This is a genomic window from Actinacidiphila guanduensis (assembly GCF_900103985.1).
Classification (GTDB): Bacteria; Actinomycetota; Actinomycetes; order Streptomycetales; family Streptomycetaceae; genus Actinacidiphila; species Actinacidiphila guanduensis.
This window is the reverse complement of sequence record NZ_FNIE01000006.1, coordinates 229,511-286,972: the sequence shown is the minus strand read 5'-3', so window position 1 is coordinate 286,972 and position 57,462 is coordinate 229,511. Positions and strand designations below refer to the sequence as shown.

Genomic DNA, 57,462 nt, shown 5'->3' with positions numbered 1-57,462 from the left:
GACGAGTTCCACGAAGCGGAATCCGCCCCCGAATAGGGCCCCGCTCGCCGCGGGGGCTTCCACGAGCTGTCGGCCGCAGCCCGGCCGCGGGCTGGCGACGGCTCCCGCCGCGAGGGTTCCCGTAAGCCTCCGGGTGCCGCCCGGCGGAGGGCTGGTCGCGCAGTTCCTCCCCCAGAGCTTCGCCTGGGAGGTATCCCCAGCGCCCCTGGGTGGTACGGGGCTCGCTTTGCGCGCGAAGGGCAAGGTTTTCAGGGGCGCGGGGAACTGCGCGACCAGCAGGCCACCGGCCTCGGGACGGCATCGGACCCCGTGGGGCAGACGGGAACCCGAAAGGGGCGCGAGGAACTGCGCGCTCAGCAGGCCACCGGGCGGCAGGCGGCACCGTGGAGGAACCCCCGCGGCGGGGAGCCGCACTCGGCCGCGTTCAGCAGTCGGCAGGGGCGGCGAACCCGAACGGCGAGGAGCCGCCCCCGTGAAGCCGAGCGCAGCGGAGCGGTACGGTCGTGCCCCGAAACGAAGCCGCAGGGGAGACGAACCGTGAGCCGCCCAGCAGTGGTCAGCACCGCGCCCGAGGGCCGACCCGACCCGTTCCGCACCGCTGACCTGCGCCGCGCAGTGCTGACCGCGTGGTCCACCTCGGCTGCCCGGTTCCGCGAGGACGCCAACGCCGAGGAGGACCTCGCGCTCGGCGGCCACCGTGACCGCCTCGTCGTCGAACTCGCCCAGAACGCCGCTGACGCCGCCGCCCGCGCGGGCGTGCCCGGCCGGCTCCGGCTCACCCTGCACCCGGCCGAGGCCGGCGCCCCCGCGGTGCTGGCCGCGGCGAACACCGGCGCCCCGCTGGACGCCGCGGCCGTGGAGTCGCTCTCCACCCTGCGCGCCTCCGCGAAGCGGGACGACGCCCCCGACGCGGTCGTCGGCCGCTTCGGCATCGGCTTCGCCGCGGTGCTCGCGGTCAGCGACGAGCCCGCCGTGCTCAGCCACACCGGCGGCGTCCGCTGGTCGCTCGCCGAAGCCCGCGCACTGACCGCGGAACTGCCCGGCCTCACCTCGGAGTTGCGCCGCCGCGACGGCCATGTCCCGCTGCTGCGGCTGCCCTTCGCCGCCGAGGGCACCGCCCCCGAGGGCTACGACACCGTCGTGGTGCTGCCCCTGCGGGACGGCTCCGCCGAGGACCTGACGCGGCGTCTGCTCGCCGCCGTGGACGACGCGTTGCTGCTCGCGCTGCCCGGCCTGGCCGAGGTCGTCGTCGAAACACCCGACGGCGTACGGACGTTGACCCGCCGCGTGCTCGACGGGGGCGACGTGCTGATCGAGGACTCCGCCCGGCCGGCACCGGGCCGCTGGCGGGTCGACACGGCCGGCGGCGCCCTGGCCCCCGAACTCCTCGCCGACCGGCCCGTGGAGGAGCGGCTGCGGCCCGTGTGGTCGGTGACGTGGGCGGTCCCCGTCGACCCCGAGGGCGCCCCGGCCGCGCCGGCCACGGCCCCCGTCGTCCACGCGCCCACCCCCACCGACGAACCGCTCGGCCTGCCCGCGCTGCTGCTCGCCAGCTTCCCGCTCGACCCGACCCGCCGGCACACGGCGCCCGGGCCGCTCACCGACTTCCTGCTGGAGCGGGCCGCCGAGGGCTACGTACGGCTGCTCGCCGGATGGCGCCCGATCGGCACCGGCGTGGTGGACCTCGTCCCCGGGCCGCTGGGCAAGGGCGAGTTGGACGCCGAACTGCGCCGCAGGGTGCTGGCCGCGCTGCCGCGCACCGCGTTCCTGCCGCGCGCCGCGGAACCCGAGGCGGAGGGCGGTCGAGGGCCGGCGGCCGAGCCGTGGGACGAGGGCGGCCCGCTCGCCGGCGACGGCCGGGCGCTGCGCCCGGTCGAGGCCGAGATCGTCGAGGGCGCGACCGCCGAGGCGGTCCGCGTGCTCGCCGAGGTGCTGCCCACACTGCTCCCCTCGGCCCTCGAACGACGGCCCGCACTACGGCAGTTGGGCGTCGCCCGGCTCTCGCTCGCCGACGCGGTGGACCGGCTGGCCGGCGCCGAGCGCCCGCCCGGCTGGTGGTGGCGGCTCTACGACGCGCTGGCCGGCACCGACCCCGACGTGCTCAGCGGGCTGCCCGTGCCGCTCGCCGACGGCCGCACCGTCGTCGGCCCGCGCCAGGTGCTGCTGCCGGTGCCGGGCGACGACGAGGACAGGGGCGACGGCGGAGCCGGCGGGGACACGACACCCACCACCCCCACCACCCCCACCGCGCCCACCGATCCCGCCGCCCTCGCCCGGCTCGGCCTGCGCGTCGCCCACGCCGACGCCGCCCACCCCCTGCTGGAGAAGCTCGGCGCCGCCCCCGCCACCCCGCGGGCCGTCCTGACCAGCCCGCAGGTGCGTACCGCGGTCGCCGCCTCGCTGGACGAGGACCGGCCCGCCTGGGACGACGAGGACGGCCTGGACGCCGAGGAACTGGCCGACACCGTGCTCGGCCTGGTCCGCGCCGCCGGGCTCGCCCCGGGCGACGAGCCGTGGCTGTCCGCCCTCGCCCTGCCCGACGAGGACGGCGAACTCGCCCCCGCCGGCGAGCTGGTGCTGCCCGGCAGCCCGCTGGAGGCCGTCCTGCGCGAGGGTGAACTCGCGGCTGTGGACGCCGACTTGGCCGAGCGCTGGGGCGAAGGGCCGCTCACCGCGGTCGGGGTGCTCGCCACCTTCGCGCTGGTGCGCGCCGCCGACGTCGTCCTCGACCCCGACGACCTCGAACCCCGCGACAGCGACTGGGCCGAACCCGACGACGCCGGGCTGCTGGACGCGGTGGACGTCTGGTGCGAGGACGTGCTCGACCAACTGCCCGAGACCGACGTCCCGCCGGTGGCCGGCGAGGTCGCGGGCGTACGGGACCTGGACCTCGTGGACGACGACGCCTGGCCGCAGGTGCTCGCCATGCTCTCCCGTCCGCCGCTGCGCGAGGCCGTGACCGCCCCCGTGCGGGTGCTGCTGCCCGACGGCACGACGCAGTCCGTACGGCCGTACACCGCCTGGTGGTTGCGGGACCACCCGGTGCTCGACGGGCGCCGCCCGGCGGGCCTGCGCACGGCCGGCGGGGACCGGCTGCTCGCCGGGCTCTACGACGAGGCCGAGACCGACGCCGGGGTGGACGAGCAGGTGCTGCGGGCGCTCGGCGTACGCACCACCGTGGCCGCACTGCTCGGCGAACCCGGTGGCGCCGCCGAGCTGCTGGGCCGCCTCGCCGACCCCTCGCGCCCCGTCGGCGCCGCACAACTGCACGGGCTGTACGCCGCGTTGGCCGAACTCGACCCCGAAGAGGTCACCCTGCCGGACGAGTTGCGGGCGGTACGGGACGGCGAGGTGGTCGTCGTGGACGCCGCCGACGCGCTCGTCGCCGATGCGCCCGACCTGCTGCCGCTCACCGAGGGGCTGGCCCTGCTCCCTGTACCGCCGCGGCTGGCGGGGGAGTTGGCCGAGCTGTTCCAGGTGCGGCGGCTCAGCGAGGCGCTCGCCGACGAGGGGGCCGTCGCCTCCGAGGGCGACCTGCACGACGTCCTGCCGGCCGTCCACGACCTGCTGCCGGGCGCGCCCGCCACCTACGTCGAGCACGAGGTGCTGGAACTCGCCGGGGGCGTCGAGGTGGACTGGCGCTGGGTCGGCGGGGTTCTGCACGGCTCCACCGTCGAGGGCGTCGCCGCGGGGCTCGCCTGGGCGGCGGGCCACTGGGAGCGCCGCTTCGAGGTCGCCGCCCTCCTCGAAGACCCCACCCGCACAGCCGAACTGGCCCAAGCGCGCTGGTTCGATTAACGGGGCGGCTTCTCGCCGTCCGGGTTCCCCGCCGTTGCCGCCTGCCGCCCGGTGGCCGGTTGCGCGCGCCGTTCCTCCCCCAGAGCTTCGCCTGGGAGGTACCCCCAGCGCCCCTGGGTTGTACGGGGCTCGCTTTGCGCGCGAAGGGCAAGGTTTTTCAGGGGCGCGGGGAACGGCGCGACCAGCCACCTACCGGCCTGTGGCCGGGGATGTGCGGAAGCTCCTACGGCGGGTTGCCGTTCTTGGGGGCGCGGGGAACTGCGCGATCAGCCAGAGGAGCCCTGTACACGGCAGCGGCGGCGAACCCTTGCGGCGGGGAGCCGCCCCGTAACCCCACCGGCGGGGCAGGCGGCGACGGCGGCGAACCCAAACGGCGAGTAGCCGTCCCCTACTGCCTCGCGGAGCGAATCGCGTCGCGCCGCGCCCGCACGTACAGCAGGCCGACCAGGCCGAGGCCGCCGCCGGCGAGGCACGTCCAGATGAACCACGTGTGCCCGTGGTCGGAGTACCAGCCATAGAAGGGCAGCTGCGCGAGGAAGAGGACGAACCAGATGACCGTACCCACCGTGACGGTCGCCACATCGTTCGCCTCGAGCGGCTCGGGCGCCTCCCGCAATGGCGTGGACTGCTTGCTCATGCCGACCATCGTAGGGGCCCGCGCAAGGGCCCCCACGAGCCGCCCCGGCCCGCCCCACCGCGGCCTCTACGCGCGGAGATAGCTTCTCGTTTCCTGTTTGTTCATACTGAAACAGTCACCCGTTGACCGAAATCATTCGTACGATCGCCCAAAAGCAGGCGAGCCCAGCTCCTTGAGGACGCCCATGTCCCCCTCGGCCCCCGCCCCCGTCGACACCCGGCGGCCCGCCGCCGGCCCGCCGGCCACCGGCCTGGACCGCTTCTTCCGCATCTCCGAGCGCGGCTCTTCCCTCCCCCGGGAGATCCGCGGCGGCCTCGCCACGTTCTTCGCGATGGCGTACATCATCGTGCTGAACCCGATCATCCTCGGCTCCGCGACGGACAAGTTCGGCCACCACTTGCAGGGCGGTCAGCTGGTCACGGCCACCGTCGTGACCGCCGCCTTCACCACGCTGCTGATGGGCGTGATCGGCAACGTGCCGATCGCGCTGGCCGCGGGCCTCGGCGTCAACTCCGTCGTCGCCCTGCAGCTCGCGCCGAAGATGAGCTGGCCGGACGCCATGGGCATGGTCGTCCTCGCGGGCCTTGCGATCATGCTGCTGGTCGCCACCGGGCTGCGCGAGCGGGTGATGAGCGCGGTGCCGCTCGGCCTGCGCAAGGGCATCGCCATCGGCATCGGGCTGTTCATCCTGCTCGTCGGCCTGGTGGACTCCGGCTTCGTCAGCCGCGTCCCGGACGCCGCCCACACCACCGTGCCGGTCCAGCTCGGCACCGACGGGCACCTGCACGGCTGGCCGGTGCTGGTCTTCGTCCTCGGCACCCTGCTCACCCTCGGGCTCGTCATCCGCAAGGTGCCCGGCGCGATCCTGATCTCGATCGTCGCCATGACCGCGCTGGCGCTGATCGTGGACGCCACCGCGAACGTCCCGGCCGCCGGCTGGGGCCTGACCGTGCCCCGCTGGCCCGGCAACCCCGTCTCCACCCCCGACTTCGGCCTGCTGGGCCACTTCAGCCTCTTCGGCGGCTTCCACGACGTCGGCGTGCTCACCGGCATCCTGTTCGTCTTCACGGTGCTGCTGTCCTGCTTCTTCGACGCCATGGGCACGATCCTCGGCGTCAGCGACGAGGCCGGGCTGCTGGACCGCAAGGGCGACCTGCCGGGCATGAGCCGGGTGCTGATGGTGGACGGCATCGCCACCGCGGCCGGCGGCCTCAGCTCCTCCTCGGCGAACACCTGCTTCGCGGAGTCCACCGCCGGCGCCGGCGAGGGTGCCAGGACCGGCCTGGCGAGCATCGTCACCGGCCTGATGTTCGTCCTCGCGCTCTTCCTCACCCCGCTGGCCACGATGGTGCCCGCGCAGGCCGCCACCCCGGCGCTGATCGCGGTGGGCTTCCTGATCCTGGCCGGCTCCATCCGGGAGATCGACTGGAGCGACCACACCATTGCCGTGCCGGCGTTCCTGACGATGGTGATGATGCCGTTCACGTACTCGATCACCAACGGCATCGGGATCGGCTTCATCGCCTTCTGTGTGCTGCGGGCCTTCGCCGGCCGCTGGCGCGAGGTGCCGGTGGCGCTCTACGCCGTGTCGGCGGTCTTCGCCTTCTACTACCTGATGCCGGCGCTGGGCCTGGTGTGACGGCGCTGACGAGGACGGCCGGCGCGGTGGGCGCGGGCTGAGTGGTCGTACGGGCCGGGCGAATCGTTTCGCCCGGCCCGTCGCCGTATCCGCCGCTATGCCTCGGAGCCGTACGGCTGCTGCCCGCCCAGTGGTGCCCACGGCAGGCCGGGCGAGGGGGTCACGGCGGGCAGCAGGTCGGCGCCGCCGGGCGCGGCGGGGCCGGCGTAGAAGCGCTCGGTCTCGTCCACGGCGGCCTGGAAGCGCTGGTCGAAGTCGTCGCGGACGAGCGTGCCGATCACGTAGTCCTGGGCGCTCATGCCGCGCTTGGCCGCGTGGGCGCGGACGCGGTCCCACAGGTCCGCGTCCACCCGCAGGCTCAGCACGCGCGAGTGGCCCTCGGTCGCCGGCCCGCCGCCGATTCTGTCCCCGGTGCCGCGCGCCCCCTTTCCCGTTGCCGCTCCGTCTGCCGCCCTGGGCCCCGCGTCGTGCCCGGGACCGGGCCGGGGTCCCGGCCGCGGACCCGGTCGGCCGCTCCACGCCCCGCTCGCTGCCTTGCTCGATGCGCTGGATGCCATGAGCCCACCGTCCCCAACGCCCGCAGCCGCGTGCGGCACTTTTCGTCCCGAGATCACACGTACGGGTGAGATGCGGGCGGTACGGGGTTTGACGGCCGGGACGCGGCGGGCAGATCTGGACGCGTGTGCTTAGGCTAGGTAATGAGGTAATCTAAGTATGTGACCGAACTGTCCGAGGCCGACCGCGCAGCCGTCAACGAGCTGCGCGGCGCCGTGATGCGGCTCTCCCGCCGCCTGCGCCACCAGCGGGTGGACGAGACCCTGAGCCCGACCGAGATGTCGGTGCTCGCCACCCTCGCGCGCTGCGGCTCCGCCACCCCCGGCGAGCTGGCCCGCAAGGAGCATGTCCAGCCGCCGTCGATGACCCGCATCGTGGCCATGCTGGAGGCCAAGGACCTGGTGCGCAGGGAGCCGCATCCCGACGACCGCCGCCAGGTGGTCGTCACGCGCACCGAGCAGGCCGACGCGATGCTCGCCGAGAGCCGCGACCGGCGCAACGCGTGGCTGGCCGAACTCGCCGAGGGGCTCAGCCCGGAGGACCTGGCGGTCCTCCGGCAGGCGGCCCCCGTGCTGGAGAAGCTGGCCCACCTGTGAGCGGCCCCTGAGCAGCCGTGAGCGGCCCTTGAGCAGCGCGGCCCGTACGACCGACCAGAAGCCCGGAACGCCCGGGAACCCGAGGAAGGGGAGGCGAGTACCGATTGAGTTCGGCAGCCGGACCACACACCGCAACCGAACCTGACCGTCCCGCGGAGAAGAGGACGGGCACTTTCAGCTCCCTCAAGATCCGCAACTACCGGCTCTTCGCGACCGGCGCCGTGGTGTCCAACACCGGCACCTGGATGTCGCGGATCGCCCAGGACTGGCTGGTGCTCAGCATCACCGGCTCGTCCTTCGCGGTGGGCATCACCACCGCCCTGCAGTTCCTGCCGATGCTGCTCTTCGGGCTCTACGGCGGCGTGATCGCCGACCGCTACCCCAAGCGCAAGCTGCTGCTGTGCACCCAGGCCGTCCTCGGCCTGCTCGGCCTGCTGCTCGCGGGGCTGACGCTGTCGGGCGTGGTGCAGGTCTGGCACGTCTACGCGATCGCGTTCCTGCTCGGCATGGTCACCGTCGTCGACAACCCGACCCGGCAGACCTTCGTCATGGAGATGGTCGGCCCGGCGCACGTGCGCAACGCCGTCTCGCTGAACTCCGCCAACTTCCAGTCCGCGCGGCTGATCGGCCCGGCCGTCGCCGGTGTGCTCATCACCGCGGTGGGCAGCGGCTGGGCGTTCCTCTTCAACGGCCTGTCCTTCCTCGCCCCGATCACCGGGCTGCTGCTGATGCGCACCTCCGAGCTGCACCGGATCGACCGGGCACCGCGCGGCAAGGGCCAGCTGCGCGAGGGCCTGCGCTACGTGGCCGGCAAGCCGGAGCTGATCTGGCCGATCGTGCTGGTCGGCTTCATCGGCACCTTCGGCTTCAACTTCCCGATCTGGCTCTCCGCCTTCGCCAACAAGATCTACTCCGCCGGTGCCGGTACCTACGGCCTCTTCAACTCGCTGATGGCCGCGGGCTCCGTGATCGGCGCGCTGCTCGCCGCCCGCCGTGCCCGCACGAGGCTGCGCATGCTGGTGGCTGCCGCGCTGCTCTTCGGGCTGCTGGAGGTGCTCGCCTCCGTCGTCCCGTCGTTCTGGATCTTCGCGGTGCTGCTGGTGCCGATCGGCGTCTTCGGCCTGACCTTCAACACCACGGCGAACGCGAGCGTGCAGCTCGCCACCGACCCCGTGATGCGCGGGCGCGTGATGAGCCTCTACATGATGGTCTTCGTCGGCGGCACCCCGATCGGCGGGCCGATCATGGGCTGGGTCACCGACACCTTCGGCGCCCGGGTCGGCTTCCTCAGCGGCGGCCTGCTCTCGATGGCGGGCGCGACCCTGGTCGGCACCGCGCTGGCCCGTGCGGCGGGCCTGCGGCTGCGGGTGAACCTGCGGCGCCGCGAGGGTGAGCCGGTGCTGGCGTTCGTGCCGCGGAAGGGCGCGGGGGAGCCCACGGCCGACGCCGTGCAGGGCTCACCGGCCGTACGGACGGCGCCGACCGCGCTCGGGGCGGCCGGCGCCGGCGGGGCTTCCGGCGGGGCTCCTGACGCGCCTGGCGGTGGTACTGGCGGCGGTTCTGGTGCCGGTTCTGGTGCCGGTCCTGCCGTGGGTTCCGCTACCGGCTCTGTGGCTGTTTCTGTGGCTGGTTCTGCGGCTGGTTCTCCTGCCGGGGCTTCCGTGGGGGCCGACGCGGCCGCCGAGGGAGCGGAGACGGTGGGCTCGGCGGTGGAGTTCGACGGCGGGGCCCCGGTTTCCGCCGCTCCCGGCACCGCGTCCGGTCCGGACGGAGCCGAGGCGGACGGGGACGGTGCCGAGCCCGGCGGGGAGCCCGGGACGCCGCGGCTGACCTCTGCGGTATGAATGCCGTATGAACGCCACACAGGGGGTCGCCTGCTGCGCCACAGCTGCCGGATGAGCCGTACGACAGGTCGTACGAACGGCCGGGTGAGGGCCGGATGAGGCTCTTCGCGGCGGTCGTACCGCCCGAGGGGGCCGTGGCCGAGCTGGCGGACGTGACGGCGGGGCTGCGGCGGCTGCCGGGCGGCGAGCGGCTGCGCTGGACCGAGCCGGAGGGGTGGCACCTCACGCTCGCGTTCTTCGGCGAGGTGCCCGACGCCCTGCGGCCCGACCTCGACGCGCGGCTCGCCCGTGCCGCCGCCCGGCACGAGCCGCAACGCCTGCGGCTGGCCGGCGGGGGACGCTTCGGCGACCGCGCGCTGTGGGCCGGCGCCGAGGGCGGCACCGCGGAACTGGCCCGGCTCGCGGAGTCCGTACGGGCCGCGGGCCGCCGGGCCGGGGTGCCCGCGGACGAGGAGCACGGCTTCCGGGCGCATTTGACGCTCGCCCGCAGCCCCCGTACGGCGCCGGTGCGGCTGCGCCCCTTCGCAGAGGCACTCGGTCTCTTCACCGGTGCGCCCTGGACCGCGGACGTGCTGCGGCTGCTGTCCAGCACGGCGCCGCCGCCGGGGGTGCCGGGGGCTCAGCCGCGGTACGCGACGGTGGGTGCCTGGCCCCTCGGCCACCGGGCCGACGCGCCCGGTTAACCTCAGAGGGTGGACCCCAAGACCCGTACTCGCGTCATGACCGCAGCGTTCGTTCTTCTGCTCGCGGTTGTGGTGGCTGCGGCCGCTTTGCGCTGAAGCGCTGCGGGGGTGCACCTCGCCGTTCGACGCAGGGCGCGCCCTGCACCGGGGGCTTTTGGTCCGGGCTCCGGCTCATCGGCGGCGTGGTGCGCTTCGCCACCGGCTGGGCGGGGTGGTCCGGTCCGTCCCGGACCACCGGCCGGTGGCTGGCTGGTCGCGCAGTTCCTCCCCCAGAGCTTCGCCTGGGGGTGCCCCCAGCGCCCCCTTGGGTGTCACGCTTCGCCGTTCGATGTAGGGCGTGCCCTGCACCCGGGGCGCCGGGTCCTCGCTCTGCCTGGTCGGCGAGGTGTCGCGCTTCGCCACCGGCCCGAAGGGGTGGTCCGGTCCGTCCCGGACCACCGGCCGGTGGCTGGCTGGTCGCGCAGTTCCTCCCCCGGAGCTTCGCCTGGGGGTGCCCCCAGCGCCCCTTCAACGCGCCCTCTCAGGTCTGGTGGCCTGTTACCAGGCGAAGGATTCCGGGGAGGGGCCGGGGCCCGGGAAGATTTCGTCGAGGGCGGTGAGGAACTCGTCGGAGAGGGTGAGGTCGAGCGCGCGCAGGGCCGAGGTGAGCTGGTCCATGGTGCGGGGGCCGACGATGGGGCCCGTGACGCCCGGGCGGGTGAGCAGCCAGGCCAGGCCGACGTCGCCCGGGTCGGCGCCGTGCTTGGCGCACAGGTCCTCGTACGCCTGGATGCGCTCGCGCTGCTGGGGCGTCTTCAGGGAGTCGGCGCTGCGGCCGGTGGTGGAGCGGGAGCCGCCGCCCTCGCGCTCCTTGCGCAGGGCGCCGCCGAGCAGGCCGCCGTTCAGCGGCGACCACGGGATCACACCGAGCCCGTAGTGCTGGGCCGCGGGGATCACCTCCATCTCGGCGTCGCGCACCGCGAGGTTGTAGAGGCACTGCTCGCTGACCAGGCCCAGCGAACCGCGCCGGGCGGCGGCCTCGTTGGCCTGCGCGATGTGCCAGCCGGCGAAGTTGCTCGACCCGGCGTAGAGGATCTTGCCCTGCTGCACCAGGACGTCGATCGCCTGCCAGATCTCCTCCCACGGCGCGCTGCGGTCCACGTGGTGGAACTGGTACAGGTCGATGTGGTCGGTGCCCAGGCGCTTGAGGCTCGCCTCCACCGCCCGGCGGATGTTCAGCGCGGAGAGCCGGTCGTAGTTGGGCCAGTCGCCCTCCTCGGTGGCCATGTTGCCGTACACCTTGGTGGCGATCACCGTCTTGTCGCGGCGGCTGCCGCCCTTGGCGAACCAGCTGCCGATGATCTCCTCGGTGCGGCCCTTGTTCGCGGCCCAGCCGTAGACGTTGGCGGTGTCGAAGAAGTTGACGCCCGCGTCCAGAGCCGCGTCCATGATCGCGTGGCTGTCCGCCTCGTCGGTCTGCGGGCCGAAGTTCATCGTGCCGAGGACCAGGCGGCTGACCTTGAGTCCTGTGCGTCCGAGCTGTGTGTACTCCATGGCTTCCAGACAAGCTCTTGGAGTGCGCTCGAATCAAGGGCGCCACCCGCGCCGGCCCCGGAGGGGGATGGCACGCTTGGGGCATGCGCCTGCACCTCCCCGCGGCCGCCGCGTGCGCCGCCCTCGCCCTGGCCTGGGGCACCGCCGTGCCCGCCGTCGCCGACAGCGGGCCCTCGGTCGCGTTCCACATCAGCGACCCGCGGATCACCGAGTCCAGCGGCCTGGTCGCCAGCCGGCTGCACAAGGGCGTGTACTGGACGCACAACGACAGCGGCGACGGCCCCTACGTCTACGCCGTCGACTCCGCCACCGGCAGGACCGTCGCCAGGGTGACCATGCGCGGCATCCACGCCCGCGACGTCGAGGCGATCTCCATGGGTCCCGACGGCGACCTCTACGTCGGCGACATCGGCGACAACCTCAACGGCGCCTGGCCGCAGGTCTACCTCTACCGCTTCCCCGAGCCGCGGGACCTGGTGAACCAGACCGTCGACGTCACCCGCTACACCGTCCGCTACGCCGACGGGCCGCGCAACGCCGAGGCGCTGATGATCCAGCCGAATACGGGCCGGGTCTACATCGCCAGCAAGAACGAGGACGGCGGCCACCTCTACGAGGGCCCGGCGCACCTGTCCGCGTCCGGCGTCAACGTCTTCCACCGCATCGCCGACGTCCCCTGGGTCACCGACGGCGCCTTCTCGCCCGACGGGTCCCGGCTGGTGCTGCGCGGCTACTTCTGGGCCAGCGCCTTCCGCTGGAGCGGCGACCGGCCGCACAAGATCGGCGACGTGGACCTGCCGATGCAGCCGCAGGGCGAGTCGGTGGCCTTCACCCCGGACGGGCGCGCCCTGATGTACGGCAGCGAGGGCAAGGACAGCGCTGTGTGGAAGGAGCCGCTGTCCGGCGCCGACCTGCCCGCGGACGTCGCGCCCTCGCCGAGCGCCACCCCGAGCGCGGGCACCGGCGGCAGCGCGGGCAAGGACGCCGACACCACCGGCAAGGCGACCACCGGCACCAAGGCGACGGGCTTCGCGATCCTGGCGGCGATAGGCGGCGCCGGCTACGGGCTGAGCCGGCTGCTGCGCAGCCGCCGCCGCAGGGACTGACCGGCCCTGGCGGCCACGACAGACCGTCCGGGCCGCGGGGTTCCCGGGGCGGACCGCCGCGGTTGCCCGCGTCCTGCGAGGGAGCCCGTCGTATGAGCGGACCTTCGGCCTGCCGTCGTATACGAGACGCGCACACGGCTCCGCCCGCGGCCGGTTCGACCGCGGGCGGAGGTGCGGCGCCGGACTCGGCGGCGCCCTCAGCAGCTCAGAGCTTGCCGATGACGTAGTCGATGCAGGCGGTCAGCGCCTCGACGTCGGCCGGGTCGACGGCCGGGAACATCGCCACCCGCAGCTGGTTGCGGCCCAGCTTGCGGTAGGGCTCGGTGTCCACGACGCCGTTGGCGCGCAGCACCTTGGCGACCTGGGCGGCGTCGATGCCGTCCTCGAAGTCGATGGTGCCCACGACCTGCGAGCGCTGCGCCGGGTCGGCGACGAACGGGGTGGCGTACGACGCCTTCTCCGCCCAGCCGTACAGCCGCGAGGAGGAGTCGGCGGTGCGGCCGACCGCCCACTTCAGGCCGCCCTGACCGTTGATCCACTCCAGCTGCTGGTTGAGCAGGAACAGCGTGGCCAGCGCGGGGGTGTTGTACGTCTGGTTCTTCACCGAGTTGTCGATCGCGGTCGGCAGGTCGAAGAACGCGGGGATGTGCCGCCCGGAGCCGGCGATGGCGGCCGCCCGCTCCAGCGCGGCCGGCGAGAACACGGCGATCCACAGGCCGCCGTCGGCCGCGAAGGACTTCTGCGGCGCGAAGTAGTAGACGTCCGTCTCGGCGATGTCCACGGGCAGGCCGCCCGCGCCCGAGGTGGCGTCCACCAGCACCAGCGCGCCCTCGTCGGCGCCCTGGACGCGGCGGATCGGGGCGGCGACACCGGTGGAGGTCTCGTTGTGGGTGAGCGCGTAGACGTCCACGCCCTCCTCGGCGACCGGCTCCGGGTGGGTGCCGGGCTCGGACTTCACGACGGTGGGGTCGGCCAGCCAGGGCGCCAGCTGCGCCGCCTTGGCGAACTTCGAGGAGAACTCCCCGAAGGAGAGGTGCTGCGACTTCTCCCGGATCAGGCCGTGGGTGGCGATGTCCCAGAACGCGGTGGAGCCGCCGTTGCCGAGCACCACCTCGTAGCCGTCGGGGAGGGAGAACAACTCGCGCACGCCGGAGCGGACCTGGCCCACCAGGTTCTTCACCGGCGCCTGGCGGTGGGAGGTGCCGAGCAGGGACGTCCCGGTGGCGGCCAGGGCGTCCAGCGCCTCGGTCCGCACCTTGGAGGGACCCGACCCGAACCGTCCGTCGGCGGGCTTGATGTCAGCGGGGATCTCGATATCGGCCACGGTGGCAGCGTAGTGCGTTACCGCGGTTACGGGGCGGTTTCCGCCGCCGGGGTTCTGTTTCAGGACCGGCTCCCGCCGGTGGGGTTGCCCGCGCGGTTCCTTCCCCGGAGCTTCGCTTGGGCGGTGCCCCGGACCCCCTTGCGGGGCGCCCCCGATTCGGGGCGCCCCGGGGCGGGTCAGTGGAGGGTGTCGTAGCCCGGGACCGAGGTGAGGGGGCGGGAGGCGGGGCCGGTGTAGCGGGCGGAGGGGCGGACGAGCCGGCCGGTGCGCTTCTGCTCCAGGATGTGCGCGGACCACCCGGCCGTGCGGGCGCAGGTGAACATCGAGGTGAACATGTGGGCGGGGACCTCGGCGAAATCGAGGACTATGGCCGCCCAGAACTCGACGTTCGTGGCGAGGACGCGGTCGGGGCGGCGGGCCTGGAGTTCGGCGAGCGCGGCCTTCTCCAGTGCCTCGGCGACCTCGTAGCGCGGCGCCCCCAACTCGCGGGCGGTGCGCCGCAGGACGCGGGCGCGGGGGTCCTCCGCGCGGTAGACGCGATGGCCGAAGCCCATCAGCCGCTCGCCGCGGTCGAGCGCGGCCTTCACCCACGCCTCGGCGTCCCCGCCGCGCTCGATCTCCTCGATCATGCCGAGCACGCGCGAGGGCGCGCCGCCGTGCAGCGGGCCGGACATCGCACCCACGGCGCCGGACAGCGCGGCGGCGACGTCCGCGCCGGTGGAGGCGATGACGCGGGCGGTGAACGTCGAGGCGTTCATGCCGTGTTCGGCCGCCGAGGACCAGTACGCGTCCACCGCCGCCACGTGCCGGGGGTCGGGCTCGCCGCGCCAGCGGATCATGAACCGCTCGGTGATGGACTGCGCCTTGTCGATCTCGTGCTGCGGCACCATCGGCTGGCCCTGGCCGCGCGCGGACTGCGCCACGTAGGACAGCGCCATGACCGCGGCCCGCGCGAGGTCGTCGCGGGCGGTCGCCTCGTCGGTGTCGAGCAGGGGTTTCAGGCCCCAGGCGGGGGCGAGCATCGCGAGGGCGGCCTGCACGTCCACCCGCACGTCGCCGGAGTGCACCGGGATCTTGAACGGCTCGGCCGGCGGCAGCCCGGGGTCGAAGCTCCCGTCCACGAGCAGGCCCCACACGTGCCCGAAGGACACCTCCCCGACCAACTCCTCGATGTCCACACCGCGGTACCTGAGGGCGCCGCCCTCCCGGTCCGGTTCGGCGATCCCGGTCTCGAACGCGACGACTCCCTCGAGTCCCGGTACGAAGTCGGACATGGGCGGCTCCTTACGTGCGAATGGCGTGCGAGCGCATGCTGCGGCTGCCGGCATGCGCCTGTCCGCCGGGCTTGTTCCGGTGCGTCGGTCCGGCACACCGGTGATGGGGCTGTCACCGGTCATGCCCCGTGCGGTGCCCGGCCACCCGGCCCGGGGCCGTACGCGGGGGAGTGAGATCGCGCACACCGGTCGTCCATGGCACCCCCGGGGCGCCGATCCAGCAAGATGTCCGGGTGCACGAACGACAGCAGTTGCAGCAGCAGGTACGCCAGGACGACCCCGCCACCATGCGCCGCCAGTACCGGACCGCGGGCCTGACCGAGGCCGAGGCGGCGGCCGACCCGTACGAGCAGTTCGCCCGCTGGTTCGCCGACGCGGTACGCGCCACCGGCGCCGGGCTGCTGGCCGAACCCAACGCCATGGTCGTCTCCACCGCGGACGCGGCAGGGGTGCCCAGCTCCCGCACGGTACTGCTCAAGGGGTACGACCCGCGCGGCTTCGTCTTCTACAGCAACTACCGCTCCCGCAAGGGCCGCGAGCTCTCCGCCAACCCGCACGCCTCCCTGCTCTTCCCCTGGCACCCCATCGCGCGCCAGGTGATCGTGTGCGGCAGCACCGTAAGGGTCAGCGCCCAGGAGACCGAGGCTTACTTCCACAGCCGCCCCCATGGGTCCCAACTGGGCGCGCGGGCCAGCCGGCAGTCCACCGTCGTCACCTCCCGCGCCGCCCTGGAGGAGGAGTACGCACACCAGGCCGCGCTCTACCCGGAGGGCACCGAGGTGCCCGTGCCCGACGACTGGGGCGGCACCCGGGTGCTGCCGGAGACGGTGGAGTTCTGGCAGGGGCGGGAGAACCGGCTGCACGACCGGCTGCGTTACGTGCGCACCCAGGACGGCTGGACGCTGGAGCGCCTCGCGCCCTGAGTGCCGCGCCCTGAGCGCAGGGGCGGGCCCGGGAAAACGAACGACCCGCGGGCTGCTCCTCGGAGCCTGAGGCTCCGAGCACCGGCCGGACAAGTCCGACGAGCCCGCGGGTCGGGTGAACTGCGTGGGATTGGCGAGCATCTCGCACGCCGAGTGCGCGGTGCTAGCCCGCAGTCACCTCACGTGTCCGAGTGCAACTCATGCTTCAGACCACCTCCCTTCTTGTGTACCGCCACAGTAAGAAGTGATCGACAGAGCCACAAGTGATTTGTGTAAATCCCGTGTGACTCACCCCACACCAGGGTTGAATGCTGTGACGTGCAGCCTTTCGACGCGCAATCGACGAGTGACGAGCGGTTACTGGCAGCGCTGCTGGGCGGAATGGACGCCGGCCTGTGCGCCCTCGACGGTGATGGCGTCGTCACCCACTGGAACGCGGAGGCGACCCGCATCCTGGGCTGGACCGCCGAGGAGGCGATAGGCCGGCGCGGCTTCGGCGGCTGGGCGGCACGCCCGTCGGACGCGGGCCAGGCCGAGCAACGGCTGCTGGCCGCCATGGCGGCCAAGGGGCGCAGGGTGAGCGAGTTCGCCCTGCTCACCAAGGACGGCAGGCGCGTGCTGATGCGCGGCCAGTCGGCGGCCGTCAGGGACGCCGAAGGGCACCCCATCGGCGTCTACTGCGCCTTCGCGGAGGCGCACACCCGTATCGACCTGGAACGCGCCCTGGCGCTCAGCGAGTCGCTCTTCGACGACGCCTCCTGGGGCGTCGTCGTCATCGACGCCGACCTGCGCCCGGCCCAGGCCAACGCCCAGGCCGCGCGCATGCTGCGCACAGGGCGCGAGGCCCTGCTCGGCCGCCCTCTCGCCGACCTGCTCGCCCAGGGCGCCGAGGAACTGGAGGGCGCCCTGCAGCACGTCCTGGCCGAGGGGGCGCCGCCCGCCTCCGTCGACCTGTGGCTCAGCCCGCGCGGCGACACCTCCGGCGCCCGGCGCTGCTGGCGCAGCGGCTTCGTCCGCCTCGGCTCGCCCATGGGCGAGGAACCGGTACCCCTGGGCATCGGGTGGCTCTTCAGCGACGTCACCGCCCAGAAGGCGACCGAGCAGGAGGGCGCCCGGGTCCGCTTCCGCTACCAGCAGCTGCATCGCGCGGACCGGGCCGCGGCCGAGTGCGAGGACGCCATGGAGGCCGCCTGCCTCCAGCTCGACTTCGCCCTGGCCGGGTTCGCCGACCACGCGCTGGTCGACCGTACGGACGCGGCCGGGCGCCTGGTGCGGGCCGCCGGCACCCCGGACGGCGAGGCCGGCCCCTGCCTGCCCACCGGCAGCACCATCCCGGTCGGCTACGGCCACGCGCACCCCGCGCTCCAGGCGCTGGAGCGCGTGGGCACGGTGCGCACCAGCTTCGCCGGCCAGGGCGACGCCCAGGCGGCGGCCCGCTCGCGGGAGTGGGCGCGCACCCGGCACTGGCCGGCCGGTACCGCGCACGGCCTGGTCACCGTCCTGCGCAGCCGCGGCCGCAGCGTCGGAACGCTCACCTTCCTGCGCGCGGCCGGCCGCCCCCTCTTCGACCGCGCGGACGCCGCCTACGCGGAGGAGGTCGCCGCAAGGGTGGCCGCGGCACTGGACCTGGCGGGGTTGGCGGGCGGTGCGGGCGCGGCGGGCCGGCCGGATGAAGGCGAGGTGTGAGGGCCCGCGGACAGGGGCGTCGGGCGCCAGCCGGGTACCAGGGGGCGGGGCCCAGGGCGCGAGGCGCGTGGCGTCCGGCGTTTGGCACTCCGGGTACGGCGTACGGCATCCGGTAGGGGGCGCTCCAGGTACGGCGGTCAGCGCATGATGCCTGGTGTACTGCGCTCGGCTCACGGCGCGAGCCCCTTGGTGTGTGCCCGGTACGCGGCCGGGTGTCAGCGGCGGAAGAAGATCCGGTCGCGGTACTCGTCGAAGACCCGGCGGTTCCACTCGTGGCCGCCGTCCACATTGCCCGAGCGGATCATCGGCGGGGTGCGGCCCTCGGCGGCGAGTTCGGCGGCCGCGTTGGCCATCACCGCCTGCATCAGCGCGCTGGTGACCACGGTGGAGGCCGGCGCGAAGGGCGCGGGGATGCGGTCGTCGGACAGCTCGGCGTCGCCCGGGGCGATCTTGGAGTCCAGCACGATGTCGCAGTGGTCCTTCAGGAAGGTGCCCGAGGCGTTCCGCGCGCTGGTGTGGTCGGCGTAGACGACCGAGGTGACCCCGATCACCGTCAGGCCCCGCTCCCTGGCGCCCTGCGCCATCTCCACCGGCAGGGTGTTGCGCCCGGACAGCGAGATCACGAAGAGCACGTCGCCCGCCTGCGCGGGGCTGGTGTCCAGGGCGGCGGCCGCCAGGCCCTCGACCCGCTCCAGCGCGCTGCCCAGGGTCGCGGGGACGACGTCCACGCCGGTCACGCCGGGCACCGCGAGCAGGTTCACCAGGGCGAGGCCGCCCGCGCGGTAGACGACGTCCTGGGCGGGCAGCGAGGAGTGGCCGGCGCCGAAGGCGAAGACCCGGCGGCCGCCCGAGACCGCGTCCGCGACCGCCCGGCCGGCCCGCCGCAGTGCGTCGCGCTCCTCGTTCCTGACCCGCTCCAGCAGGCGGACCGCGGCGTCGAAGTACCGGTCGGAGAGATCGTCCAGGGGGTCGCTCATGGCGATCACCGTGCTGCCCGCCGGGAGCGGTGTCAAGGAGACGGCGGGCGGACCCGGAGGGGAAACGCCGGGGAAACGCGAGGCTGCTGCGGTGGAGCGCGCGGGGCCCGCCGCCGGGGCGGGGACCGTTGTCGCCGCGATGCGTCAGAATTGTCAGCAGGGCCACGCACGAGATACACGAGGGGCGCGATGTCCGGACTGATCGACACGACGGAGATGTATCTCCGCACCATCCTGGAGCTGGAGGAGGAGGGTGTGGTCCCGATGCGCGCCCGAATCGCCGAGCGGCTCGACCAGAGCGGCCCGACCGTCTCCCAGACGGTGGCGCGGATGGAGCGCGACGGACTGCTGCACGTGGCGGGCGACCGCCACCTGGAGCTCACCGACGAGGGGCGCCGCACGGCGACACGGGTGATGCGCAAGCACCGCATCGCCGAGTGCCTGCTGGTGGACGTCATCGGGCTGGAGTGGGAGCAGGTGCACGCCGAGGCGTGCCGCTGGGAGCACGTGATGAGCGAGGCGGTGGAGCGGCGGGTGCTGGAGATGCTGCGGCACCCCACCGAGTCGCCGTACGGCAACCCGATCCCGGGTCTCGACGAACTGGGCGCGGGCGCCGAGGCGGACCCCTTCCTCGGGGAGGGCATGGTCAGCCTCACCGAGCTGGACCCCGGTTCCGCCGGGGCGAGCGTGGTGGTCCGCCGCATCGGCGAGCCCATCCAGACCGACGCCCAGGTGATGTACACGCTGCGGCGGGCGGGCGTGCAGCCCGGCGCCGTGGTGAGCGTCACGGGTTCGGCGGGCGGTGTCATGATCGGCTCCGGCGGCGAGGCCGCCGAGCTGGACGCGGAGATCGCCTCGCACGTCTTCGTGGCCAAGCGCTAGCAGTCGGGGCTCCAGCCGGGCCGGGTCACCGTTCGGCCCCGCCCGAGCCTTCGTAGCGTCGCGCCCTGCTGCCCGCACCTCGTACGGCCGAAAGCCCCGGCACCGCTCCCCGCGGTGCCGGGGCTCCTCCCTCCCTGCCCCCGCTCCCCCCGCTCCCCCTCCTCTTCCTTCTTCCTCGCGCCCCCTCGAAGGCCCGGGACCCCGAGCTTCCCGGGACCTTCCCGCGGTGCGCCTCCCCACGTGCCGCGTCCCGCTGGAGATCTCCCCTCGGCTGCGGCGGCCAACCCTTGAGCGCTGTCACCCGAAAGAGCGGAGTTGGTTGCCGCACCCCCGTGTTCGAATATGGGTTCGATAATGTGGGCCGGGACGGAACGGGTCCGCTCGGGACCGGTGCGGCAGCGGTACGGAAGGGGGTGCAGCGATGATCACGCGGTACGAGGTGGCGGGGGCGGGCGGCCTGCGGCTCGCGGCGTGGGAGTACGGGGCGGCGGAGGAGCGGGCCGCACCCGGCCCGGGGTCCGCGGCGGGCCCGGACGGATGGGCGCGGGCGTGGCCGCGCGGGTGGGACGTTCGGGCGGGTGCGGGTCCTGGTGCGGGCTCCGGTCCGGGGCCGGGGGTCGGCGGGGGTGCCGGTCCGGGTGCCGGTCCCGGCGCGTGGGCGGAACCGGCGGTGCCGGAGCTGGAGCCCGCCCTGTTCCCGGTGCCCGCAGCCGAGCGGCCCGGTGTGCTGCTGCTCCACGGGCTGCTGGGCCGGGCCTCGCAGTGGGCGGAGACCGCGCGGCGGCTCGCCCCGCGGTACCGGGCGCTCGCCCTCGACCTGCGCGGGCACGGCCGCAGCGACAAGCCGGAGGGCCCCTACACCCCGGAGGCCCACGTGGCGGACGCGATCGCCGCCGTCGAGCAGCTGGACCTCGCGCCCGCCGTCCTGGTCGGCCATGGCATGGGCGCGCTGGTCGCCTGGCAGTGCGCGGCCCGGCGGCCGGACCTGGTGGCCGCGGTGGTCATCTGCGACATGCGCGCCTCCGCCCAGGCGGAAGCGGGGCAGCGGGCGTGGGCCCAGTGGCTCGGCTCGTGGCCGCTGCCCTTCGCCACCCTGGCCGACGTGCGCCGCTGGTTCGCCGCCGAGGATCCGTGGGCCGAGCGCCCCAGCCCCGCCAGGGGCGACTTCTTCGCCGAGGCGATGGCCGAGGGTGAGGACGGCTGGCGGCCCCTGCACCGCCTGGAGCACATGCTGCGCTCGCGGGACCCGTGGATAGGCGACGCGCACTGGGAGGAGCTGGCCCGGGTGCACTGCCCCGCGCTCGTGGTGCGCGGGGTGGACGGCGAGTTGGGCCGCGCCGAGGCGCAGGAGATGGTGCGCGTGCTGCCCCGCGGGAGCTACGCGGAGATCCCCGACGCGGGTCACCTCGTGCCCTGGGAGCAGCCCGCCGCGTGGTGCGAGGCCGTCGAGCGGTTCGTACAGGAAGCGCTTGCCCCGCGGGTGCGTGCCGGTTCTGCCGGATCTGCGGCGAGTTCGCGGGCACAGCTCGGCCACGGCCCGGTCCCGGCCGAGGCATCGGGGGGTTCCTGCTGGTAGCTTGCCGATCACTGGGACCACATCGCCGCCATGGGGGAGTTCACGTGCGCTGTCGTGACTGTCGAGGGAGCACCGGAGCGGCCGGCGGCCGGCGGGGCCGTGGCCGTCGCGCCGACCGCGGCCGGTCACTGTCGGCCGTGTCCGGTACGGGACTTGCCGCCGTTGTGGCAGTAGCCGCGCTCGCCCTGACCGGGTGCAGCAGCGACAGCAGCGCCGACGCGCAGAAGGAACCCGTCGCCAGTTCCTCGGCCATCGCCACCGGTTCGGGGACACCGACGGCCACCGGCACCACCGCGAACGGCGCCCCGTCCACCGGTTCGGCCACCTCTTCGGCCACGGGCGGGCCCACCGCGAGCGGTTCGGCGGCCGACGCGGACACCGGCGGCGCGTCCACTGACTCCACGCAGTCCGTGGAGGGCGTGTGGCTGGCCACCGTGGACGGCGCCAAGGTCCAACTCGTCCTCGGCAAGGGCAAGGCCGGGCTCACCAGCACCCACCTGTGCGGCGGCGCGTACACCGGCACCGGGTCCATCCGCCTGACCCTGACCTGCATGGACGGCGACAAGGAACGCACCTCGGGGCACGGCGTGATGGCCCCCGACGGCAAGACCCTCACTGTGCAGTGGACCGGCGGCCTGACCGACACCTTCTCCCGAACGGGCCTGCCCAGCAGCTGAGTTCATCGGCGCGCGCGGAGCCGTCGCGACGGTGTCGCACCGATGTGCATGTTCCGCAACAACTCGTCCGGGACTCCCTGCCGAGGGCTGCAATCACGGCGCTCGTACGCTAGCGTCCTGAGACGACGGACACAGCGTCCGTCGCAATTATCCGAATCCAACGGGGAGGGTGCACATGACGATCCACGGCGCCGATATTCAGCAGCTGCGGGACCTCTCGGGCAAGTTCAAGACCGAGGCGGGCAACCTCAGCACGCTCATCAGCCACCTGCAGACCGCCACCACCAGCAGCGACGCGTACTGGAAGGGCCCGGCCGCGGACCGGTTCCGCAACGAGTGGTCGCAGCTCAAGCCGACCTTCGACAAGTTCGTGCAGACCCTGCACGACGCGCAGAACTCCGCCAAGACCAACGCGGACAACGTCGAGGCGGCCACCAGGTAATTCCTGGTACCGGCGGCGGCCGCCCACTGGGCCGCGCAGGTACGGCAAGGGCCGGGCGCGGAGTTTCCTCCGCACGCCCGGCCCTTCTGCGTGCCCCCGCTGTGTGCCCCGCCTTCGCGCGGCCTGCGCCGACGACCGACAACGCGGCTGGGGGTCCCCCGTCGAAGGCAGGGGGCGCGTGCCAGGGCCCGCCGGCCAGGCGGGATTTGCCGGACACGCCCTAGCCGAGGGCGGCCGCCTGGATCTGGGTGATGCCGCCGCCGCGGATCAGCAGGCCGCGCCCGGTCGGGCCGCCCGCCGCGTCCCGCGGCAGCCGCACGTTGAACAGGTCGCCCTCCGAGGCGCCCTGCGGCGAGAGCAGCAGACCCGTACGGGACTTGCGCGCCTCCACCAGGAAACCGCGGTACTGCGAGCCCATCGAGTCCGCGGAGCCCGCCGCGATCAGCGCGTGCTCCCCGTCCATGCCGCTCCTGACGACCTCCTCCAATGCGGTGTCCAGCGGGGTGTCGTAGAGCAGTTCGCCGTCGTCGATCACCACTGCGTACGGGGTGTCGCCCGCGCGGTCGGTCAGCTCCTTCAGCTCCTCCGGGCTCGCGTCCGCGCCCAGCAGCCCGAGCACCCCCGGCTCGCCCGCCCACTCGCGCAGCGGCGAGCGGCGCGGGGTCACCAGCACCACCGGCGTGCCGCGCCGGGTCAGCGACTGAACCGCCGTCATCAGTGTCGTGGAACGGCCCGACTTCGGCGGCCCCGCGATCACGAAGCCCGGCCCCGACTCCTGCAGGTCCACCCCCAGCGGCTGCAACTCGTCGCCGCCCACGCCGATCAGCGCCCACAGCGGCGAGGGCACCGTGAAGTCCGGGTCCAGCGCGAGCGCCTCACCGGCCGTCACCCGCGGCGGCAGCGCGTCCACCCGCATCGGCCGCAGCTGCTTGGGCAGCCGGCCCACCCGGCCTATCCGCTCCGTTGCCGCACGGCCGATCCGCTGCAGCGCCTCCACCTGCGCCTGACCGGCCGGGTCCGGCGCGAGCAGCGCCACCTGGTTTTCCTGCACGCCGTTGTCGGTCGGCCGCAGCGCGCGGCCCGACGGCATGTTCTTCGGCACCTCGCGCGGCCCGAGCCCGCCGGTGCTGTAGTCGTTCGGGTCGGCCATCCGCAGGATCAGCTTGTCGGCGAAGACCGAGGAGATCTGGCCGCTGAACCCGGTCCGGTCCGCGGTCATCACCACCTTCAGCCCGGCCGAGCCGCCCTCGCGGAACAGCCGCAGGGCGGCGTCGATCAACTTCCCGTAGTCGTACGTCTCGAAGGTGGAGACGTAGCCCTCCCAGTTGTCCAGCAGCAGCACCATCCACGGCAGCCGCTCCTGCGGATCGGTGGCCATTGCCCGCTGCTCGGCGGCCGAGGAGGCGCCCTTCATCGCCAGCAGTTGCTGGCGCCGCGAGACCTCGGCGGAGAGCCGGTCCAGCAGCCGGGCCAGCCGCTCGGGCTGGTCGCGGGTGACCACCGCGCCCACGTGCGGCAGCGCCACCAGCGGCAGCAGCGCGTTGGCCCCGCAGTCCACGGCGTAGACGTGCACGTCCTGCGGCGAGGCGGTGCGCGCCAGGGCGCCGGCGACCGTGCGCAGCGCGGTGGAGCGGCCCGAGCGGGGCCCGCCCACGATCAGCACGTGCTCGCCGTGCACCAGGTCCACCGCCAGCGGCGCGCGGGCCTGCTGCGCCGGAAGGTCGGTCAGGCCGTAGGCGATCGGCGCGACGTCCCGGCCCGCTGCGGCCTGCGCGGTGGCCGGCAGCGCGTCGTAGGTCACGTGCTCGGGCAGCGGGTCCAGCCACGGCTTCCTCGGGGCCGGGAAACCCATCAGCTCCGAGGCGTCCCGTATCGCGTCCACCAGCACCGCCAGGTCCGTGACCATGGTGCCGTCGTCCGCGTCGCCCTGCGCGCCGCGCGGCATCGGGCGGCCCAGCGCCGACCAGCCCAGCCGCATCACCTCCGCCTTCGCCCGGTCCTGGCCGATCGCCGGACGGCGGCCGCCGATCCGCGCGGACTGCACGCCCACCAGGGACTGCGCGCCCGAGCGCACATAGGCGCGGCCCGGCGTGGACTTCGCGATGGAGCCCGAGTCCGGCGCGTCGATGACGTCCCTGGACTCCTCCGGGCCGGTGACCCGAAGGGCGATTCGCAGGTTGGTGTTCGCCCGGATGTCGGCGCTGACCACACCGGCCGGGCGCTGCGTCGCCAGCACCAGGTGCACGCCGAGCGAGCGGCCGCGGCGGGCGATGTCGACCAGGCCGGCGATGAAGTCCGGCAGTTCGGCCACCAGGGAGGCGAACTCGTCGATGATCAGCGCCAGCCGCGGCATCGGCTCGAGTTCGGGCCGCAACCGCCGGGCGTCGTTGTAGTCCTCGATGTCCTTGGTGCCCGCGTTGAACAGGATGGTCTCGCGGTGGTGCAGCTCGGCTGCGAGCGAGGCCAGCGCCCGCTCGGTCAGGTGCGCGTCCAGGTCGCTGACCATGCCGACGGTGTGCGGCAGCCGCGCGCAGTCCTGGAAGGCGCTGCCGCCCTTGTAGTCGATGAGGACGAAGTTCAGCGCGTCCGGCCGGTTGGCCACCGCGAGCGAGGCGATGATCGTCTGCAGCAGCTCGGACTTGCCCGCGCCGGTGGTGCCCGCGACCAGTGCGTGCGGGCCGTCCTTCCGGATGTCCAGCACGAAGGTGCCGTCCGCGCCGACGCCGATCGGGACCGCCGTCGTCGCCCCGCCGAGCTGCCAGACGCCCGCCACCTGCTGCCCGTCCGGGTCCGGCATGCCGAGCAGGTCCAGCAGCCGCGCGGAGGTGGGCAGCGCGCTGTCCGCGTCGTCCCGGCTGACGTCGCGCACCGGCGCCATCGAACGGGCCACCAGCTCGCACCAGTCCGGACCCACCTGGTCGGCCAGCACCTCGCCCAGCCGCTCCAGGCCGCCGCCGCGCAGGTGCAGCCGGCTGGCCGCGTGCGGGGACCAGCACACCGCCAGGCGCACCTCCTCGGGCAGCAGCCGCTCGTCCTCATCGACGCACAGGGCGAACATCCCGAAGGACGGGCCCTCCTGCAGCAGTTGCGGCACCCCCGGCATCCGGCGCAGCAGCCGCGCCCCGTCCAGCACCACCAGTACATAGGGGTCGGGGCGCATGCGGCCCCCGCCGCCGGTGGCCACCGTGTCGGCCTTGCGGCGGGCCAGTTCCTGCAGCAACTCGTTGATCCGGCGGCCGGCCGCCTCCTGGTCGGTGCCGATCAGCGCCACGCAGTCCTGGCCCTGCTGCGGCGCCAGGTGGGGCAGCCAGTGCGCCCAGCTCCAGGACGCCTCCGCGTCCTGCGCGGAGGAGAGCACCACCATCGACAGGTCGCGCGGGCTGTGCAGCACCGCGGCCTGGCTGATCAGCCAGCGGGCGGTGGACAGCGCCCTGGCCCGCTCGCCGGCCACGCCCACCACGCCCAGCTCGGGCAGCGGCAGCGGCACCGGCACGTCGTGCACCAGGGGCGGCTGCAGCGGCGGCGCCCCGTCGGGCAGGCTGCCGCCCTTGGGCAGCAGCTCGATGTCCGCGGGCAGGTCGGCCACGCCGATGCGCAGCCGCAGCGCGTCCGGGTCGGTGATCCGGCGCTCCCACAGCCGGCGCCGCGGGCCGGTGGCGAAGAGCAGCACCTCGGCGGCGTCGGGGTATGTGGCGCGGCGCTCGCGCTGGTCGGACAGCCGCGCGGCCTCCAGCTCCTGCTGGTGCCGGGCGAGGTCCGCCTTGAAGCTCTTCGCCTCGTCGCGGTCCTTGCGCTTGCCCTCGCGGGACTCGCTGACCCACTGCCCGATCAGCATGACCGGGCTCATCAGGCAGAACAGCAGCATGTAGACCTGGTGGACCGTGAAGTACATGACCAGGCCGAAGGCGAGCGGCACCACCGCGGTGAGCATCTGGAAGCGGGCGCCCTCGCCCTTCTTCGGCTGCTGCGGCACGTACAGCCGCACCCGCGGCGGCAGCGTGGACAGCCGCGGCGGCCGGTTGTAGGCGAGGCCGCCCTCGCCCATGGGGGACAGGTGCGCGTCCGGGGTGCTCGGCTGGTCCAGCACCAGCACCGAGTCGCCCGCCTTGACCTGCGCCTTCAGCGGCCAGGGCCGCTCGGTGTCCACCGGCTCGCCTTCCAGGACGAGCCCGGATCCGGGGGCGCCGATGAGGGTGACGGTGCCGTCGGCCGCCACGGACACCCGCGCCGCGGTGGGCGGCATCGCCGGGTCCTGCACGGTGACGGTGCAGCCCTTGGCCGAGCCGATGGTGGCCGTGCCCACGCCGAGGCGGGCCACCCGGCCGGCGCCCGGGCCCGCGCAGACCCGCAGTTCGTAGCGGCCGGCGGGCTCGCCCGCGCGCATGAAAGGACCGATGGAATCGTCCACGGTGACGCGCATGCCGTCGCGCAGCAGGCTCGCGGCCGGCGCCTGCGGGTCGCACGGCACGCCGTCGGCCCACAGCACCGGTGCCGCGTGCGCGACGGGGGCCTGCTGCTGGGGCGCGCCCGCGTACGAACCCGGGAACTGCACCACGACGCCGCCGGACGGCCGGCCCCGCGCCGCCGGTTCCGCGACGGCGCCGACCGGTCCGGCCAGCGCGAGCGCCACGTCGCCGGCGGTCGCCGAGTCGTCGGCGGCCACCACCACGTCCTGCGCGTCCAGCCCCTGCTGAACGACCGTCACGGTCACGCGCATGGCTTGATTCCTCCCCGTCGGACCCGTGAACGGGCCCCGCATCACCTATCTCCTGAAGGCTATCCGCCACCGGAAACATCGGGTAACCCGTTCGTCCCGCCCTGTGGATAACCCGCGCGGAGTCCTCACACCGGCCCTTCGCGCCTGTGGACAACCGGGTCCCGGGTGATCGCTGTGACATGTCCTGCGAGAGGGCTCACAGCGGACAAGGACCCTCTGCGCGGCAGCGCGTCGGCGGCGGCAGCCCCGGGCGCAGTCGGCCTCGTCGGGGACGGAGATGGGTGGGAAGACGAGGGCCTCGTCGGCGCCCGCCCGGTCGTCGGCGACGTGCTTGGTCACGTGGCCCTTCTGAAGGGGCTTGGGCCTACGATAGGGGCTGGTGTACGAAGGACGCACCGGTTGCCGGGGCCCGAACGCGCGGCATGCGGCGGGCAGTCGGCGCCGGGCACCACGACACGGCCACGGGGGAAGAACGATGGGCGGCGGAACTCCACAGCAGCAGGCGACGGTCCCCAACCCGGCGATCAAGGACCTGCAGGACCTCAAGTCCCGGCTCCAGAAGGAACTGGGCACACTCGAGAACACCCTGAAGACCACGTGCTCCGACATGGGCAACAAGAAGGTCTGGGTCGGCAAGGCCGCCGACGGCTGGACCACCGAGGTGGACGGGCGCCGCAAGCGCATCCAGGCACTGCTCGGCAAGCTCGTGCCCATCATCGACGCGGAGATCAAGCAGCTGCCGGAGAAGGTCACCCCCACCGACGCGAAGCTCTACCGCATGCCGTAGCGGCCACCGGCCCGCGCCCTTCGGAAAACCTTCACGTTCCCACCGTCCCAAGTCGCCCGCCCGCGGCCGATACTGGAGCGTCGGCCGGGCGTCGAGCCGGCCGCACGGGGGGAGCCATGCCGTACTCGAAGCGGCGCGGCGGGACGTGCCGTTCCGTTGCAATGCTGTGGACGCCTTGTCACATGCCGCGCCTTGAGGGCTTTTGTAAGGCGCTGATAACGTGCGGTGACTTGACATCGGCCGGTGGGTCGTCGCCGGACAGGAGAGCGACGGACAGCACTCGCGCGACCGATCACATGCCAAGCGCCGGTTCGGGGGCACTGACGTGAAGACCAGGGAACGATTCGCCGCGGGCGGCGGTGGCCGCCAGAGCGCACCCGCGCCGAACCTGCACGGCCCCGGCGGCGCTGAGCGGCTTCCGGTGGCGCCGCGCGAGCGCAAGCCCGCGCTGGCCGCACTCGCGGTCCTCCTCATCCTCGTGGGCGCCCTGGGCGCGACCGTCATGGTGATGCGCGCCGGCAACAAGGTCTCCGTCGTGGAGGTCACCTCACCCGTGGCGGCCGGCGAGAAGATCCCGTCGTCGGCGATCCGCGAGGTGATGGTCTCCGACAACACCGGCCTGTCCTTCATCCGGTGGAACCAGCGCGGCGACCTCACCTCCCACTTCCGCGCGGCCACCAACCTCACGCAGGGCTCCGTCCTGGTCCGCTCCATGATCACCGACCAGGACAACTCGGTGCCGGCCGGCAAGTCGCTGGTGGGCATCTCCCTGAAGGAGGGCCAGTTCCCGACCGGGCTGCGGACCGGCCAGACGGTCGCCGCCTACTTCGTCGGGGACACCACCAAGACCTCCTCGGGCACCTCGGGCGACAGCGCCGGCTCGGGCTCCACACTGATCAGCGACACCCTCGTGCTGCGCTCGATCGACACCAACTCCTCGGACGTCGGCACCAGCGACACCTCCGTCACCGTGATCGCCGACGACTCCGTCGTCTCCGCGCTGACGACCGCCGCCTCCTCGCAGGACGTCGCGCTCGTCTCCGTCCCCAGCAAGAACTGAGCGAGCGGCGAAGACGTCATGGCACTGATCGCAATCGCCGCCGACAAGGGGGCGCCCGGCGTCACCACGGCCGCCGTCGCGCTGGCCGCCGTGTGGCCGCGCCGCGTCCTGCTGGCCGAGGCCGACCCGGCCGGCGGCGACCTCGTCTACCGCGCCTCCGGCGCGCACGGCGGCGTGCTGAACCCCAACTCCGGCCTGCTCTCGCTGGCCGCGACCGCCCGCCACGGCCTGGCCGCCGAGCAGTTGTGGGACCACGCCCAGCCGCTTGTCGGCGGCCTCGACGTGCTCGTCGGCCTCGCCGGCGCCGAGCAGGCGGCCGGCCTGACCGGCCTGTGGCCCATGCTCGGCCAGGCGTTCGCCACGCTTGCGCAGTCGCCCAACGGCGCCGCCGACGTGATCGCCGACTGCGGCCGCATCGGCCCCGACTCCCCGACCCTCGAACTGCTCCCGCACGCCGCCCTGGTGCTGCTGGTCTCGCGCACCGCCCCGGAGAACCTCGCCCGGGTCCGCGACCGCGCCGCCGCCCTGTCGGCCAAGCTGCACGGCTCGCAGCGCGGCGCCGCGGCCCTGGGCTACCCGCCGATCGGCGTGCTGCTCATCGCCGACACCGGCCAGAGCGCGCGCCTGGCCGCGCAGTTGAACGAGATGCTGGTCGCCTCGCAGATCTCCGCCCGTGTGGTGGGCACCCTCGCGCACGACCCGGCCGGCGCGGAGATGCTCAGCGGCCGCCGCCGCGGCCGGCTCGACAAGTCGCTGCTCATCCGCTCCGCCCGCCAGGTCACCGCCGACGTACCGCAGCGGTACGGGGTCCTGCGATGAGCGACGCGGTCGACCACCAGCTGGTCAAGCGCTTCCGCCAGGAGGCGGGCGACCGCATCGCCGAGCAGCGCAGGCTCGACCAGGTCGAGGGCCGGATGGCGATGTCTTCCGAGGACGAGCGCCACTTCGCCCGCGCGATCATCGCCCAGATACTGGAGGACTACGCCCGCGCGGAGATCGCGCTCGGCCGCACCCCGCCCGATGCCCAGGCGGAGGAGGCGTACGCGGCCGCCGTGCACGCCGCGCTCTTCGGCGTGGGCCGGCTGCAGCCGCTGCTGGACGACCCCGAGGTCGAGAACATCGACATCAACGGCTGCGACCAGGTCTTCATCGGCTACGCCGACGGCCGCGAGGTGCAGGGCGACCCGGTCGCCGAGACCGACGAGGAACTCGTCGAACTCATCCAGGTGCTCGGCGCCTACTCCGGCCTGTCCTCGCGCCCCTTCGACACCGCCAACCCGCAGCTGGACCTGCGGCTGCCCGACGGCTCGCGCCTCTCGGCGGTCATGGACGTCACCCGGCGACCGGCGCTGTCCATCCGGCGCGCCCGCATGGGCAAGGTGTTCCTCGCCGACCTCGTCGGCAACTACACCATCACCCCGGAGGTCGGCTCCTTCCTGTCCGCCGCGGTGCTCGCCCGCAAGAACCTGATGATCGCCGGCGCCACCAACGCCGGCAAGACGACGCTGCTGCGCGCCCTGGCGAACGTCATCCCGCCGCACGAGCGGCTCATCACCGTCGAGCGCGCCCTGGAGCTGGGCCTGGACCAGTTCCCCGAACTGCACCCCAACGTGGTGGCGTTCGAGGAGCGGCTGCCCAACTCCGAGGGCCTGGGCGCCATCACCATGGCCGAACTCGTCCGCCGCTCGCTGCGCATGAATCCCTCGCGGGTCATCGTCGGCGAGGTGCTCGGCGACGAGATCGTCACCATGCTCAACGCCATGTCGCAGGGCAACGACGGCTCCCTGTCCACCATCCACGCCAACAGCTCCGGCGAGGTCTTCAACCGCATCTCCACCTACGCGCTCCAGGCGCAGGAGCGGCTGCCGGTCGAGGCGTCGCAGATGCTGGTGGCCGGCGCCATCGACTTCGTCGTCTTCATCGAGCGCCGCAACGACTTCCAGCGCGGCGGGACGCTGCGCCGCGTCGTCACCTCCATCCGCGAGGTCAACGGCGTGGACGGGCGCGTCCTTTCCAGCGAGATCTTCGCCGAGACCGGCGAGGGCGTGGCCCTGCCCCACGCCCCCATCGCCTGCCTGGACGAACTGCTCGCGCACGGCTACCAGCCCACGGGGGTGTGGCGGTAATGACCGGGATCTTCTCGTTCTCCGTACTGTGGGGGCTGCTCGCCGGAGCCGCCGCGGGCGGCGGCATCGCGCTGTTCATCGCCGCCATGCGCGGCTGGGCGCCCAAGCCCCCCGCACCGGGGCAGTCCACCGGCGAACGGGCCTCGGAGCTGGCGAAGTTCCTCACCCAGCGCGGCTCGATCGCCGTCGTCGCCGGGCTGATCGTGCTGGCCCTGACCCGCTGGCTGGTGCTGGGCGCGGCCGCCGCGGTGCTGGTCTTCGCCTGGGACCGGCTCTTCGGCGGCGCGGCCGAGGAGCGCGCGGCGATGAAGCGGGTGGAGGCGCTGGCCAGTTGGACGGAGTCGCTGCGCGACACCATCGCCGGCGCCGTCGGCCTGGAGCAGGCCATCCCCGCCTCCGCGCGGGCCGCGTCCCCCGCGTTGCGGGTCCATCTGGACACCCTGGTGGACCGGTTGCGGGCCCGCTGGCCGCTGCCCGACGCCCTCCAGGTGCTCGCCGAGGAGATCGACGACGCCTCGGCCGACATCATCATCGCCGCCCTCATCCTCAACGCCCGCCTGCGCGGCCCGGGTCTGCGCGAGGTGCTGGGCGCGCTCGCCAAGTCCGCCCGTGAGGAGGTCGACATGCGCCAGCGCGTGATGGCCCAGCGCGCCAGCACCCGGCGCAGCGTGCAGATCGTCGTGGTGGTCTCGGCGGTCTTCGTCCTGGGCCTGGCCGTCTTCAACCGCAGCTTCGTTCAGCCGTACGGCACACCGCTGGGCCAGTTGGTGCTCGGCGTGGTGTGCCTGCTGTTCGCCGCCGGGTTCTTCTGGCTGCGCAAGCTCTCCAAGATCGAGACGCCGGACCGGTTCCTGGTGCACGCGCCGGAGCGCACCGCCCAGCCGGCCTTCGCCCAGTTCGCCGCCGGCGGGGCGGGCGGGCCCGCCGGGGGCCAGGCCCAGCAGGGCCTGCCGGGCTACGGGGCGCACGGCGGGGCCGCACCCGGCCGCCCGGCCGTGCCGGGACAGGGGGCCGCCCGATGAACACGATCCTCTTCGCCTGCCTGGTCGGCGGCATCGCGGGACTCGGCATCTTCGCCCTGATCCGGGCCCTGGCTCCCGGGCGGCGCAGCGCGCTGTCCACGGTCGCGCAGGTCGACGCCCTGCGCGCGTCCGGCGGCACCGCGAGCAGCACCCCCGCCGCGTCCGACGGCGGCGGCTGGCGCGGCGAGGTCGGCCGCCGGATCGCCCGGTTCTACCTGCAGCAGGGCTGGGAGATGCGCTCGCTGCGGGCCGACCTCGCGGTGCTGGACCGCAGTTGGGAGACGTTCCTCGCGACGAAGGTCATGCTCGGCGCGGTCGGCCTGGTCTTCGGCCCGTTCCTGTTCGTGGTGATCGAGGTCGTCGGCTTCGGCATCAACCCGATCGTCCCGGTGTGGCTCGCACTCGTCTTCGCCGCCGTCTTCTTCCTGCTGCCCGACGTCGAGGTACGGCGGGACGCGGCCGAGAAGCGCAAGGACCTGCGGCGGGTGGTGGGCGCGTACCTGGACCTGGTCGCGATGAACCTCGCGGGCGGCCGCGGCCTGCCCGAGGCGCTGATGTCGGCGGCCGAGATCAGCGACGGGTGGGCGCTGCTGCGCATCCGCAACTGCCTGGCCGACGCGCGGATCACCGGCACCAGCCAGTGGGTGGCGCTCGGCCGGCTCGGCGCGGAACTCGGCATCGAGGAGCTGGAGGACCTCGGCGTCACCCTCGCGCTGGTCGCCGACGACGGCGCCAAGGTCCGCGACTCGCTCGGCTCGCGGGCCGAGACGATGCGCCACCGCGAACTCGCGGAGATCGAGGGGCAGGCCGGCGAGCAGTCGCAGTCGATGCTGGTCGCGCAGCTGCTGCTCGCCGCCGGCTTCCTGGTCTTCCTCATCTACCCGGCAGCGATGCGGGTGTTCCAGGTGTGACGCTTCGCCTGCCCGCACCAGGAACCCCCTGGAGGACAACGCCACTGGAGGACACGGTCCGACCCGGCGCCGACGACGCGCAGGACCGTACGAGACAGCGCACGACACCGCGCCCCACCCCGGCGCCCGACCCGGGCCGAACGGCCCGATCGCCGAAAACCCAACGGAGGACTCCCATGAACCGACTGCCGATCAACGATCCGATGGTCAACTTCCTGTACGTGTACCTCAGGGGGCGGATCGACCGCGCCCGCAGCGAGGACACCTCGCGCGGCGCTTCCGCGGTCGAGTGGGTGGTCATCTCGGCCATCGTGGTGGCGATCGTGGCCTTCGTCGGCTACACCATCAACAAGGCGCTCAGCGGCAAGGCCACCGACGTCGGCAACTGCATCACGAAGTCCGACGGCAGCAGCAACGGCTGCTGACGGCGGCGACGGGGGAGCCGGACCGATGGGAAGGACGACGGGCGCGCTGCGGCACGCCGTGCGCCGCAGACTGGACGCGGCGCAGGGCGACAGCGGCGTGGGCAGCCGGGCGCCGGGGGGCGCGGACCGCGGCATGACCGCCATCGAGTTCGTCTTCCTCACCCCCGTGCTGTTCTTCATGATCTTCGCCACCGTGCAGTTCGGGATGTTCTACTTCGCCGAGCATGTCGCCCAGGCGGCCGCCCGCGCCGGTGCGCGCAAGGCCCGCGACGAGGCGGCCACCAACCAGGACTGGCAGGGCGACGCGCATGACGCCGCCTCCAGCTACATCAGCCAGCTCGGGCCGAGCCTGCTGCTCGGCCCGCGCATCGAGGCGGCCAAGGACCCCGGCGACGCGAACATGGTGCGGGTGCGCGTCCGGGCCGGGGTGCCGTCGGTCTTCCCGTTCCCCGGCGTGAAGTTCCACGTGGACGAGACCTCGCAGGGGCCGATCGAGTGCTTCGTGCCGGACGGGGGGAGGGTCGGGCAGTGCGAGTGAGAGCGCGGCGGGATGGGGCCGGGGCTGCTGGCGGCGCCCGGGCCGCCGGGGACGACGCGGGCGTGTCCACCATCGAGGTGGTCATCCTCGCGCCGCTCATCATCATGTTCATCCTGGTGCTGGTCGCCTTCGGTCAACTCGTGGACGGGCGGGGCGCGGTGGACGGTGCCGCGCGCGACGCCGCCCGGGCCGGCTCCATCCAGCGCGACCGTTCGGTGGCGATGGAGCAGGCGAAGACCACCGCGCGGGGCGACCTGGACGGGGTGTGCGCGGGCACCCCGGACGTCACCGCGATCGGCGACACCAGCTTCCGGCCGGACAGCCTCTTCACGATCCAGGTCACGTGCAAGGTGCGCGGGCTGGACTTCCTGGGGCTGCCGATCACCAAGACGGTGACGTCGACGGCGACCTCGCCGCTCGACCCGTTCCGGCGGGCGGTGGCGGACTGATGCCGGTGGTGACCGTGAAGCGCGTCGGGTCCGCTGAATCCGCTGAACCGGCCGCACCCGTCGGGCCGGTGGAGGGGGCTCCGACCCGGCTCCGGCGTGGGCTGCGCGACGACCGCGGGTCGGGCGCGGCCGCCGTGCTGATCTTCGCGCTGGTGTTCATGACGCTGGCGGCCTTCGTCGTGGACGGCGGCCTGTCGATCGCCAAGCGCGAGCGGGCCGCGGACATCGCCGAGCAGGCCGCCCGGTACGCCGCCCAGGACATCGACGTCGACGCGCTGCGCAACGCCGCCGCCGGCGCGCAGCCGCAGATCAACTACCAGGACTGCACCAACCGGGTGCGGCAGTTCGTGAGGAGCGTCAACCTGTCGGCGGCCGACCGGCGCAACTCGTACTGCACGTCGGCGACCGCGCAGCGGGTGGAGGTGCGGGTGCAGATCACGTACCAGCCGATCCTCAGCGGGTTCTACCGCAAGCACATCACGGTGGTCGGCACCGCGGCCGCCGTCTCGATCACGGGACCGGCGAACTGACCGGCCCCACCCGGACCGTGCCGGCCGTGGCGGCCGTGTCGGCACCGACGCCGGCCGCCGCACCGCCGCAGGGCACCGCCGAAGCAGACCAGGAAGCACCGGGAAGTACAGGAAGTCGAGGAAGCAGCCATGGCACGCACGACCGCCGCGGGAGGTAACCGCGCGCAGCAGGGGGCAGCGGCCGCGGGGCAGCCGCGCAGGCACCGGACGTTCGGCGACCTCGTCCGGGCCTTCGGCGCGTTCCTGGCGCTGGCGGTGCTGGTGGTCGGTGTGCCCGGGGCGCTGCTGTACTTCATCGGCTCGCCCTTCCCGCACCACGTCGACTCCGACCTGCTGCAGCAGCCGATCACCTCGGAGACGTTCGTCAACACCCTCGCGGTGGTGGTGTGGCTGGCCTGGGCGCAGTTCACCGCGTGCGTGCTGGTGGAGGCGAAGGCGGCGGTGTCCGGGGTCGGGATGCCGGCGCATGTGCCGGGGTCCGGGCCGAGCCAGCTGCTCGCGCGCCAGCTGATCGCGGCGCTGCTCCTGGTCGGGGTGAGCACCGCGGGGCTGATCCCGGGGCTGTCCCAACTGGGCCAGTCCCACCAGATGGAGAGCCAGGCCCGGCCCGGCGTCGCGGCCACCGCGCAGCAGACCCCGGGGCAGCAGGCGGCCGCGCACCAGGCCGCGGTGCAGCACCAGACGGGGCCGCAGAGCAGCACCGCGCAGGGCGTCGCGCAGCACACGCAGAAGGCGACGAAGTTCTACCGGATCAACCCGCCCGAGGGGCGCCACCACGACTCGCTGTGGGAGATAGCGCAACGGCACCTCGGCGACGGGCGCCGCTACAAGGAGATCTACGAGCTCAACAAGGACCGGGTGCAGCCCGACGGCTCCCGGCTCTCGCAGGCCAGCCTGATCCGGCCGGGCTGGGTGATGGAGATGCCCGCCGACGCGCACGGCGGCGACCTGGTCGAGATGCCGGTGGCCGCACCGCACACCGCACCCGACATCGAGCACTACGCGCAGCACGGCGGGGCCAAGGACACCGTGCAGGAGGGCGCGCACGCGACCACCCAGACCCCGGGCACCGAACAGCAGGGCGGCGGGGCCGGCGGCTCCGGCGGTTCCGGCGGTGGGCAGCAGCACGAGGCGGGGGCGGTCGCCGAGGCCGTGCACGCCGTGTCCGGCTCGCACGGCTTCGAGTTGTCCGAGGCGCTCATCGGCGCGCCGCTGCTGGCCGCGGGGCTGCTGGCCGCGCTCGGCCGCCGCCGGCGCACCGCGCTGTGGCAGTCGCTCACCGCGGGCGGCATGCGCACCCCGCGCACGCCCACCGGGCCGCAGGCCGACGTCGCCGACGCGCTGCGGATCGGCGCCGACCAGGACGCCGTCGCGTTCCTCGACCGCGCCCTGCGCTCGCTGTCGGCCCGGCTGGACGCCGACGGGCGCAAGCTCCCCACCGTCTACGCGGCCTGGCTCACCGACACCTCCCTGCACCTCCAGCTCGCCTGGCCCGACGGGCTGCCGCCGGCGCCCTGGACGACCGGCCAGGACGACACCTTCTGGCAGCTGGAGCGCGCCCACCTCGCCGAGGACGCCGACACCTCGGCCGCCGCCCCCTACCCGGGCCTGGTCGTCCTCGGCACCCTGGACGACGCGCGGCTGCTGCTCAACCTCGAAGCGGTGCCCGGCATCGTCTCCCTGGCGGGTGCCCCGGCCGACCGCGACGCAGTCCTGTCGTCCGTCGCCGCCGAACTGGCCACCAACGGCTGGTCGGACCGCATGACCGTCACCCTCGTCGGCTTCGCCGAGGACCTCACCGCCCTCGCCCCGGCCCGGGTGCGGCACATCGCCACGGTGCCCGAGGTGCTGGAGATCATGGCCGCCGAGACCGTCCAGCGCGCCGGCGCCCTGCGCACCGCCGGTCAGGACAGCGTGCTCACCGGCCGCACCGGCCCGGCCCAGCACACGCAGTGGGCCCCGCACCTGGTGCTGCTGGCCGCCGAACCCGATGAGCAGGAGGCGCAGCGGCTGGCCGAACTCGCCGCCGACGCCGGGCGCCTGGGCATCGGCTACCTCGTCGCCACCTCCGACTCCGACCTGCCGGGCGCCGCCTGGGAGCTGGAGATCACCCCCGCAGGGCGGCTGCTCGCACCCCTGCTCGGCCTGGACATGAAGGCCCAACTGCTGCCCCGGGCCCAGTACGAGGCCGTCCTGCGGCTCTTCGCCGAGGCCGGCGGCGACGACGGTCCCGGCCCCGACTCCCCGCCCTTCCTCGTCGACCTCAGCGACCAGGGCCGCCCCGGTGTCTACGCCCGCCTCCTCGGCCGCTTCGAGGTCACCGGCCTGCCCGAGCCCGAGGCCGAGCGCAGCCGGCTGCTGCACGAGGCGCTCGCCCTCCTGCTGCTGCACCGCGAGGGCGTGCACCCCCGGGTGCTGGCCTCGGCGCTCTGGCCGCGCGGCGTCACCGAGGACGTCCGCGACGCCCTCATCGCCCGCCTGCGCACCTGGCTCGGCACCGACCCCGACGGCGGCGAGCGCCTCACCATCGACGACACCGGCCGTATCGTCCTGTCCACCTCCGTCGTCTCCGACTGGGACGTCCTCCAGACGCTCCACCACGAGGCCACCGAGGGCCGCGCGGCCGGCGACCCCGTCGCCAGGCGCCGCCTCCTGACCGACGCGCTCTCCCTGGCCCGCGGCCGCCTCTTCGAGGACCGCGCCCCCGGCCGCTACGGCTGGCTCGGCCACGAGATCGTCGACGCCCAGCACCCCGTCCTCGTCGCCGAGATCGCCCTCGCCCTCGCCGGCCTCCACCTGGACGCCGGCAAGCCCAAGGCCGCGGTCGCCGCCGTCGAGACGGGCATGGGCATCGCCCCCAACGACGAACGCCTCTGGCTCGCCTACCTCCGAGCCACCCACGCCATCGGCGACCCCGCCCGCCTCGAAGCCGCCGCCGCCTCCCTGATCACCCGCAGCAACGCCCTCAACGGGCCCTCCCGCGGTCTCCCCCCACGCGTCGAAGCCCTCCTCGACGAGCTCCACCCCACCTGGCGCGACCCCATCGCCAACTGACCCTTCCGGCGGCTCCCGGGTTCCCCGACCCGAGCCGGCGACCGCCCGCCGATCCGCTGGGCGCGCGTCGGGGTACGGGCCGTGCCCGGCGGGGCGGCACGCCCGGGGCCGTGTCGGTGCCCTATCGGACCCGCTGGGCACCGTCGGAGCCGTTGGGCGCCGCCGTGAGGCGCGGCCCGGCGTGGCCGGGTGGTGCGCCGGGCCGTGTCGGTGTCGTTGGGCCGCGTCGGAACTGTTGGGCACCGTCGTGAGGCGCGGCCCAGCCACGTGCCGGTGTGCCCTGCGCCGGGGTTCGTGCGGCCGCCGGCCGCCGACCGACTCCGCGCTGGCCCGGAGCGGGGCGCCCTCAGCGCGGCTCTGGCGCTTTCGGCAGGTGCCGGACCGAAGCGTCCGGAGTGGGCGCCATAGGTCGGCGTGTGCAGTCCACCGCACAATCCCGAGGGTCCCCGGCGCCCAACTCGTCCGCAGGGAGCCGCCCGTGGCATCCGTCCGGCAGAAGCCCGCTCGGGAGAACTCCTCCGGGAAGGACTCCCTCGGGCGCCGCCCCGCGAACTCAGGCCCGTGTCACCGCCGTCAGGATCTCGGGCAGACGGTCCAGGAACCGCGGCGCGGTGAAGCGCAGTGCCGCCGCCGCGAGCACGGCTCCGTACACCGCGCCAACCGGCAGCACCGTCCACAGGGCGCCGTGCGCGTCGGCCACGTGCAGGGCCACGTCCAAGCCGAGCACGGGCAGGCACAGGGCCGCGCTCGCCGCGCTGCCGCCGAGGGCGTTGGCCGCCACCAGCGAACCGTTGCCCGGCGCCGCCGCAGCCCCGAAGGCGTTGTCCGCCGACACCGCGTACGGGAACCGCACGCTGGCATAACTGCCGGTGGATATCAGCGCCCCCAGGAACGCGAAGGCCATCCCCAGCACCTCCGGCAGCGCACCCTCCTTTCCCAGCAGCACCGCCGTCGCCACCGTGACCACCGTGACGTACGGCAGCGCCACCGACCCCAGCATCAGCGCCCGGCCGCGCAACTCCAGCTCCGCGTCCCGCCGGGAGGTGATCGTCGCAGCGATCGTCCAGAACGCCGAGTTGTCCATCCCGAACTGGTTGAACATCTGCATGCCCAGCAACCCCGCCGTCCACAGGCACTGGTAGACCGAGCCGTGCTGCACCACTGCCACCAGCGGCAGCAGCAGGCCGACCGCCAGCCCCGTCGCCCACGACGAGCGCTGCCGCGGGTCGCGCGCCGCATAGCGGAACTGGCGCTCCAGCACCGTCCCGGCCCGGCCGGCCACCAGTTGGCCGGGCAGCAGCCGCACCACCGGCGAGCGGCGGGCACCGCCCTTCGCCCGGGCGGTCTCCGGCGCCGCCTGCAGCGACGACGAGTCCGGCGACACCATCAACCGGTGCAGGCTGCGGTGCCACCACACCAGCGCCAGAGCCGCGGCGCCGAGTGTGAGCACCAACTGCGCGGCCGCCACCGCGTACGAGCCGCCGGAGACCGAGCGCACGGCGTCCACCGCGGCGGCCGGCGGTATCCAGCGCAGCACCGCCGTGACCGAGGTGACCCGGTGCAGGCCGTGGTGGGAGGAGAGCGAGCTGAGCCCGAGGTTCATCAGCTGCGCGCCCACCGCCACGAACAGCCCGCTGAGCACGGCCAGGTCCCGGCCCCGGCGACTGGTCAGCAACCGGGTGTTGGCCGCCGCCACCGCACGGGAGACCGCCACGCACGTCACCAGGACGAGTGCTACGGCCACCACCGCTGTCATGGCCGCCGCCGCCCCGTGGGCCACCGCAACGGTCGCCCCCGCCGCCAGCAGCACCGTGAACAGCGGGCCGACGCCGATCAGCGAGGACACCAGCAGCGCCCGTATCAGCGGCCGCGGCCGCAGTGGCAGCATCGCCAGCCGGGTGGCGTCCAGGGTGTCGTCGCCGCCGAAGAAGAACAGCGGCATCACCGTCCAGCCCAGGCCCAGCACCGTGGCGGTGGTCGCGGCCGCCGCGGGCGCGTACTCGTTGCCCCGCAGCGCGATCATCCCCGCGCCGCTGCCCAGCGCGTAGAGGAGCACCAGGACCACGCCCACCACCCAGCCGGCGGTGCGGCCCCGCGACTGGCGCAGCCCGTTGCGCAGCACCGCCACTTTCAGGCGGACGAAGGTGGCCGTCACCGATGCGGGCGGGCCGACCGCCGGAGCTGCCGGCGCCGCCGGTGCCGATGGGGGCAGAGGTGTCGGCGCGCTGCCCGTCAGCGGCCCCGCCCCGCTCATCGCGGGCCTCCGCCCAGCCACTCCAGGTCGTCGTGCCCGCCCGCGCGTTCGGCGCCGACGAGCGCGAGGAAGGCGTCCTGCAGGGACCTCGCCGAGGCCCGCACGTCCGCCAGCGGCCCGTGCGCCACGATCCGCCCCGCGGCCATCACCGCCACCCAGTCGCAAAGGCTCTCCACCAGCTCCATCACGTGCGAGGAGAACACCACGGTGCCGCCGGTGCCCGTGTACCGCTCCAGCACACCGCGTATCACCTGGGCGGAGACCGGGTCCACACCCTCGAACGGCTCGTCCAGGAAGAGGACTTCCGGGTTGTGCAGCAACGCCGCGGCCAGACCGATCTTCTTGCGCATGCCCGTCGAGTAGTCCACGACCAGCTTGTGCCGGGCCGGCGTCAGGTCGAGCACGTCCAGCAACTGCGCGGCGCGGTGCTCCACCTCGCCCTCCGGCAGGCCCCGCAGACGCCCGGTGAACGTCAGCAGTTCACCGCCGGACAGCCGCTCGAAGAGCCGCAGCCCCTCGGGCAGCACGCCGATCCTGGACTTCGTCCCGACCGGATCGGACCACACGTCCCGGCCGACCACCTGCACCAGGCCGTCGTCCGGCCGCAGCAGCCCCGTGACCATCGACAACGTCGTCGTCTTCCCCGCCCCGTTGGGCCCGACGAGCCCGATGAACCGCCCCGCGGGCAGCTCCAGGTCTATCCCCGCGACCGCGACCTGCTCGCCGAAGCGCTTCCACAATCCGCGTACCCGCACCGCCGGCGGCGGCCCCGCTTCCGGCCCTGCCGCGGGCACTCCGTAGTACGGCACGGCCGCGCCCGCGCCGCCGCTGCCGGTCGTCCACTCCGCGTTCCCCATCGCACCGCACCTCTCCCCGTTCCCCGTGACCCCGCGCGTTTTCTCAACGCCCTGTCACCATACGCGCGGCGACGGACAGTAATCGAGCACCCGTCCGAGTGCTGTGGAAAACCCTGCCGGGCAGATCCGGGCCTGTGGACAACCGCCTCCGGGCCCACGCCCGTGGTACGCGTGCGCACGGGAAGGAGACCGTCAACGGCGCCCGCGGCACCGACTCTGCCGTTCTGCGCGAGCGCGCGGCGAGGAACGGAGAACGGTGCGCGGACCACCGAGGCGCACGGCCGAATCGGTGCGCCCCCGCGTCCACCTCCCACCACCCGGCGTGCGGCGGCTGCCGGGCCCGGCTGTGCCCCCGCGGCTCAGGGCGGGCGCACGGATGCATCTGCGGGGGCGCGTACGGGCGCCCGGCCCGCGAACGGGTAAGTCACTTTTCAGGCATCCGGCCGCAGGACCGGCACGGAGCCGCCAACCGCCCGGTTCGAGTGAAATGCCGCTGTTGCGGGGTTCGTTCGGGATCGGCCGGGCAGCATCAGGCCCGAGGAACGACAAGGGGGATCGATGGCCGCACGACCGCTGGTGGCACGGCAGCCCAACGAAAGGCTCCAAGCGCTCATCCAGGAGGCGGGCTGCTCCAACGCGGGCCTGGCGCGCAGGGTCAACATGTGCGGGGCGGAGCACGGGCTCGACCTGCGCTATGACAAGACCTCCGTCGCCCGCTGGCTGCGCGGCCAGCAGCCGCGGGGGCGCGCTCCCGGCATCGTCGCCGAGGCGCTCGGCCGCAAGCTCGGCCGCGCGGTCTCCATCGAGGAGATCGGCATGGCCAACGGGCGCAACCTCGCCACGGGCATCGGCCTGCACTTCGCGCCCACCGTGCTCGGCGCCATCGAGCAGGTCTGCGAGCTGTGGCGCAGCGATGTCGGCCGGCGCGACTTCCTGACCGGCTCCACCGTGGCGGCCTCCGCCCTGGTCGAGCCCAGCAGGGACTGGCTGATCACGCGCCCCGACGCGGGTGTCGCGCGCAACGGCGGCGCCCGGGTGGGCATGTCCGACGTGGCAGCGGTCAAGGCCACCACGCAGGCCCTGACCGACCTCGACCACCGCTTCGGCAGCGGGCACGTGCGGCCGGTCGTCGTGCACTACCTCAACAGCGTGGTCTCCGGCCTGCTCGCCGGCACCTACCGCGAGGCCGTCGGCCGCGAACTCTTCTCGGCCGTGGCCCGATTGACCGAACTCGCCGGATACATGGCCGTCGACACCGGGCAGCCCGGCCTCGCCCAGCGCTACTACATCCAGGCCCTGCGCCTGGCCCAGGCCGCCGGGGACCGCGCCTACGGCGGCTACATCCTGGCGGCGAGCATGAGCCACCTCGCGGCCTCGCTCGGCAACCCGCGCGAGATCGCCCAACTCGCCCGCGCCGCGCAGGAAGGCGCCCGTGGGCAGGTCACTCCCACCGCCGAGGCGATGTTCCACGCCGCGGAGGCCCGCGGGCACGCTCTCCTGGGTGACGCCCGCGCCTTCTCCACCGTCGCCGGCCTCGCCGTCGAGGCCATGGAGCGCTCCCGGCCCGACGATGACCCGCCGTGGATCGCCCACTTCGACCACGGCTACCTTGCGGACGAACTCGCCCACTGCCACCGGGATCTGGGCCAGCCCGACGCGGCCGCCCGCCGCGCCCGGGAGGCGCTGGCCGCGCACCCGCAGACGCGCACCAGGCGCCGTGCGATCGACATGCTGCTGCTCGCCGACGCCCAGGTGCAGCAGCGCGAACTCGACGCGGCCTGCCACACCGGCGCCCAGGCCGTCACCCTGCTGTCCGGCCTGCGCTCCGACCGAGGCGCCGAGTACCTCGACGGTTTCCGCCACCGACTGGAGCCCTATGCGGCCGAATCCGTCGTCCGCGACTTCCACGCCAAGGCGGCGCAACAGGAGGCGGCCTAGAGGCGAACACCAGGTGTCGCGAGGTCCCACACACCGAATCGTTACCGGACCGACACACCGCCTGTGCGGCCGCGGCAAAGCACGTGGCAGGCCCGCCGGGAGCGGCCTGCGTGCCCGCGGCCGCCCATTCGCCCAAGTGTGAGGTGGCGCTCACGCGTTCGGGTGCGTGAGCACCGCTCAGCGGGACCCGGTAGCGTGGGCCGACGGTTTCCGACGGTCGGGCAGCAGGCAGGAGTGGCGGCGATGCACAGCAGCGGACGCGGCGAGGACTCGCCCGAAGCGTACCGGGGCGTCGTGCTCCCCTCCGGTCAGCAGCAGCCCGCGCCCTATGGCGGCGAGCACGTCCAGCCCGCCGGCGGCACGCCCTGGGGTGCGCCTCCTGAGCAGCAGGGGCTCCAGGCAGCCGACGCGACGCAGATGCTGCCGCCGGCCGAGGCGACGCAGATGCTCCCGCCCTACCCGGCCCAGGACCCCGGCGCCGGCCACCCCGGCATACCCGTGGCCGACGCCACTCAGATGCTGCCGCCCTATCCCGCGGCCGACCCAGCGGCGGGCCTGCCCCCGCAGCCCGGTGCCGTGCCGCCCATGCCGCAGCAGGCGCCGCCCGCCGCCCAACCCCCGGTCGCCGAGGCCACCCAGGCGCTCCCTCTCTTCAAGGAGCCCCAGCAGCAGGGCTACGAGCAGTACGGGCAGCCCTATGAGCAGCAGCCCGGCGGCTACCCGCAGCAGGGCTACCCGGGGCAGTCCTACGGCGGCGGCCAGGAGCCGTACGCCCAGGAGTACTCCGAGTACGAGCAGCCTGCCGCCAACCCGGCCGCCGACAGCGACTACGACCACCTCTTCCGCCATGACGTCCCCGGCCCGACACCTGTGCGCCCGCGCATCATCCAGCCGCCGGACCGCAGGCAGCCCGCCGGCCCCCCGCCCCAGGGCGGCGGATACGGCCCGGGCTACGGCCCCGAGCAGGACTACGGGTACGCGGACGGCGGCGACCGCCGCAAGCTGTCGCCCAAGGCGCTCATCGGCATCGTCGTCGCGGGATGCGTCGTGGCCGGTCTCGTCGTGGGCGCGCTCCTGAACAGCGGGGGCGGGGACAGCCACACCGGCACCGTCGCCGACAGCAGCACCACCGCCCCCTCGGCCGACCCCTCCGCCAGCGGCAGCTCCTCCGACGACGCCGCCAAGCAGCAGGCGAGTTCCCTGGACGCCCTGCTGAGCACCAGTGACGCCAGCCGCAGTTCGGTGGTGAACGCGGTCGCGTCGATCAGGAGCTGCAAGGACCTGGACACCGCGCACAGCGACCTGACCACCGCCGCGGGGCAGCGCAAGGACCTGGTCACCAAGCTCTCCACCCTCTCGGTGGACAAGCTGCCGAACCACGCCGCGCTCACCGATGCCCTGACCAAGGCGTGGCAGGCGTCCTCGGCGGCCGACAGCCACTACGCGAACTGGGCGAGCCAGGCGCAGAACGGCCACAAGGTCTGCAAGGGCGGCCACGCCAGGAACACCGGTGAAACCAACGCAGGCGACCGCGAGAGCGGGACCGCGACAGCGGAGAAGAAGAAGGCCGTCAAGCTCTGGAACACCATCGCGCAGCAGTACGGCCTCACCGAGCGCCAGTACAGCCAGCTCTGAGCGCCCGGGCCGACCTGGCGCGGAAAACCCCCTGGGCGGCGGCTACGGGCTCTCCAGCGGCCGGTGAGGGCCCGTAGCGGGGGGAACCTGCGCTACGGGTTCAACAGGCCGTCCGAGGACGGCCTGAGCGTGCTGGTGAGGTCCACGAAGCCGGGCCGGTACTGCACCAGCCGGCCGTCGCGCACCTCCTGGTACACCACCTTGGTGTTGACCATCCGCGCATGGTCGGGGATGCCGAGCAAGTCCTTGTCGGTCCACCCGAGGTCGGGGGTCAGACCGCCCGTGGACAGCCCGGTGGTGGCGTTCATCGCCCGCCGCACGCTCTCGGAGTCGATCTTCGCCTTGGGGCCCATGCCGCGCACCACCTTGAGGAAGACCTGGTAGGCGATCCAGGTCGTCTGCACCCCGGGGTCGGCCACGTCGATGGCGTTGTCGCCGAAGGCGTACTTGTTCACCACCGACTTCATCTCGTTCCACTTCGGGTCGGAGGCCGGCGGGTACCAACTGGTGATCCGGGCGCCCTCCAAGGGGCTCTTGGCGCCGCCGCTTGCGTCGATCACCGACTGCTGCACGCTGCCGATCACCGAGGACAACTGCACCTTGGGCTGCTCGTCGCCCACCCGCCGCAAGGCGTCGAAGAAGGTGCTGGTGTGGTCGCCCAGGACCGCGGACACGCAAGTGGAGTGCTTGTCGTCACCGACCGCCTGGGTGGCGACCGGGGTGTAGTCGGTGGCGTCGTCCTTGGTGAGGATGTCGTCGACGTCCTTCTTGCCGGCCGCGTTGAGCCCCTGGTCGAGGAAGATCGGGAACTGGTCGCCGGTGATGGAGTCGGGACGGACCAGCCTCACCCGCTTGCAGGTCTGCGCCAGTTGCAGGCCGCTGCCGGCCAGCAGCGCGGGCAGGCCGCCGTTGATCGGGAAGGACATCAGGCTCTGGTACTCGTCCTCGGTGATGCCGTACCCGCCGATGTACGGGATGTCGTCGGCCTCCAGCGCGGAGATGAAGCTGCTGCCCTCCTCGCTGTAGGAGCCGACGACCGCCACCGCTCCCGCCTGCGACGCCTGCTGGGCGCACGCGGTGACCGCGACGGCGTCGTTGCGCTCGTTGCAGGTGAGTACCTTCAGCTTGCGTCCGTTGATGCCGCCTTGGGCGTTGACGTAGGACCCGATCGCCTGGGCCATGGCCGGCATCCCGGGCATGTTGGTGGCGTCGGTGCCCACGGGTGCCCAGGTCATCACCACGATCGGCCCGGACGACCCCCCTGACGTCCCGGGAATCACACCGCAGCCGCTGACCAGCGCGGACACGGCCAGCAACAGTACGGCTCCGCGACGAGCCGCGCGCCTGAGTCCAACAGCCATGTCACGGGAAGATTCCGCTCCGTCCTCAACATCCGGATATGCGCGACCCAACGGGCGACCACGTTCGGGTGAATTGCGAGTGTCGCGGCGCAAGTGCGTACGATCGTGGATCGTGCAAGGTTCGGAGAACTCTTCCCGCCGCGGTCGCCGCTCGTCCACGATGGGAGGCATGCCGCTCAACGACATGCCGTGGTGGCGCTGGCGCAGCAATGTGCGCTCCGCGCTGCACATGATCGGTGACCCGGTGTTCCAGATGGAGGTCTGGCGCACCGGGCGCGACGGGTACGGCGACGTCACCGACGCCGTCTACCGCCTGGTCGAGGACACCTGGCTCGACAACTGGTCCGCCGAGAAGTACGTCGGCACCATATTCCGCGACTCCCAGGAGGCCGCCCTCGTCGACGTGGCGGTGCTGCGGGTGCTGAAGATCCTGCACCAGGTGGGAGCCGACGCCCCGGCCGTCGCCTACCTCGACCACCCCGCCTGGCCCGAGGCCGTGCAGGCCGCCCGCGAGGCGCATGTGCGGATGGCCACAGCCGACGGCGACGACCCGGAGGCGCCGCCCAGGACGCTGGAGGTACTGGCGATCTACAACCGTTCCGCGTGACGGACAAAGGGCCCACCGCGCCCCAGGAATATGCCAGGCTGAAAACGTGAGCGAACAACAGTCCAAGCCCGCCCGGCCGCAGACCGAGCCGCGCGCACTTGAGTCCCCCCAGACGCCCTCGCAGTACGTCCTGACGCTCTCCTGCCCTGACAAACAGGGCATCGTGCACGCAGTGTCGAGTTACCTGTTCATGACCGACTGCAACATCATCGACAGCCAGCAGTTCGGCGACCAGGGCACCGGGCTGTTCTTCATGCGCGTGCACTTCTCCGCCGCCCCCGAGGTCACCCTGGACCGCCTGCGGGCCAGCTTCGCGGCCGTGGGCAGCGCGTACCACATGGACTGGCGCATCCACCCCTCGCAGGAGCGCATGCGCGTGCTCCTGCTCGTCAGCAAGTTCGGTCACTGCCTCAACGACCTGCTCTTCCGCGTGAGCATCGACGCCCTGCCGGTGGACATCGCGGCTGTCGTCTCCAACCACACCGACTTCCGCGACCTCGCCACCTCCTACGGGGTGCCCTTCCACCACATACCCGTCACCAAGGAGACGAAGGCGGACGCAGAAGCGCAGCTACTGGAGATCGTGGAGCGCGAAGGCGTCGAGCTGGTAGTCCTCGCGCGCTACATGCAGGTGCTCTCCGACGATCTGTGCCGCAAGCTCGCGGGCCGCATCATCAACATCCACCACTCCTTCCTGCCGAGCTTCAAGGGTGCCAAGCCCTACCACCAGGCGCACGACCGCGGCGTCAAGGTCATCGGCGCCACGGCCCACTACGTGACCGCCGACCTCGACGAGGGCCCGATCATCGAGCAGGAGGTCGAGCGGGTGGGCCACGAGGTCACCCCGGAGCAACTGGTGGCGATCGGCCGGGACGTGGAGTGCCAGGCACTGGCCCGCGCCGTGAAGTGGCACAGCGAGCACCGCGTCCTGCTCAACGGGCGGCGGACGGTGGTCTTCGCCTAGCGGCGAGCACCTGGCCGCAGGGTGCCCGGACTGTTGCCGGGCGCCCTGCGGCCAGGATGCTCACAGGCGGGACAGGGATGCCGCCGCGAAGAGCACGTCGCGGATGACGGCCCTGTCGCCGACCTGGCCGGCGGCCGCCCGCTCGGGCTCCACGTGCCCAGCGGCCAGCTGGCAGAACTCCAGGCTGTCCATCGCCACGTGCGCCACCATGCCCTCCTTGGAGGCGAGCGCGCCCGGGGAGTCCAGCGGCACATACCAGTCGCCGCCGCCGTCGCCCTCGATCTCCAGCCGCAGCGAGCGGCCCGGCGAACCGGCGGCGACCAGACGCGACGCGGAGGTCGTCAGCCCCGCCCTGCGCCGCTCGGCGAGGGCCTTGGGCAGCATTCTTGCGGCGAGGTCCACCAGTTGGGACAGGTGCCTGGGCGCAGGAGGGTCATACGGGTAGTCCACCGCTTCGGCTATGTCCGAGGCGTGGATCCAGCACTCGAAGGCCCGGTCCAGGAACGCCTGCCGGAAGGGCAGCGCGAAGTTCCCGAAGTCCACGTCGAGCCCCGAGGAGCCCTCCCCGGCGAACGAGACCGTGCGCACCAGCCGATGGGTCTGCTCGCGCCACAGCGAGCGCAAGGTGGCGCCGGGGAGGTGGCGGTTGGCCGCCCAATGCGCCCAGGTCCGGTCCCAGGGGTCCAGCGGCAACTCGTCACCCATGGCGGCGCGGTGCCGCAGCAGGCCGCTGGCCACCTGGGCGTCCGGGACCGCCTCACCCGAGGGGTCGTACTCGGCAGCGCCCTTCCCCGGCAGGCCCAGCGACCGGCCCACCAGGCCGTCGACCGCCGTGAGATGCGCGATGACCTGGCCGACGGTGAACTGGCGTGACACCGGGGCCCCGTCGAACCACTGCAACCGCACCGGCGCCGTCCAGTAGCCGTCGCCCAGGTCGCGCAGAAGGGCGTCGAGCCGCGCGGCCTCCGCGTCGTAGGGGCTCGCCCACTCCGGCACCGGGATGCGCGCGGGACGGCGGCCGAGGCAACCCTCCAGCACGCGGGCCCGCAGCAGCGGGTCGAGGTCCAGCGACTCCTCCCGATGCAGCAGGCCGACGGCCTCGCGCAGCCGCAGTGCCTCATCGGCGCAGGTGACGCACTCGGCGAGGTGCACCTCGCCGAGTGCGTCACCTCACGCGAGCACACGGCCAGCGCCCAAGCGCCCAGCAGCGACTTCAAGGTGGCGTGGTCGTACTGCGACGGGCCGGAGGGCGGACCCTCCTGCGCGGGCACGGCCGGCCCGGAAGGAGCCGGCTGGCTCTGCGGCGCGGGATCGGGCAACTCGAAATTGTCCGGCGCGTCGTGCTGCTCGCGCTGGGCGGGGATGTGCGGCCGCTCGTCGCCGTCCTGCGGGCCGCCGCCGCTGTTGAACGCGGGTCCGCTCATGCCGGGCCTCGCCGGTCGTGCTGCTCGAAGGGCGGCTCGGGCCGCCCGCCCGGCTCCATCGCGGTGGACAGCATCTGCAGGCCGAGCCGCAGCCTGCGGCGGGCCTCGTCCTCGCTGACCCCGAGATCTGCTGCGGCCCTCCGGTAGTCGACCCGCTCGCGGTAGGCGAGTTCGAGAGCGGCGCGCAGGGGCGCGGGCATGGAGGTGACGATGAAGTCCGCCCGGGCGGCGGCGTTCGCCTCCCGCACGCGGGCCTCCACCTCGTCCGGGCCGCCGGGGCCGCGGTGCTCGTACTGCCGGAGCCGGTGGACGGCCTGGCGCCGGGTGAGCGCGGCTATCCAGGAGCGCAATGAACCGTACTTGGGCTCATAGGCGTCCGGGTTCTCCCAGATGTAGCCGAAAACCTCGCGGGTGACCTGGTCCGCCGCGTCGTCGTCGTCCGTCACGCGGTGGGCGAGGCCGTGCACGAGGGAGGCGTAGCGGTCGTACAGTTCGCCGAGTGCGGCCTCCTCGCCCCGCGCCAGCCGCTGCTGCATCCTGCGGTCCCAGCGCGGTGGTGCGGGTGTCGCCATGTGCCGGCCCCCTTGCGTCGTCCCGCCGGGCCGTCCGCGCCCTGCCGCGGTCCGCCCGGGGGTGCTGTCTGCGTGTCCTGCCGCTCGCCCCGCCTGCCGTTCTCCTTCCCTCCGACGGTACCCGGGACCCGGGACGGGGCACGCGGCTTTGCACCAACCTGGCACCTCGTGCGACCGTTTCTGGCACTCTGTTATCCGGGTGTGACCGGAAGATTGCGCGGAAGCGACCGGTTGCGGGCATAGGCTCGTGGGAGCGCCACACAGGAGTCGAGCCGAGGCGAGGTGGGATCCGGTGCAGGTGACCCGGACCGAGCAGGACGGCTGGGCTGTGGTCGCGGTCGCAGGCGAGATGGACCTGCTGACGTCGTCCGCGGTCCGGGAGAAGGTGCACGAGGCGGTGGCCGACGGCCGGCGCAGCCTGGTGCTCGACCTCGCCGACGTGCGCTTCTGCGACTCCAGCGGGGTCGGCGTGCTGATAGGGGCGCGGCGGCTGATGCGCTCGTGCGCGGGGCGGCTGCGGATCGTACTGCCAGAGGACGACGCGGACCGCGGCGCCGGGTCGCACGTCAACCGCGTCCTGGCTGCGCTCGGCGTGCGCCGGCTCTTCGAGGTCTACCCCGACCTCGAAGCGGCCACGGACGAGAGCGCCCGCCCGCTGTCCGCCTGAAGCGCCCGCGGTCGACCGAGGGGGCGCCCCCGCTCCCCGTGTCAGCTCTGTGCCTCACCCCGCCCGCACGGCGTAGCCACCCAGTGAAGGCTCCAGCTCCGCGAAGGTGCTGCGGGCCGTGCGGTCGAGCAGCGCGAACACGTCGTCCTCGTCCGCTCCGCGGCGCACCGCGATCTGCGCCTGCTCCCACAGGAGTCTGAGCACGGTGGCCAACCGGGCGGCGGCGTACCGCGGCTCGAAAGCGTCGATGTCGGCGCCGACAGCCTCGGCGATCACCACTGACAGCGCCTGCTCCCGCTGCTCGAAGATCTCCCGCAGCCTGGCGCGCAGGACGGGGCTGCGGTCGATGACCCGGGTGAAGGCGGGGTCGGTGCGGCCCATCAGCGGGTCGTGCCGGGCGATGGCCCGCAGGCAGTCGTCCCGCACGGCGTCCAGCGCGGACGCGCCGGCCGCGCGGTCGGCGAAGGCGCGGGCCGGACCGAGGACCACCTCGTCGTGCATGTCGAAGAACAGGTCCTCCTTGCGGGGGAAGTAGTTCGTCACGGTCATCTTGGCGACACCCGCCGCCTCGGCGATCTCGGCGATCGTCGTCTCCTCGAAGCCCCGCTCCATGAACAGGGCGGTGGCCGCGTGCGTGATCGCCTGCCGGGTCTGCCGTTTCTTCGACTCGCGGAGCTGGGCCATGATTCACACTTTAGTGTGTCGGACCCAAATTTCCTCTTGCCTGTTTCTTGTGTCGAACCTAAGTTTGTGCGCAGGACATCGAACGACCGCTCGAACGGGCGGGCCGACCCAGTGCGAGCAGAGGGGAGAACGTGATGGCACCCAGGCTGATGGCCGTGCATGCCCATCCCGACGACGAATCCAGCAAGGGCGCCGCCACGCTTGCCCACTATGCGTCGCACGGCGTCGAGGTCACGGTCGTGACCTGCACCGGAGGTGAACGCGGCGAGGTGCTCAACCCGCAGCTCGACATTCCCGAGGTGCGGTCCCGGCTTCCTGCGCTGCGCCGCAGCGAGATGGCCGAGGCCGCGGCCATCCTCGGTGTCGGACATCGCTTCCTCGGATTCACCGACTCCGGACTGCCCGCGGAGGGCGCACCTCTGCCCGAAGGCTGCTTCGCGCGCGAAGAGCCATCGGTCGCCGCCGAACGCCTGGTCGCGGTGATACGGGAACTGCGCCCGCACGTCGTCGTCACCTACGACGAGTCCGGTGGCTACCCGCACCCGGACCACGTCATGACCCATCGCGTGGCCGTCGAAGCGTTCGAGGCCGCGGGGGACAGCGCGGCCTACCCGGAAGCCGGCCCGCCGTGGCAACCGCTGAAGCTCTACTACCTGGTCGCGTTCTCCCGCATGTGGTTCGAGACACTTCATCGCGGCATGCTCGCCGCGGGCGTTCCGTCCGCCATGGGGCCGGTGCTCGACGAGTGGCCCGAGTGGGCACCGGATCTGGCGCCGACCACGCGGATACCGTGCGCCGATCACTTCGACACTCGTGACCGGGCATTCCGCGCCCACGCCACCCAGGCGTCACCGGACAATCCGTTCTTCGCCCACCCGCGCGAGTTGGAGCGGCGCCTGTGGCCCACGGAGGACTACGTGCTCGCCCGATCCAGGGTGACCGCCCGCCTCCCCGAAACCGATCTCTTCGCCGGCATCACCGAGTAGCGCGGGTATTCCGCCAGCGGCAAGGAAAGCAGGTGCAGGATGTGTCCATGGCTCATCTCAGCTTCGTTCAGGGCGACATCACCGAGCAGCAGGTCGACGCGGTGGTCAACGCCGCCAACTCCTCACTGCTCGGCGGTGGCGGAGTGGACGGCGCGATCCACCGGAGGGGCGGCCCCGAGATCCTCGCCGCGTGCCGGGATCTGCGCGCCTCGCAGTACGGCCGCGGACTGCCCACCGGGCAGGCGGTCGCGACCACCGCCGGGCGGCTCCCCGCCCGGTGGGTGATCCACACGGTCGGCCCGGTCTGGCACTCGCACGAGGACCGCTCCGCATTGCTGGCCTCCTGCTATCGCGAGTCGCTGCGCGTCGCCGACGAACTCGGCGCGGCCACCATCGCCTTCCCCGCCATCTCCACGGGCGTCTACGGCTGGCCGATGGACGACGGCGCACGCATCGCCGTGCAGACAGTGCGGGAAACCGACACGGCCGTGGCCGAGGTGCGCTTCGTACTCTTCGATGCGGCCGCTTATGAGGCATTTGCGGCTTTCGCGTAGTGTTTGGAGGCCGTATGGGGCCGATTACGGAGCGTCCGCGCGGAGTTGTGTCCGAGGCGTGACTTGTCACGCCGTGGAGTCAGGGTGCGGCTCGGGTAATGTCCATCGGGTGCGCGTGCATTCCAGGACCCTCATCGATGCCACCCGGCGGTGCCGGGCGGGCGTTGTTCCTGGGTGGGTGGCTTCCGAGCAGGTGCGGGGCGCAGTATGCGCCAGACCTGTCCCGTCGCGCCGGTATATGCCCGAAGCGGTTGTCGCAGGGGCTGGCGACTGGCCATGCTGGGCGAACCCTGGATCACACTCGGTGATCAAGAGGCGGCATGCGGCAATCGTTCAGCCGGTTCGGATGGTGTGAGCAGTGCAGGTGCTTCAGGTGCAGATGGAGGTCGGCGCCGATCCCGCCGAGGTCGGTCGGGCGCGCAGGTGGGCCCGGTCCCGGCTGGTGGGTTCCGGGATAGGAGCCGATGAGCCGGTTGCCGAGACCCTGCTGCTGCTGATCTCCGAACTGGTGACGAACGCGGTCGTGCACACAGGTTGCCCCGCTGTGCTGCGCATGCTCTTCCCCGCTGCTCCGGCGGCTCCCGTACGGGTCGAGGTTGCCGACAACAGCGTCGTCCCGCCGGCTCCGCGTCATGCCGAGCGCGACGAGACCGGCGGGCGCGGACTGGAACTCGTCGACGGCCTCGCCGACCGCTGGGGCTGGCACCCGGAGGGCGCCGGAAAGCGCATCTGGTGCGAGGTCGACCGCGCGGCCGTCCTGACCTGAGCGCGACGCGTGCACCAGGCGTGTGCCGATGTCTGTACGGCGCCGGGCTCTTGCCGACGGGGGCCGGGCGGAATGTGGCTAGCGGCGTGCTGCGGTCCGGAAGGTGCGGCGGTAAGCACTGGGAGAGACACCGAGTGCGGCCTGCAGGTGCTGGCGCATCGAGGCCGCTGAGCCGAAACCGGCCGACCGGGCGATCCGGTCCACCGCGAGGTCGGTCGACTCCAGCAACTGGCGGGCCCGCTCGATCCGTTGCTGCGTCAGCCATTGCCCTGGACTGAGCCCGACCTCCTCGCGGAAGCGCCGGGTGAAGGTCCGCACGCTCATCGACTCGCGCGCGGCGAGCTGCCGCAGCGTGACCGGCTGCTCCAACCGCTCCATCGCCCAGGCGCGCGCTCGCTCGGTACCGGACTGCTGGGGCGCCGGCAGCGGCCGCTGGATGTACTGTGCCTGGCCGCCGTCCCGGTGCGGGGGCACGACCGTGCGACGCGCCACCGAGTTGGCGACCGTGGCGCCGAAGTCGCGGCGGACGATGTGCAGGCACAGGTCCAACCCGGCGGCGACCCCGGCGGAGGTGAGTACGTCGCCGTCGTCCACGTAGAGCACATCGGGATCGACCCGGACCTGGGGAAAGAGCTGCTGGAACCTGTCGGCGCTGCTCCAGTGGGTGGTCGCCGGCCGGCCGTTCAGCAGCCCCGCCGCTGCCAGCAGGAAGGAGCCTGTGCAGATCGACACCGCCCGCGTGCCCGGCCGCAACAAGCTGAAGGCCGCCGCCAGTTCAGGGGACAGCTGACCCCCGAGGTGGACCAGGTCCATCTCGTGCGAGGCGGGCACCACCACCGTGTCGGCCTCGGCGAGCACTTCGGGTCCGTGCGTCACCAGGATGGGGAAGTCCGCCTCGGTACGGACCTCGCCCGGCCGCAGGGTGCAGGTCACGACCTCGTACAGCGCGGAGCCGTCCTCCGTGTCGCGTGCCGTGCCGAAGATGCGGGCAGGGATGCCGAGTTCGAAGGGGATCACACCGTCCAGGACGAACACCGCCACGCGGTGCCTTCCGTCACCGGAAAAGGCAGAGGGTCGGGCCTGCGGCTGCGCCTGTGTCTCGGCCATGGCCCGATCCTTGCACACCATGTCCTCCGGGCCACTCGCTGGCGCGGAGCGGGCCACCGAAACTGGCCGGGTGACGCAGACATCCTCCGTTCCCGCGCCGGCACCAGATGCCGCTCCACCCGCGCCACGTCCCGCCCGCCCTCTGCGGGTGCACCGCGCCTGGGCCGTGGCCGCGGTCACCTTCGTGACGATCGTCGGCGCCGCTGCCTTCGCCTCGCTGCCCGGCCTGCTGATCGACCCGCTGCACAGCGAGTTCGGCTGGTCGCGCGGCATGATCGGCTTCGCCGTGTCGATCAACCTCGCGCTCTACGGCCTGACCGCGCCCTTCGCGGCCGCCCTCATGGACCGGTTCGGCATCCGCAGCGTCGTCGCCTGCGCGCTGGTGACGATCTCGCTCGGCGCCGGGCTCACCGTCTTCATGACACAGGAATGGCAACTTGTCCTGTGCTGGGGCGTGCTGGTCGGCCTGGGCAGCGGATCGATGGCCCTGGCGTTCGCCGCGACCGTCGCCAACCGCTGGTTCGTGGCCCGCCGCGGACTGGTGACGGGCATGCTCACCGCAGGTGGTGCCGCCGGGCAACTGGTCTTCCTGCCCCTGCTGTCCTGGATCACCGAGCACCACGGCTGGCGGCCGGCCGCCGTGACGGTGGCAGGCGCGGCGCTGTCAGTGGCCCCGTTCGTATGGTTCCTGCTGCGCGACCACCCGGCGGACGTCGGCCTCGCGGCCTTCGGGGCAGCGGAGTTCACTCCCAAGCCCGCCCCCACCACCGGAGCGGCCGGGCGGGCCCTGCGGGCACTGGCGCAAGCGGCCCGCGGCGGCACCTTCTGGCTGCTCGCCGGCAGCTTCGCCATCTGCGGCGCGTCCACCAACGGCCTGGTGAAGACCCACTTCGTGCCCGCCGCCCACGACCACGGACTGCCTGTCACTACAGCGGCGTCCCTGCTCGCCGTTATCGGTGTCTTCGACATCGTGGGCACGGTGGCCTCCGGATGGTTCACCGATCGTCTGTCGCCCCGGCGGCTGCTCGCCATCTACTACGGCCTGCGCGGAATGTCGTTGATGTTCCTCCCCATGCTGTTCTCGGACGCCATCCATCCCTCGATGGTGCTGTTCATCGTCTTCTATGGCCTGGACTGGGTGGCGACCGTGCCGCCGACCATGGCGCTGTGCCGTGAGCACTACGGCGAGAACAGCGCGATCGTCTTCGGCTGGGTGCTCGCGGCCCACCAGATCGGGGCCGCCCTGGTCGCCTACCTCGGCGGAGTGGCGCGTGACGCGCTCGGTTCGTACGACGTCGTCTGGTACACCTCCGGTGCGCTCTGCGCGGTGGCCGCGCTGATGTCCCTGGTCGTCCGCCACCGGCCGGTGGCCGTTCCCGCGATGGCGGTCACCGGATGAACGCCCGGAAGATTCCACAAGATTCCGGTCCGTACCGGTTTCACTCCCGCGAGTGATCACCGCTCGGCCATCGGTCCGCGAGGGCGCCGGGCAGCGCCCCGCGGTCACCGGGTCCGCGCCACCGCCCGTGCGATCTTCCGCGCGTCGATCGCCATCTCGCGGAACATTCCGCTGATGGGGTTGGTGAAGCCGGTGAAGTACAGGCCGGGCGCGTTCTGCGGGGACCTGGGGCCGCTCACCACGGGGCGGCCCCGCTCGTCCAGCACATCGAGATGCCCCACCAGCGGTTCGAGCCCGCGCCGGTAACCGGTCGCCGCGACCACCAGGTCGGGCGTCATCTCGCTGCCGTCCACAAGCCGCACCGTGGCCCCGTCGAACTCCCGCACCGAGGCCACCGGTTCGACCCGCCGGGACCGGACGGCCGCCACCAGACCCACGTCCTGCACCGGGATCGCGCCCTCCCGCACGCGCGAGTACAGGCCGGTCTGCGGCCTCGGCAGTCCGTACGCCGACAGGTCCGGCACACTCACCCGCTCCACATAGGGCGCGAGGCGGTCCACCAGGCCCGTCGGCAGCCGTCGCACCATGATCGCAGTGGCCTGCGCCGGCCAACCGGCGGTGGAGCGGCGCATGATGTGCGGCGGCGTGCGCACCGCGAGCCGTACCCGCCCCGCGCCGCCCTCCGCCAGGTCGACGCTGATCTCCGCACCGGTGTTGCCGACCCCCACCACCAGGACGTCGAGCCCTGCGAAACGCTCGGCGTTGCGGTAGGACGAGGCGTGCAGCAGCTCACCCGTGAAGGTCTCCCGGCCGTCCCAGTCGGGTATGTACGGCGAGCGGCTGTGACCTGTGGCCACCACGACCACCGGAGAGGCGAGAACCCGGCCGCCGGTCGCCGGAAGTTCCCAGCCGGAGGTCCCGCGCTCCACCCGCGCCACCTCGATGCCGGTCGCCACGTCGAGGTCGTGGTACTCCGCGTACATCTCCAGGTAGCGGACCACATCGTCACGCGCGACCCAGCGGCCGAACCGGCGGGGTATGGGCAGGCCCGGCAGCCCGGACAGCCGCCGTGGCGTGTGCAGGTGCAGCCGGTCGTAGTGGCCGCGCCAGGAGGCGCCCACCTGCGGCGCGCGCTCGAGGACCAAGGGACGCAGCCCGCGGTGCCGCAGCGCCGCCGCTGCGGAGAGCCCGGCCGGCCCTGCACCGATGACCAAGGCGTCGGGTTCCGCGCTGGACGTGGTCGCGCGCGGGGCGGCAGTCGTGGGGTCGGCCATGGGTGCTCCTGGAGCCATAAGAGTCGTAGGTGGGCAGGACGGTGGCGTCGGCGGGCGGTTTCGGTGGTGGTGAGCGTAGTCGCCCTGGGCGCCTTGTCCCATGGGGCCGGGGAGCCGCCGGTCCCGGACATGACGGCGCGGGCGGCGACGGCCTCCCCCGAGACCGTCGCCGCCCGCGCCGGAGTGTGGCAGTACGGCAGGACAGCGTGGATGTGCCGGGTCCGCCGCCATGGAGGCGGACGCCCGGGTCTTGCTACTTGGGCGGCTTCTTGCCGGTCACCCCGAGGTGGACCAGCAGCGCGAGGTTCGGCTTCAGCTCGGACTGCTTGACGCCGGAGCCGGTGAAACCTTTCTGGTGGGCGGCCACCGCGGCCAGCATCGCCACCAGGGAGCCCGCCACTGCGGGGGCGCTGACCTGCTGGTCGACCCTGCCCTTGCTCTGCAGCTCCTTGATGGACTCGGCGAGCGAGCTGGTCACGGAGTTGAGGATGCGGGTGCGGATGCGGTTGAAGCGCTTGTCCCCTTCGGCGGCACCCAGGTCGATCACCCGCAGGATCGCGTCGTTCCTGCGCCAGAACGACAGGAAGCCGTCGACGAGTTCGTCCGCGGCCTGCACGCCGGCCTTGCCCACCCAGGAGCGGC

General features: G+C 73.3%; 48 protein-coding genes and 1 pseudogene (2 of these 49 only partly in view). 33 read left to right on the top strand and 16 right to left on the bottom strand.

Annotated features, from left to right (window positions below; genetic code table 11):
- Both BLR33_RS15425 and BLR33_RS15420 read left to right on the top strand, forming a co-directional pair.
- On the top strand, positions 1-36 hold the end of the coding sequence (locus BLR33_RS15425; protein WP_093785021.1) for a DUF3027 domain-containing protein. Its footprint begins 783 nt before the window's first position; 36 of the gene's 819 nt are visible here — the last part of the coding sequence; its start codon lies off the left edge, out of view; its stop codon occupies positions 34-36.
- A gap of 501 nt (positions 37-537) precedes the next feature.
- Entirely contained in the window at positions 538-3,798 is a 3,261-nt protein-coding gene (locus BLR33_RS15420) for a sacsin N-terminal ATP-binding-like domain-containing protein (protein WP_407639681.1), read from the top strand.
- Positions 3,799-4,186: 388 nt separating this feature from the next.
- Here BLR33_RS15420 and BLR33_RS15415 read toward each other — a convergent pair whose 3' ends face one another.
- Entirely contained in the window at positions 4,187-4,435 is a 249-nt protein-coding gene (locus BLR33_RS15415; protein WP_093785203.1) for a DUF2530 domain-containing protein, read from the bottom strand.
- A 184-nt stretch (positions 4,436-4,619) separates the two neighbouring features.
- Here BLR33_RS15415 and BLR33_RS15410 point away from each other — a divergent pair, with 184 nt between their 5' ends.
- Positions 4,620-6,074 (top strand): NCS2 family permease, encoded by a 1,455-nt coding sequence (locus BLR33_RS15410; protein WP_093785019.1) that lies wholly within the window; start codon positions 4,620-4,622, stop codon positions 6,072-6,074.
- 95 nt (positions 6,075-6,169) lie between these two features.
- Here the strand turns inward: BLR33_RS15410 and BLR33_RS15405 are convergent, their stop codons facing one another.
- Positions 6,170-6,439 carry a hypothetical protein gene (locus BLR33_RS15405; protein ID WP_093785018.1) on the bottom strand — a complete coding sequence of 90 codons (270 nt, stop codon included), beginning with the start codon at positions 6,437-6,439 and terminating at the stop codon, positions 6,170-6,172.
- A gap of 408 nt (positions 6,440-6,847) precedes the next feature.
- Between BLR33_RS15405 and BLR33_RS15400 the strand changes: the two genes are divergently transcribed.
- The 3 genes and pseudogenes from BLR33_RS15400 to thpR all read left to right on the top strand — a co-directional run bounded on the left by BLR33_RS15400 (position 6,848) and on the right by thpR (position 9,752).
- Positions 6,848-7,225 (top strand): MarR family winged helix-turn-helix transcriptional regulator, encoded by a 378-nt coding sequence (locus BLR33_RS15400; protein WP_093785202.1) that lies wholly within the window; start codon positions 6,848-6,850, stop codon positions 7,223-7,225.
- Positions 7,226-7,329: 104 nt separating this feature from the next.
- A pseudogene (locus BLR33_RS15395) lies at positions 7,330-8,658 on the top strand (MFS transporter); the annotation flags it as partial.
- Between the two features lie 506 nt (positions 8,659-9,164).
- Positions 9,165-9,752: an RNA 2',3'-cyclic phosphodiesterase gene (thpR, locus tag BLR33_RS15390; RefSeq protein WP_093785017.1), complete on the top strand. Its 588-nt coding sequence runs from the start codon at positions 9,165-9,167 to the stop codon at positions 9,750-9,752.
- A 537-nt stretch (positions 9,753-10,289) separates the two neighbouring features.
- On the opposite strand, the gene BLR33_RS15385 is transcribed toward thpR, so the two are convergent.
- A complete protein-coding gene (locus BLR33_RS15385) occupies positions 10,290-11,285 on the bottom strand; it encodes an aldo/keto reductase (RefSeq protein WP_093785016.1) in 996 nt (331 codons plus the stop codon).
- An 83-nt stretch (positions 11,286-11,368) separates the two neighbouring features.
- Between BLR33_RS15385 and BLR33_RS35215 the strand changes: the two genes are divergently transcribed.
- On the top strand, positions 11,369-12,391 hold the full coding sequence (locus BLR33_RS35215; RefSeq protein ID WP_093785015.1) for a hypothetical protein: 1,023 nt from the start codon (positions 11,369-11,371) through the stop codon (positions 12,389-12,391).
- 205 nt (positions 12,392-12,596) lie between these two features.
- Here the strand turns inward: BLR33_RS35215 and serC are convergent, their stop codons facing one another.
- Entirely contained in the window at positions 12,597-13,715 is a 1,119-nt protein-coding gene (serC, locus tag BLR33_RS15375) for a phosphoserine transaminase (protein WP_093785014.1), read from the bottom strand.
- Positions 13,716-13,891: 176 nt separating this feature from the next.
- Positions 13,892-14,989 carry a citrate synthase 2 gene (locus BLR33_RS15370; RefSeq protein ID WP_093785013.1) on the bottom strand — a complete coding sequence of 366 codons (1,098 nt, stop codon included), beginning with the start codon at positions 14,987-14,989 and terminating at the stop codon, positions 13,892-13,894.
- Between the two features lie 287 nt (positions 14,990-15,276).
- Here BLR33_RS15370 and pdxH point away from each other — a divergent pair, with 287 nt between their 5' ends.
- Both pdxH and BLR33_RS15360 read left to right on the top strand, forming a co-directional pair.
- Positions 15,277-15,912, top strand: a complete 636-nt coding sequence (gene pdxH / locus BLR33_RS15365) for a pyridoxamine 5'-phosphate oxidase (RefSeq protein ID WP_093785201.1) — start codon at positions 15,277-15,279, stop codon at positions 15,910-15,912.
- A gap of 318 nt (positions 15,913-16,230) precedes the next feature.
- Entirely contained in the window at positions 16,231-17,598 is a 1,368-nt protein-coding gene (locus BLR33_RS15360; protein ID WP_265737038.1) for a PAS domain-containing protein, read from the top strand.
- 215 nt (positions 17,599-17,813) lie between these two features.
- Here BLR33_RS15360 and BLR33_RS15355 read toward each other — a convergent pair whose 3' ends face one another.
- Positions 17,814-18,575, bottom strand: coding sequence for an SIS domain-containing protein (locus BLR33_RS15355; RefSeq protein WP_093785011.1), 762 nt, complete (start codon positions 18,573-18,575; stop codon positions 17,814-17,816).
- 189 nt (positions 18,576-18,764) lie between these two features.
- Here BLR33_RS15355 and BLR33_RS15350 point away from each other — a divergent pair, with 189 nt between their 5' ends.
- From BLR33_RS15350 to BLR33_RS15335, 4 genes are all read left to right on the top strand, one after another.
- Complete coding sequence (locus BLR33_RS15350; RefSeq protein WP_093785010.1) at positions 18,765-19,457, top strand: metal-dependent transcriptional regulator; 693 nt, start codon at positions 18,765-18,767, stop codon at positions 19,455-19,457.
- Positions 19,458-20,127: 670 nt separating this feature from the next.
- Positions 20,128-21,033, top strand: a complete 906-nt coding sequence (locus BLR33_RS15345) for an alpha/beta fold hydrolase (RefSeq protein WP_245771421.1) — start codon at positions 20,128-20,130, stop codon at positions 21,031-21,033.
- A 137-nt stretch (positions 21,034-21,170) separates the two neighbouring features.
- Positions 21,171-21,710, top strand: a complete 540-nt coding sequence (locus BLR33_RS15340) for a hypothetical protein (protein WP_143031695.1) — start codon at positions 21,171-21,173, stop codon at positions 21,708-21,710.
- Positions 21,711-21,885: 175 nt separating this feature from the next.
- Positions 21,886-22,152: a WXG100 family type VII secretion target gene (locus BLR33_RS15335; protein ID WP_093785007.1), complete on the top strand. Its 267-nt coding sequence runs from the start codon at positions 21,886-21,888 to the stop codon at positions 22,150-22,152.
- Between the two features lie 220 nt (positions 22,153-22,372).
- Here the strand turns inward: BLR33_RS15335 and BLR33_RS15330 are convergent, their stop codons facing one another.
- Positions 22,373-26,869 carry an FtsK/SpoIIIE domain-containing protein gene (locus tag BLR33_RS15330; protein ID WP_093785006.1) on the bottom strand — a complete coding sequence of 1,499 codons (4,497 nt, stop codon included), beginning with the start codon at positions 26,867-26,869 and terminating at the stop codon, positions 22,373-22,375.
- Positions 26,870-27,344: 475 nt separating this feature from the next.
- On the opposite strand from BLR33_RS15330, the gene BLR33_RS15325 reads away from it, so the two are divergent.
- The 11 genes from BLR33_RS15325 to BLR33_RS15275 all read left to right on the top strand — a co-directional run bounded on the left by BLR33_RS15325 (position 27,345) and on the right by BLR33_RS15275 (position 37,771).
- Complete coding sequence (locus tag BLR33_RS15325) at positions 27,345-27,656, top strand: hypothetical protein (RefSeq protein ID WP_093785005.1); 312 nt, start codon at positions 27,345-27,347, stop codon at positions 27,654-27,656.
- Positions 27,657-27,981: 325 nt separating this feature from the next.
- Positions 27,982-28,716: a hypothetical protein gene (locus BLR33_RS15320; RefSeq protein WP_093785004.1), complete on the top strand. Its 735-nt coding sequence runs from the start codon at positions 27,982-27,984 to the stop codon at positions 28,714-28,716.
- An 18-nt stretch (positions 28,717-28,734) separates the two neighbouring features.
- Positions 28,735-29,535 (top strand): hypothetical protein, encoded by an 801-nt coding sequence (locus BLR33_RS15315; RefSeq protein ID WP_093785003.1) that lies wholly within the window; start codon positions 28,735-28,737, stop codon positions 29,533-29,535.
- Positions 29,532-30,842, top strand: coding sequence for a CpaF family protein (locus BLR33_RS15310; RefSeq protein WP_093785002.1), 1,311 nt, complete (start codon positions 29,532-29,534; stop codon positions 30,840-30,842). The genes BLR33_RS15315 and BLR33_RS15310 overlap by 4 nt, the downstream gene beginning before the upstream one ends.
- A complete protein-coding gene (locus BLR33_RS15305; protein ID WP_093785001.1) occupies positions 30,842-31,864 on the top strand; it encodes a type II secretion system F family protein in 1,023 nt (340 codons plus the stop codon). The genes BLR33_RS15310 and BLR33_RS15305 overlap by 1 nt, the downstream gene beginning before the upstream one ends.
- The gene (locus BLR33_RS15300; protein ID WP_093785000.1) at positions 31,861-32,775 is read left to right on the top strand and encodes a type II secretion system F family protein; all 915 of its coding nucleotides are present in this window, start codon (positions 31,861-31,863) and stop codon (positions 32,773-32,775) included. Before BLR33_RS15305 ends, BLR33_RS15300 begins: the two co-directional genes overlap by 4 nt.
- A gap of 176 nt (positions 32,776-32,951) precedes the next feature.
- Complete coding sequence (locus BLR33_RS15295) at positions 32,952-33,200, top strand: Flp family type IVb pilin (protein WP_093784999.1); 249 nt, start codon at positions 32,952-32,954, stop codon at positions 33,198-33,200.
- 25 nt (positions 33,201-33,225) lie between these two features.
- A complete protein-coding gene (locus BLR33_RS15290; RefSeq protein WP_093784998.1) occupies positions 33,226-33,738 on the top strand; it encodes a TadE/TadG family type IV pilus assembly protein in 513 nt (170 codons plus the stop codon).
- Positions 33,739-33,800: 62 nt separating this feature from the next.
- The gene (locus tag BLR33_RS15285; RefSeq protein ID WP_407639680.1) at positions 33,801-34,187 is read left to right on the top strand and encodes a TadE/TadG family type IV pilus assembly protein; all 387 of its coding nucleotides are present in this window, start codon (positions 33,801-33,803) and stop codon (positions 34,185-34,187) included.
- 68 nt (positions 34,188-34,255) lie between these two features.
- Positions 34,256-34,717 (top strand): pilus assembly protein TadG-related protein, encoded by a 462-nt coding sequence (locus tag BLR33_RS15280; RefSeq protein ID WP_093785199.1) that lies wholly within the window; start codon positions 34,256-34,258, stop codon positions 34,715-34,717.
- Positions 34,718-34,846: 129 nt separating this feature from the next.
- Entirely contained in the window at positions 34,847-37,771 is a 2,925-nt protein-coding gene (locus tag BLR33_RS15275) for a BTAD domain-containing putative transcriptional regulator (RefSeq protein WP_093784997.1), read from the top strand.
- Between the two features lie 553 nt (positions 37,772-38,324).
- On the opposite strand, the gene BLR33_RS15270 is transcribed toward BLR33_RS15275, so the two are convergent.
- Together BLR33_RS15270 and BLR33_RS15265 are read right to left on the bottom strand one after the other, a co-directional pair.
- Complete coding sequence (locus tag BLR33_RS15270; RefSeq protein WP_093784996.1) at positions 38,325-40,025, bottom strand: transporter; 1,701 nt, start codon at positions 40,023-40,025, stop codon at positions 38,325-38,327.
- Positions 40,022-40,882 carry an ABC transporter ATP-binding protein gene (locus BLR33_RS15265; protein WP_093784995.1) on the bottom strand — a complete coding sequence of 287 codons (861 nt, stop codon included), beginning with the start codon at positions 40,880-40,882 and terminating at the stop codon, positions 40,022-40,024. The genes BLR33_RS15270 and BLR33_RS15265 overlap by 4 nt, the downstream gene beginning before the upstream one ends.
- Positions 40,883-41,440: 558 nt before the next feature.
- Between BLR33_RS15265 and BLR33_RS15260 the strand changes: the two genes are divergently transcribed.
- Positions 41,441-42,820, top strand: coding sequence for a transcriptional regulator (locus BLR33_RS15260; RefSeq protein WP_093784994.1), 1,380 nt, complete (start codon positions 41,441-41,443; stop codon positions 42,818-42,820).
- 243 nt (positions 42,821-43,063) lie between these two features.
- On the top strand, positions 43,064-44,455 hold the full coding sequence (locus tag BLR33_RS35210) for a hypothetical protein (RefSeq protein WP_093784993.1): 1,392 nt from the start codon (positions 43,064-43,066) through the stop codon (positions 44,453-44,455).
- A 92-nt stretch (positions 44,456-44,547) separates the two neighbouring features.
- On the opposite strand, the gene BLR33_RS15250 is transcribed toward BLR33_RS35210, so the two are convergent.
- On the bottom strand, positions 44,548-45,690 hold the full coding sequence (locus BLR33_RS15250; protein ID WP_245771420.1) for an ABC transporter substrate-binding protein: 1,143 nt from the start codon (positions 45,688-45,690) through the stop codon (positions 44,548-44,550).
- Positions 45,691-45,976: 286 nt separating this feature from the next.
- Between BLR33_RS15250 and BLR33_RS15245 the strand changes: the two genes are divergently transcribed.
- Both BLR33_RS15245 and purU read left to right on the top strand, forming a co-directional pair.
- The gene (locus tag BLR33_RS15245) at positions 45,977-46,423 is read left to right on the top strand and encodes an SCO4402 family protein (RefSeq protein WP_093784991.1); all 447 of its coding nucleotides are present in this window, start codon (positions 45,977-45,979) and stop codon (positions 46,421-46,423) included.
- A 46-nt stretch (positions 46,424-46,469) separates the two neighbouring features.
- The gene (gene purU / locus BLR33_RS15240) at positions 46,470-47,387 is read left to right on the top strand and encodes a formyltetrahydrofolate deformylase (RefSeq protein WP_093784990.1); all 918 of its coding nucleotides are present in this window, start codon (positions 46,470-46,472) and stop codon (positions 47,385-47,387) included.
- A 60-nt stretch (positions 47,388-47,447) separates the two neighbouring features.
- On the opposite strand, the gene BLR33_RS15235 is transcribed toward purU, so the two are convergent.
- Positions 47,448-48,539, bottom strand: coding sequence for a maleylpyruvate isomerase N-terminal domain-containing protein (locus BLR33_RS15235; RefSeq protein WP_407639679.1), 1,092 nt, complete (start codon positions 48,537-48,539; stop codon positions 47,448-47,450).
- A 268-nt stretch (positions 48,540-48,807) separates the two neighbouring features.
- Positions 48,808-49,383, bottom strand: coding sequence for an RNA polymerase sigma factor (locus BLR33_RS15230; RefSeq protein WP_093784989.1), 576 nt, complete (start codon positions 49,381-49,383; stop codon positions 48,808-48,810).
- A 292-nt stretch (positions 49,384-49,675) separates the two neighbouring features.
- Between BLR33_RS15230 and BLR33_RS15225 the strand changes: the two genes are divergently transcribed.
- Positions 49,676-50,050, top strand: a complete 375-nt coding sequence (locus BLR33_RS15225) for an STAS domain-containing protein (protein WP_265737037.1) — start codon at positions 49,676-49,678, stop codon at positions 50,048-50,050.
- A gap of 54 nt (positions 50,051-50,104) precedes the next feature.
- Here BLR33_RS15225 and BLR33_RS15220 read toward each other — a convergent pair whose 3' ends face one another.
- Positions 50,105-50,734: a TetR/AcrR family transcriptional regulator gene (locus tag BLR33_RS15220; RefSeq protein WP_093784988.1), complete on the bottom strand. Its 630-nt coding sequence runs from the start codon at positions 50,732-50,734 to the stop codon at positions 50,105-50,107.
- Between the two features lie 134 nt (positions 50,735-50,868).
- On the opposite strand from BLR33_RS15220, the gene mca reads away from it, so the two are divergent.
- The 3 genes from mca (at position 50,869) to BLR33_RS15205 (ending at position 53,040) form a co-directional block, all read left to right on the top strand.
- On the top strand, positions 50,869-51,720 hold the full coding sequence (gene mca / locus BLR33_RS15215) for a mycothiol conjugate amidase Mca (protein WP_093784987.1): 852 nt from the start codon (positions 50,869-50,871) through the stop codon (positions 51,718-51,720).
- 47 nt (positions 51,721-51,767) lie between these two features.
- Positions 51,768-52,274: an O-acetyl-ADP-ribose deacetylase gene (locus BLR33_RS15210; protein ID WP_093785197.1), complete on the top strand. Its 507-nt coding sequence runs from the start codon at positions 51,768-51,770 to the stop codon at positions 52,272-52,274.
- A gap of 358 nt (positions 52,275-52,632) precedes the next feature.
- Complete coding sequence (locus tag BLR33_RS15205; RefSeq protein WP_093784986.1) at positions 52,633-53,040, top strand: ATP-binding protein; 408 nt, start codon at positions 52,633-52,635, stop codon at positions 53,038-53,040.
- 78 nt (positions 53,041-53,118) lie between these two features.
- On the opposite strand, the gene BLR33_RS15200 is transcribed toward BLR33_RS15205, so the two are convergent.
- Positions 53,119-54,147 carry a GlxA family transcriptional regulator gene (locus BLR33_RS15200; protein ID WP_093784985.1) on the bottom strand — a complete coding sequence of 343 codons (1,029 nt, stop codon included), beginning with the start codon at positions 54,145-54,147 and terminating at the stop codon, positions 53,119-53,121.
- Positions 54,148-54,166: 19 nt separating this feature from the next.
- Here BLR33_RS15200 and BLR33_RS15195 point away from each other — a divergent pair, with 19 nt between their 5' ends.
- Entirely contained in the window at positions 54,167-55,546 is a 1,380-nt protein-coding gene (locus BLR33_RS15195) for an MFS transporter (protein ID WP_176930275.1), read from the top strand.
- 104 nt (positions 55,547-55,650) lie between these two features.
- Here BLR33_RS15195 and BLR33_RS15190 read toward each other — a convergent pair whose 3' ends face one another.
- Positions 55,651-56,838, bottom strand: coding sequence for a flavin-containing monooxygenase (locus BLR33_RS15190; RefSeq protein WP_093784983.1), 1,188 nt, complete (start codon positions 56,836-56,838; stop codon positions 55,651-55,653).
- 235 nt (positions 56,839-57,073) lie between these two features.
- A protein-coding gene (locus BLR33_RS15185; protein ID WP_093784982.1) for a TetR family transcriptional regulator crosses the window boundary here: on the bottom strand, positions 57,074-57,462 show its 3' portion. It continues 259 nt past the right edge of the window; only the last 389 of its 648 coding nucleotides appear in the window; its start codon lies off the right edge, out of view; the stop codon is at positions 57,074-57,076.

Coding starts and splice junctions, on each gene's coding strand:
- BLR33_RS15415 (WP_093785203.1), bottom strand. CDS start 4,435: ATGAGCAAGCAGTCCACGCCATTGCGGGAGGCGCCCGAGCCGCTCGAG.
- BLR33_RS15410 (WP_093785019.1), top strand. CDS start 4,620: ATGTCCCCCTCGGCCCCCGCCCCCGTCGACACCCGGCGGCCCGCCGCC.
- BLR33_RS15400 (WP_093785202.1), top strand. CDS start 6,848: ATGCGGCTCTCCCGCCGCCTGCGCCACCAGCGGGTGGACGAGACCCTG.
- thpR (WP_093785017.1), top strand. CDS start 9,165: ATGAGGCTCTTCGCGGCGGTCGTACCGCCCGAGGGGGCCGTGGCCGAG.
- BLR33_RS15385 (WP_093785016.1), bottom strand. CDS start 11,285: ATGGAGTACACACAGCTCGGACGCACAGGACTCAAGGTCAGCCGCCTG.
- BLR33_RS35215 (WP_093785015.1), top strand. CDS start 11,369: ATGCGCCTGCACCTCCCCGCGGCCGCCGCGTGCGCCGCCCTCGCCCTG.
- BLR33_RS15370 (WP_093785013.1), bottom strand. CDS start 14,989: ATGTCCGACTTCGTACCGGGACTCGAGGGAGTCGTCGCGTTCGAGACC.
- pdxH (WP_093785201.1), top strand. CDS start 15,277: ATGCGCCGCCAGTACCGGACCGCGGGCCTGACCGAGGCCGAGGCGGCG.
- BLR33_RS15355 (WP_093785011.1), bottom strand. CDS start 18,575: ATGAGCGACCCCCTGGACGATCTCTCCGACCGGTACTTCGACGCCGCG.
- BLR33_RS15350 (WP_093785010.1), top strand. CDS start 18,765: ATGTCCGGACTGATCGACACGACGGAGATGTATCTCCGCACCATCCTG.
- BLR33_RS15335 (WP_093785007.1), top strand. CDS start 21,886: ATGACGATCCACGGCGCCGATATTCAGCAGCTGCGGGACCTCTCGGGC.
- BLR33_RS15330 (WP_093785006.1), bottom strand. CDS start 26,869: ATGCGCGTGACCGTGACGGTCGTTCAGCAGGGGCTGGACGCGCAGGAC.
- BLR33_RS15325 (WP_093785005.1), top strand. CDS start 27,345: ATGGGCGGCGGAACTCCACAGCAGCAGGCGACGGTCCCCAACCCGGCG.
- BLR33_RS15315 (WP_093785003.1), top strand. CDS start 28,735: ATGGCACTGATCGCAATCGCCGCCGACAAGGGGGCGCCCGGCGTCACC.
- BLR33_RS15310 (WP_093785002.1), top strand. CDS start 29,532: ATGAGCGACGCGGTCGACCACCAGCTGGTCAAGCGCTTCCGCCAGGAG.
- BLR33_RS15305 (WP_093785001.1), top strand. CDS start 30,842: ATGACCGGGATCTTCTCGTTCTCCGTACTGTGGGGGCTGCTCGCCGGA.
- BLR33_RS15300 (WP_093785000.1), top strand. CDS start 31,861: ATGAACACGATCCTCTTCGCCTGCCTGGTCGGCGGCATCGCGGGACTC.
- BLR33_RS15295 (WP_093784999.1), top strand. CDS start 32,952: ATGAACCGACTGCCGATCAACGATCCGATGGTCAACTTCCTGTACGTG.
- BLR33_RS15290 (WP_093784998.1), top strand. CDS start 33,226: ATGGGAAGGACGACGGGCGCGCTGCGGCACGCCGTGCGCCGCAGACTG.
- BLR33_RS15275 (WP_093784997.1), top strand. CDS start 34,847: ATGGCACGCACGACCGCCGCGGGAGGTAACCGCGCGCAGCAGGGGGCA.
- BLR33_RS15270 (WP_093784996.1), bottom strand. CDS start 40,025: ATGAGCGGGGCGGGGCCGCTGACGGGCAGCGCGCCGACACCTCTGCCC.
- BLR33_RS15265 (WP_093784995.1), bottom strand. CDS start 40,882: ATGGGGAACGCGGAGTGGACGACCGGCAGCGGCGGCGCGGGCGCGGCC.
- BLR33_RS15260 (WP_093784994.1), top strand. CDS start 41,441: ATGGCCGCACGACCGCTGGTGGCACGGCAGCCCAACGAAAGGCTCCAA.
- BLR33_RS35210 (WP_093784993.1), top strand. CDS start 43,064: ATGCACAGCAGCGGACGCGGCGAGGACTCGCCCGAAGCGTACCGGGGC.
- BLR33_RS15250 (WP_245771420.1), bottom strand. CDS start 45,690: ATGACCTGGGCACCCGTGGGCACCGACGCCACCAACATGCCCGGGATG.
- BLR33_RS15245 (WP_093784991.1), top strand. CDS start 45,977: ATGGGAGGCATGCCGCTCAACGACATGCCGTGGTGGCGCTGGCGCAGC.
- BLR33_RS15230 (WP_093784989.1), bottom strand. CDS start 49,383: ATGGCGACACCCGCACCACCGCGCTGGGACCGCAGGATGCAGCAGCGG.
- BLR33_RS15220 (WP_093784988.1), bottom strand. CDS start 50,734: ATGGCCCAGCTCCGCGAGTCGAAGAAACGGCAGACCCGGCAGGCGATC.
- mca (WP_093784987.1), top strand. CDS start 50,869: ATGGCACCCAGGCTGATGGCCGTGCATGCCCATCCCGACGACGAATCC.
- BLR33_RS15210 (WP_093785197.1), top strand. CDS start 51,768: ATGGCTCATCTCAGCTTCGTTCAGGGCGACATCACCGAGCAGCAGGTC.
- BLR33_RS15200 (WP_093784985.1), bottom strand. CDS start 54,147: ATGGCCGAGACACAGGCGCAGCCGCAGGCCCGACCCTCTGCCTTTTCC.
- BLR33_RS15195 (WP_176930275.1), top strand. CDS start 54,167: ATGTCCTCCGGGCCACTCGCTGGCGCGGAGCGGGCCACCGAAACTGGC.
- BLR33_RS15190 (WP_093784983.1), bottom strand. CDS start 56,838: ATGGCTCCAGGAGCACCCATGGCCGACCCCACGACTGCCGCCCCGCGC.